The following is a 40,952-nucleotide window of genomic DNA, read 5'->3' as shown; positions in this document are numbered from 1 at the left end:
TGCCAAATACTACATAACTTTGCCCTGCATTGGTGATGCCGTTGGGGGAGGCACTTCTTGTCGCGGTAATCAGGTCATCAAAGCCATCGCCGTTGACGTCCCCGGCGCTGCTGACCGAGTAGCCTGAGAAGTGATTCGCCGCGATGCCGTTAATCGCAAAGCCGTTGCTGCCGTTGAGCGTGGACAGGCTGAGGCCCGCACCAAAGCCACTGTTGCTGCCAAACACCACATAACTTTGCCCTGCATTGGTGATGCCGTTGGGGTCGGCACTTGTTGCCCCGATAATCAGGTCATCAATGCCATCGCCGTTGACGTCCCCGGCGCTGCTGACCGACGAGCCTGAGAAGTGATTCGCCGCGATGCCGTTAAGCGCAAAGCCGTTGCTGCCGTTGAGCGTTGACAGGTTGAGACCCGCACCAAAGCCACTGTTGCTGCCAAACACCACATAACTTTGCCCTGCACTAAAGATGCCGTTGGGGTCGGCATATTTTGCCGCGATAATCAGGTCCTCAAAGCCATCGCCGTTGACGTCCCCGGCGCTGCTGACCGACGAGCCTGAGTTGTCATCCGCCGCGATGCCGTTAATCGCAAAGCCGTTGCTGCCGTTGAGGTCTGAGAGGTTGAAGGTTGGTCCAAACATAGTGTTAGTTCTTCCTTGTTAGGTTAGTTGAAAGTTTTCACATCCCAACTTCTGTTGAGAAGTCGGTTTTCTTGCTTTAGCCGATCGAGATCACGCGGCGAATTTCGTCAGTTTTCAACCCAATTGCCATCGGTCGCCGCACTCCTGGCAAGACTTGCACGTCGTATAATTCCTCTACAACTCCTTCAATGCGTAACGAGTGGACGATATCCCCACTTCTGAGGTCAATCACCAGCAGTCCACATCGGGCTTCGGCCTGTTTTGCCTGTAACTGCTCATCCAACGCCAAACCGGAAAACGTCTTGTTGTGCCTGGGTTTGGATATCCCCACCACGGCAAAATCACCACAGAAACTCAAACCCCGCAGATATCCCGGACAAAAGGCTACCGCTTCAAATACTCCCCGTTCCAGGTCTAGATAACCAAATTCCCCACGACCTGAATTGAGCAACCACAGTTTATCCTTGTACCAACGGGGTGAGTGAGGCATCGATAAGCCTGTGGCGATCGCCTGATTAATGCTAATATCCATCACGCAGCCGCCATCTTTGCGTTTATCCCGCCAGCCATCCGCCACATCCGACTGACTCACTGCGGTGAGGTAACGGGGTTGACCGTCTCGCATCGCCAAACCATTGAGATGGCATCGGTCTTCTGCGGCTAATTTGGAAATAAACGGCGGTTTCCACAAGGGGACAAAGCTTTTCGTTTCGCTAATTGTGGCAAGGCAGCTAAATAGGGTATTGACGAAGACTACCCCCCCTAACCCCCCCTTATTAAGGGAGGGAAATTGTGGTTCAACTTGTTGGTCCCCCCGAAGCTTGGGGGGCTGGGGGGGTTCAACCAGCACTAGATCGTGAATATCTAAATCTCCGGTGATATACCCCACTTGCGGTACATAAACGGCATCGTAGCCATCCGCTATTTGTCCGGGTTCTAGGGCATTTTCAAGCCGCCACATTTGATACAGCGAACTCATATACAGGCTGCTGTTGTGGGCATACAATCCCATACACCGTTCAAATGTCCGTTCAAATACCGACAGTTCCCCGTTTTGTCGTAATCCAATGAAAAAGACCTTCCCCGCCTGATAGGTGGTGAAAACTAAACTGAGATTTTGTGAAGCTAACCAGGAAGTGAACTGCCGAGAGGCGTTGATTTCAAAAGTGGGTGTGGCGGCTGTACCTACTGCCTGTGGGAAATTACTAGAGGAAGCTGCGGTAGATTGTGGAGTGCGATCGCTATTTGGCATATATGACATAGTTCAATATCTATGTGTACGTGGTTCATGGAGTCACGTGATGAGCAGCCTAAATTAGCGATCCTATCTTCAGGAATGCTTTGGACTGACTCATTGAGTCCCCCCGTGACCTCGATTGCCTCTTGAATTCGGTCTTAAGCTCGATCGGTGCTTTCTTTCACAAGCCGAGGTGAGCTTGGGGCAGCCAGGGCGATACCCTCAAAACAAGTCGCCTATCAATTGATTAATTCCATCTTGTGATCTGCCAAAAATATTATTTATTGCCTCAGTATAAAAAATATACCTGATCGCACTCCAAGCTGTAAATGTATAAAACTTCATCTGTTTTTCACGAGTTCACCTGAACAAATTCACTGACTTCATAAAAGACTTGCTGCCCAATATCAGCTTTTTGCGATCGATAAAACCGTGTGGCGATGCTTTCCCACGAACCATAACGTTCACCGCAGGTATCGCCACGGGGCAACAGTTCTGAGTATCCTGAGAATGCTGTTCACCACTTGTCGGTGGTCGCGATCGGGTTTACCTGTTCGGGGTTTCAGTGGTGGAAGTAGCGGTTTTAACGAATCGCACTGTTCGTTGCTGAAGTCTCCAAGGGTTAATGAGCGTTAACAGCTTGCTCGCCTATTTTCTAGGATACAACGAGGCAAGAAAACACGCCCTAGCCTATGCAGGCTGGTTCATTCGTCCCGCCGCAGGTTTCAATCTGTGACTGAATTATCCATTTTCTGCCTGACTTCTTATCAACTTTTGCACGCTGGCTAAAGCTCGATTTAATTCGTAACTCTTTATTTCTGAATTCTGCAAAAAAGCCTGCTGTTCTTCTTCAATCATTAACACATCCTGCCGCACCAAACCATCTAATAACTTTTGAGCAGCACCGAAACAACGATTTTTGATAAACCTGCGAAACCAAATCGGCAATTTGTGCAGCCGCCAAAACCCATTTAATGAGGTAAAATGAATTAAATAAGCGCGAGTTTCTGTCTCGCTCACCGGACAAACCAAGCAGTAAATCTTAAAATCGCTCCCCAAAGTTGAAACCCAGTGCGGGTAAACATAACTCACCTCCAGGGGTTCCGGGTGCAGTCGGCGCAGAGATTTAAAAAATAACTGAGAAATGGACCAAATTTTATCTATTTTGTAATAACTTTGTGCCTGATAGCGAGCAGTTACTTGATGCTCGTTTTCTTCTAAAGTATCTAACACTGGATTTGCCCAAGCTTGCCAATCATCGTGCAAGTGTCCGTGGTACATATCCATCAAGTTTTCAATTAAAAATGAATAGTGTGCCTGACAGTCGATGGCTGAAACTGTGGCAATATAATTGAGATGTTCCCACTCGGGCAAATCCAGTAAATCTATTTTTTCGGCTTGCATTTCTTCGCCGGGAAACAGCCAGATAAAACCGTTTTTTTCCTGCACTGGATAGGAGCGAATTTTGCAGTTAGGTAGCTTTTGATTTTCTGCTAAATAATCGACTTCGGCACATTCTCCCCTTGCATTTAACCGCCATCCGTGGTAAGCACACTCGATTAAATTGCCTTTAATTTTGCCATGGCTGAGTTTAACTTGTCGGTGCGGACATCTATCTTCTAAAGCGTTGATTTTGCCAGAACTGTCGCGGAAAAGTACGATCGCCCGATTCCAAATTTTCGCAGCTAGCGGCCCAGTTTGCACCTCGCTGCTGCGGGCGATTGCATACCAGCGATCGAGATTAATGCCCAACTGGCGGATGTGAGTTTTTTGTTCCCTTGCAGATTCTGATTTTATCGCGTTGTTTTGCATTATAAATGTTCCCAAATTACGCCCATAAAACAACCAAATTTTACAAAATAACAGCCCGGAAAGCAACGACCGTAAATTTTTCTAAATTTCCGTTCTGATAAATACCTATCGCTAGCTAAATGCTTCAACCACCCAGGCGACAATCGAAATTTTAATAATCTTAAAGCATTGCGAAATCCGTAGGTGGAACAGTCGGGTCTAAAATCTCTTGCAGCACCTAATATGTAGCCTATTGTAGCAGGTGTTTCGACCTCCGAAATATTATCTAAAAAGACAATTTTTCCGTGCGGATTTAACATTTTTTTAATTGCATCGAGGGCGGCGGGGAGGTTGGGCAGGTGGTGAAAAGTAGCAGCACTAACTATTAAATCAAATTGGCGATCGAGCGCTAATTGACTGGCATCCATTTGGATGTATTCGATATTGGGGGCTGAGCGTTTTTGACTGGCTATATCTAGCATTTTTGCTGACAAATCGACGGCGACTACATTATCGTAATACTTGGCTAATTCAAAAGCAAGAATTCCCGAACCGCAGCCAATATCTAATGCTGCACCTTTGCTGGCCGATAGGTTGTTAGTAAAGAAATCGTTCTGGTTTTGCAAGGTGGCAGCGAAATCGTATTCTGTTGCAAAAGCATCAAACGTTACAGATTTATTGCGAATTTTGAAGTTACTATTCAGCATCTATTATTGCTTTATACTGATTCAATAATATTTTAACCGTATATCCGCCCCGCTTAACGCAGATATTTTTTTAATTCGCAAGCTCTGCCTTTTCTTCTCAAGGAAACCACACCCACAAACCGTAACTCATCTTAAAAAAATAATGCAAGTGTAGGAAACCTCTAAACCCTTATTGAATCAGTGATTTCCATTTCTTCAAATCTAAAATCTAAAATCTAAAATCTAAAATCTAAAATGGTATGACAGGGGGCGGGTTTCACCGAGAATAGCAGCCGATAATTGACGATTTATAAAACCCGCCCCCACTGCCAAGCTTAGATTTTTAACACGCCTTCGGGATTCACCGTCAAGAGCGATCGCCTCTGCAAACCCTCTTGATATAAAATAGCATTAGCTGCCAACAAACCGCTACTCACTGCCCTTTCCATTAAACCGCAAGGAAACGGCATTTTCACCCAATCTCCCGCAAACAAAAGATTAGGTACAGCGCAGCAAGTCTCCGGGCGTTCCGCATAACTACCGGGCGGATATCCAGAGAAATTCTTTTGATTTACCAATTCCCGGTGCAGCATATTTGCCTCTTTTAATTCCGGTACAATTTCGTACAATTCTTGCTCAAAAGTCGCCAGCAAAACTTCCTGATTCGGAAATTCCTTCTCCTTGTAACAATAAGCGTGTAATTCCACTACACTACCACCAGTTTTCTGATTCCACTCGATGAATTGATCCTGAATTCGGTGGTAAAGCGTAATGCTGTCAGTCAGTTTGTAGCCGGAAAGCGAACTGAAATTGCTGTGTTCCCACGGAAATTCGCGATCGAACCAAAAACGGCCCACCGCAAACGGATCTGCTATTTTTAAGCTCTCTATCCGGCTCTGCACCTGCGGATTTACCTCACCGCTGGCCAAACTAAACAAATGCTGCATCCCCGGAACATCGGCCGCAAAAACATAGTAATCAGCCTTCAATGTTTCCGCCAAATTTTGCGGCTGCGATTGCTTAACCGCTGCTACTAACTGTATTTCATCTGCTTTTTCATATACTACCTTAAATCGAGGTAAATCCCGCTGAGCAGGCCCGCTGACAACTCGCCCTTCGGCATCAAAAACTGCCCCGTGACAAGGACAGTGAAATTGACCGTCGTTTTGTTTCTGAACTGTGCAGCCTTGGTGAGTGCAGCTCAGAGAAATTGCCTCTTTTCCCGAGGGTGCGGCCGCAAATACGCTGTCCCCAGCGCCGAAATATTCGGTAGAGTTGCTGTCAGTTAATAGCGCGTTTCGCTTCACCCAAAAAGGTATTTTACTTTGCACGTCTCCAGACTGGTAACTCAGAGAATCAATCTTGCCGTTTTCCCAGCGAATCTCACTGACTGCGACATCTGTCAATACTTTGCCACCTTTGCTTTCAATGGATCTGGCAATAGGCTGGACCAAACTCGTACCCATATCTTGCCGCGTGCCGTTGAAGGCCAAACCCTCTGGATTTCCGAAAAAGTAAAAGTGGAAAAATTGCATTAATTCTCCCGCGCTCAATTCGTCGGGAGCGTTGAGGCTGGATTTGGCAAAAGGCAGAAAATACAAGTCATAAAGTCCGCGCGGGAATTCACCTTTTACCCAGTCGGCAACGGATATATTGTCGAGGCGAGCGAAAGTTTTTTGAGTTTGAAAGCCGCCTATTTCTCGAAAGACTTCCCAGTGAGCAGGTTTTGTCAGATTGATTCCCCACTTGAGCCGATTAGGAGAAGATATCCCCAAATCAACTATATTCCAGGGAAAAGCTGAATGGTTGGGACGGAAAACTTCGGGTTTGTATTTGCCGTCTCGAAACACAACGGCGTAGGATTCTAAAGATACAAAATTATCGGTAATTTCTAGTTCTTCAACAACACTTTTGAGGTTGTAGTATTGCGGAAAAAAACCGTGGAAACCGTGTTCCATCATAAAAGTTTCGTTCCCGACTTGTATCGGCCAACTCGCAATTTTGCCACCGAGTTGGGGCGATTTGTCGAGCAATGTTACGGCGAAACCCCGCTGGGAGAGCTCGTAAGCACAGGCGAGCCCGGCCAAGCCTGCGCCTACAACTGCAACGGTTTTGCGCTGATTCAGCATTCGTGGCAAGTCAAGAGAATCTTGCACAAAAACGGTGGGCTCTGGCTTGGAAAATCGAGAATAGCCCAGCAGCCCGCCGGCGGCACCGACTCCGAGGAATTTGAGGGCGGTTCTTCGAGAAAATGGTTGGGATAGCGGTGAATTGGTTGATTGACTCATCAGCGGTACGCGGTAACGGGCTTTAAACACAAATACGCCATAAGGCATATATCATAGACCGAAATCAGGATATGTGAAGAAATACTAAGACACATCCCCCAATTGGATCGCGATCGCACTTGGCACGGTGCGATCGCACACAATGTATAGTGGAAGCAAGAAGGCTTCAGTTATCTAGGAGAGAAGCAAGAATCAACAAGGAAAAAGCGATCGACCGCATAGCGTAAAATTCTCTAAATAATTAAGTGTTTTTATTTATGTTGCTCAACTCTTGGCAACCGCCGCCAATGATTATAAAAAAATAGGAGATTTTCAGGCAAAATCTTAGGCTAAAGGCAGTCTCGACAAATTGTACGAAATAACCGCGTAGATATCCGAGGCAAAACAATTAACCTGTTGAGGTTTAAGTAAGTTGGAGCGAAAAACCTAACTATTTTAAAAACAAGTAAATACAGAGAATATATTTGCTAATATTACTCAATATATGGTCGCTCGATTCATGATATTCCTCATTCAACAACAAGACCCAACCCGATTCAAATTGAGCAGTGCGGATGTGCCGCAAAAAGTCAAAGACGCCCGTAGAGGTAATGCCGGTTAAACTCACATCTTGCACTCTTCTTAAGAACAGGCCGGAAAGCCTGTTCATAAAATGATTATTGAGAATGGTGCAACATCTCAGTTAAATGCACCTGGCTGCTAGGTAAAAAACAGGACTTACTACGTGAAGAAACCGGGTTTTTGCGTAGTAAGTCCTGTTTATGCAAAACTTCTGAATAATTTACAAACTTTTACATAAATCGCGCATTTCTTGGTGCGGGGAGTCGGTTGGTGCTGGTATACACACCCTACGGTAGATATTGGGGGTTGGTCTTGAATGCTAGACTTGTGCCGCGATCGCCAGCACAGTCAAAATTCACCCACATCCAAACTTTTGCCAACTGCTGCCGCCAACGGCGCCCTTAACCGCCCCAAAATCATGCACTACCAATCCCAGCAGCAACGCCAAAAACACACGACTCAGAAAAAAATTACAAAAGCTATTTTTTACTGTTTGATAGCAATATTTTTCTGCTGGAGTACCGCGAACCTCGCTACAATTGCCCAAAACACAGGCCAGGGCGGGCTTAACGGGCAAGAAATGAGAAATTTGCTCGATCGGGGAAACCTCACCGAAGCCGTAACCAGAATCGAACAAAACTGGGAAGAAGACTATCAAAAATACTTTGAACAAGACTTTGCAGCCCGTGCGAAAACCGCCGAAGCAATATCAAAAACTCTCTCCCGTCTAGCAGTTCAAACAAAGAAAAAACCAGCTTTAATTTACGCCATACCCCGCACCGACCAACTAGAATTAATCTTAATATTGCCCGATCGCCCGCCCATTCACCGCAGCGTCCCCGAAGCCAAACAAGAGAAACTGCTCTCAGTAGTCAAAGAATTAGGTAGCCAAATCACCAACCCCGTAAAAATCAACACCACCACCTATCTAGAACCAGCCCAACAACTCTACAAATGGATAATTGCACCCCTAGAAACCGATTTGCAAACAGCAAAAATTGAAACCTTGCTGTTCTGCGTCGGCGCAGGTTTGCGAACCGTACCCCTAGCAGCAATGCACGACGGAAAGCAATTTCTGATCCAAAAATACAGCCTCTCGCGCATCCCCGCCTTCAAACTCACAGACAGCAATTACACCGACCTCAGAAACGTGCAAGTTCTAGCAATGGGAGCATCAGATTTCGCCGAAACGGCGAACAAAGAACCGCTGCCAGCAGTTCCATTAGAACTAAGCGCGATCGCCCGACAGTGGCCCGGTCAATCCTTTCTCAACGAAGATTTCACCATAGTAAACTTGCAATCCCAGCGACTGCAACAAAGATACGGAATCATCCACCTTGCCACCCACGCCGAATTCCGCCCCGGAACCCCAAATAACTCCTACATTCAATTTTGGGACACCCAACTCGGTCTCGATCAAATGAGAGATTTAAAATGGAACAATCCACCCCTCGAACTATTAGTATTAAGCGCCTGTAGAACCGCCTTGGGAGACAAAGAAGCAGAACTCGGATTTGCAGGTTTAGCGCTGCAATCAGGAGCAAAATCAGCCCTCGCCAGCTTGTGGTACGTCAGCGATGCGGGGACTCTCGCCCTGATGACAGAGTTTTACCAGCAGTTAAGAATCCGCAGGCTAAACGACCCTCCAATCATTAAAGCTGAAGCTCTCAGGCAAGCACAAATTGCCGCGATCGAAGGCAAAGTGACGATCGAAGGCGGTCAACTGCGAAGTGCCCGAGGCGACATTCCCTTGCCCCCGTCCATCCCCAAACTCGACAGCAAAGATTTATCCCATCCTTACTACTGGGCAGCTTTCAGCATTATCGGCAGTCCTTGGTGAATTCTGATTGAAAATGGCTAAGTTAAAATAACGTTATCCCTCCTCTAATGCAACCATTTTCCGATCGCATATGACCGAAGCCGCCACGATCAACACTCAACTCATTGATACCCTCACCCAAATTATCCTCGCTCTCACCGAGGAAGAGCGCCACATCCTCATCCATAAACTTCTAACTCCAAATCAAACTTCAGACACTACAAAGGCCGATCGAGAAACTCTTAAGCAGGAAATAGCGATCGGTGTAGAACAGCTTCAGACAGGACAATATACAGAGTACGATGACAATTCTCTGCCGAATCTTCTCCTCAGTATCAAACAACGCGGACAACAACGCCTACAACACGAGTAAGTACCCGTGAATCGCTATCGCCTTTCCCAGCAAGCGGTAAAAGATTTAGAAGATATATGGATTTATCTGGCACAGCAGGACGAACTTGGCGCCGATCTCCAAATGGTGCGATTGCTAGATCGCTTTCCCATGCTTGCCCAATTTCCGAATATGGGGCGAGGGCGAAATGAACTCCTCACAGGATTGAGAAGTTTTCCCGTCAAACCTTATATTATTTTCTATATAATTCTCCCAGAGAGAGTCGAGATTGTGAGAGTCCTGCATCAATCGCGGGATATAGAAGGACAATTTTAGCGATCGAGCCAAATGCCGACTTCTCGATGCCTATCTATCATTCTGAACGTAACTCTTGACCGATCGAGGTGATAAACTGTACAACATAAAGTAATTTAATATCTGTAGCTGTCGCTCAACAAACCACCACCAACCTGTGACGAATCAAGCGGGAGCCTTCAAGGGGAAAGAAAGATGAAAAAATTAGAATTTTTGCTACAGAAAGAAGGCGATCGCGCCTGGTTGCCCCTAGAAACCTCCGACGTGGAAATTCTAGAAGGTAAATACCGCGTGGTTGCTCGCATTCAGCATCCCAACACCGACATCGAAATTCGCGTTACCCATACCTCCTTCGACCAAGGAGCGCAGCGGAAAGTCCAAAGCCGATCGGCCCGCACCAACCCCGAAGGATTAGTCGTGATCATTCCCTACACCAGGCTCAAACCCGGACTGTGGGAACTATCCTGCTTGCCAGATCCCCAATCAACACCCCTAAAACCTTGGCAGTACGGCGTTCAGTTGGAAGTATTGCCCGCAGAATCGGAAACCTCCGAACCCCTACCGCCGATCGACCAAATCGAACCTGCTGCTTCCACCGCAGCCCCACAAATCGCAGTACCGGTCGATCGCCCCGCACCACAAATTGCAGCACAGGTCGATCGTCCCGCACCAACCGAAAGCCCAGCAGCCGATTCAGCACCGCAGCAGACCAAAATCTACCAATTCCCAATTCCCCAAACCGCCCAACCTAAACCGCACGTCAAACTCGAGCTCGTCCTCGATCAAGAAACCTTCGTCACCCAACTCGGTCGCCCCTTAATCATTTCCGGCAAAATCGACATTCCCCAACACCCGCAACAAAGCAGAAAAACAGCAACTCTCATCCCCGAATCCGAAGCGCTAGAACTCAAACAACTCATCGGTTCAGCACAACTGCAAATTTACCTGCGCGACCCCCAAACCTCAAAAATTCTCGCAGAAATCCAGCAGCCGATGCCAGAACAAGTTCCCCCCTGCATCTTTGCCTGCGTCACCTACATCCCAACCGAGTGCAAAAGCCGCCTAATCTTAGGAGAAGCAATTCTCAGCAGCGGCGGCGTCACCCTAGCCACCAAACTATTCACAATTACAGCTCGTTTAGAGCACCTTCTACAGGAAATTAAAGACAATTTCATCGAAGAAAAGCATCAAGCTGAACCCTCCCCAACAGCCTCAAAACCGTCTGGAAGCGCCAAAAATATATCCTTCCTCAAGCTAGTAGAAAAATCCTTAGACCCTCCCTCCCCCGCCGAAGTCCCAACCACTGAAGCCCTACCCCCTCTACTGGCTTCGCGTCACACCCCAAGTGCAGGCGGTTTAGAATTGCCCGCATTCGGTAACAAACTGCCCGACAGCAGCCGATCGCAATTGCTGTCGGAAATCTCCAATTCGCCTCGAACTGCCGAAGAGTCGATCGACCCACAAACCAAACCCTCAGACATCCCAAATCCCACTCAAACAGCCGAAATCGGAGCGATCGACCAAAAACCCGAAAACAGCCCCGAACCAGAAACAACAGCCCCAGAAACCCCGCCAGCGCCCACAAAACAGGCATTTCAAACCTTAAACGTCGAAAGTCGATTTTGGTCGCGACTGAGTTCCTTAGCCAGCAACGGTGAATCCCCCGACTGGCTCAAAGCCACCACCCTGTCACCAAATCCAACAGCCGCCGCAAATAGCAGCGACGAAATGGCAGTTGTGGAAGAAAGCAGCGCAACCCAGCAGCAACCCGAAACCAGCGAAACAATTTCCGATCCCAAATCTACTAGCCCCGAAGCCAGAGAATTTGTGGTTTTTGACGAGCCCCCGCAGCCGAAACAAGTTGCTCAAAAAACCGCAACTCTCGTAGCAGAAGTAACTCCTCCAACTCCCTACGTTTTGCCAGAAGACGAGTTAGTACCGATGCCGATTTTGGAATTGCCGCGCGCCGAAATCATCGCGGGCCAGGCTGTAAAAGTGCAAGTGCAACTCCCGGAATTAATGCCCCGGATTTATGTAAAAGTTTGGGTGTACGATCGACAAACCTACCTGATTCTCGACGGGCCGCGCTGGATTACCGAATTTAAAGCTAACGGGTTAGGAAATGTTCGAGCAAGTATCGAGTTAGAGATTCCCTACGGCTGCATGGAAGTCGAATTTGAGGCGATCGCCGTCGAAATGCAAACTCAGCGGGAAAGCCACAAAATAAGCGTTCACCGCCAAGTTTTACCCCCAGCAGGGCCAAGTTTACCCCTCGAAGGGTAAGCTCAAATCCCCGTGCATCCGCGTTGCTCCGCTAACATCTGCGGTTAAAAAATCCTACTTACTTCCCGCCAACTGCCGAAACTTCTTCTTAAACTTATTCTTATACACGTAGATCAATCGCTGTAAATCCTCAACTTGCAGCGACATCTCGGCAGCCAAACCCGTGCGGTTCCAAACATCTTCCTGGCACTTGCGGCGACAGAAATTCATCGGTTCCGAGTAAACTTTCCGACTAGATAAAGTCGGCTTCGGGCCGCACCAGTGAATCACCGTCCCCTGAGTACGATCGACTGCAGGCCCGCTTTCTTCCACCGGAAACTGCTTTCTCAGCAAATCCTGGTCAAAATCCGGCACCAACAACTGCATATCCACATTCTGCACCCGCAGTTTGCCTTCTTGAGCGGCGCGGAAGACCATCAGGTTAAAAAAGCCCATGTCTCCATACTTAAATATGTCTGGATGTTCATCATTAAAATCCAGAATCTTTCTATACTCCTCTAAGCTGAAAACACCTCGTTTCCCAAAGAATGTGCCTGGACAGACATAGCGAGAGCGATAGTCTTGCCAACGAAAATCTGGAAAATACTTTTCGACTCCCGGAATGTCAAAGAAAAATTCCGTGATATCCGCATCCGAGTAATCGTAACAAGGCTGGTCAATAATAAAGTCGAAGTCTTCAAAATTAGCCAATTTGAGGACATCTCCCCACACAATTGTATCTGCATCCATCAGGAGAAAATTTTGCCAAGGACTTTCCCAAAAGGGAATCATATGACTTTTTCCCCAACCAAAGCTTCTTTTTCTCAGAAGTGGCTCAGAGACGGTATCGTGATTAATGACGCGCACTCCGTAAACTTTTTCTAGGGGACTCACGGAAAACGTACCGTCAATCAACAGGCAGATGGGAACATCTCCCAGGAAATATCGGATGCTAGCACAGCAACCCTTTGCTAACAAATAATCTTGGTCGCAGCAAGCAATAATAACACCAAAATCTTCCATAAACCCTCACTATTTTACTAACTTGCCTAGCCACAGCGTTTCGTTTTTTTGTTCTGAAAGCAGCTCGATTTTCAAGTTTTGCATTTTAGCCAGCTTAGCACTAAACTTCTGCGATAGCCCGTAGACAAAAACATCACTAAAACCGCTAGGAATATTGGGTATAGTTGGTCTGTCAAACAACTGAGCTCGACGGCGCGCTTTCGGGTCAAGCAACACCAATTGCAGCCGCACTTTCGGTTCTAACAAATGACTCATTGACAGTATATTTCCCAGACTGACTTCCGAGATATCACTGACAAGCAGCGGCTTTGGGGCACGATCGATCCTGCGAGTAATTTCGGGATTTTCCCGGCCCCATTCCTTAGTCCACCAAGTCTCGGCTTGAGAACTAACGGCATTCGACAGCACCCCGCCCGTTAACAGTACAACTGTCAAAACTTTCCACATTTGTCGTTTCCAGCTTGGCACACCCAGCGCGGTAATTTTAGTTGCTAACAGGTAAGCCACAGCGATTTGCATCCCCAAATAAGTCGGAAATAGGTAGCGAGCTTTAGTCGATCGGATTCCTCCCAATATAACATCCGGCAGCACGAGTGCCAGTGCTGTCACCGCCATCACCGTCACCACAAACAGCCAAACCTGTTTCTTCGTCTCTGAACACAGAAAATAAACTGCATACCCTACGATTGTTAATAAAATTAAAGTCGCTGCCACTAAACCAATAAGCTCTACGGATATCGCATTAGAACTTAGCCCGACATCAAAAAAAAGGCGACCGATATTTCCGGCCCAATTCTTAACTACTGATAGTCTCTGAATTTTTAGATTAGCCCAACTTGTTGCCCCGGATGCTGCACTTTTATTTACCAGTAAAATTACCATCCAAGGCAGCAATGCTAGCAACGACACAGCCATTGCGATCAAGTAACTCACTAGCTTTTTGTTCGACCTAAAACCGTGAGTTCCTACGATATAAATTCCGTGGCCTAATGCAACTAACAGACCAAATAAATGAGTGTAAACTCCCATAATATTGGCTACTGCGTAAATGCTCCAACTCAGCTTGTTTTGCAGCCGCAGTGCTCGCAGCAGAGACGCACAAGAAAGCAAAATCAGCGCCGACCACAAACTGTAGGGACGTGCTTCTTGAGCGTAAAGCACGTGCAAGGGAGAAACTGCTAGCAATCCCACGGCTATCCACGCCACTTCCGGCGGTGCAAACAATTCTCGGCACAGCCAGTACAGACCCGGAAACGCTAACAAACTCATCCAAGCTGAGAAACTTCTTATCGCCGCAGGAGAATCACCGAATAGTTTTGCCCAACACTTGACTGCCAGAAAATACAGTGGTGGTAGTTGAGGTTCTTCTATTGCCAGACTTTTAACAGTATCGCCAAAATTTTTTGTCGCATTGAGGCGCTGATATTTCATTAAATCTTTTGGTGCTACTAACTGACCGCTGCTTATTTCACGAAGCACTTCTGTTTGCGTGTATCCAGAAATCCGCAGGGAAGTAAATGCTTCATCGTACCAATAAAACTTTTTGTCGATGTTGACGAAGCGAAAGAAAAATCCTAATAGCAATAATACCAATACTAACAGCCGCAGTTTTCTTTTCATCCCAGTCAGAGATGGTGTAAAAAATATATATGGTACGCCTCAATTTAACATACCATAGAAAGAACGAGTGCATTGCCCAATCTACAGGTTGTTCGATCGCCCTCCCATAACTTACGGCATTTACTTGTGTTCCTCGCAAATTAAAACCGTCTGGGATGCACTCCTTACTCTCATAAACCCGGTTTTTTAACTTCGATTGAGCGCCTAAAAGGAAGTATTTGCATTCCTCAAACTCGGTTGATGCGTCCTGGACGCCCGGAGAATCAATGGATACTTTGACAGTATCCGCTCCATAATTCGGGGCGTACTACCCACTCAGGAAGAAGGATTTTGCGTCATTTGAGGTGCATCGTTGAGCGATTTATCCCGGATTATTGAGCGGATATCTTTGGCAGTGGCATAAATCACGGAGAAAATGTGCTTTGAGATCCCGAGGCTGTGCCAAAAAAATAACTGGTTGTCAAACGCAAGACAGCGAGGCCACAAAACTATAATTTCAGCTAACAGGGATTCAGTCGGCTGCTGCTGCCAGACCGCAAAAAAATTGTGTTAAAGTAGCGGGAAATTAAACCCGCCGACGGTTAGTCTCAAAAATGGCGATCGTCCTGGCAAGTCCCGGTGGCAGCGGGCATCAAAAAACCAACATTGGTCAAGCCTGAACTTTGGTTTGGATCGGGTAAATCTACCAGCCTTTAGCTCTCAGTTCCCCACTCATGGCGGGAAAATAGCCCCTGCCGGGTCGCGAGGTTTAAAGTTAGGTTAAAAACCTTGACATTATAGGATATAAAGCTGTATAAGGGATGCGACAAGCAGCCACAATCCTACCTATAACTGTCTATTAAGTCTGGCGTAACCGAGGACGCTGGGCAGTTGTCAGTTAGAGGCAAATTGTGGTCGAGCCCGTAGAACCAGTTGTCGATCGCCCGTAGAGCAACTCAAGCAAGTCGGGCGATCGAGAGATGAAATTAGCACGTGATGGTATAATCAACTGTAATGTAATGTGGGCTTGACCTGAATTGATGCCGGGGCGGTATAAGGGGTGGGCCCCCTACGTTCAAGCAGAAGTAGACACGCCTACTGTGAATCAACAGTTATGGATAGGTTCTATTTTGGCAATTATTGTCAACAGGCAAGCAACCACAAAAAATAGCAGTTGGGAATTGCTGCTCGTCGAGTTGAATAGAGTGTGAAGGTGTGAGGAAAATGAACAGAACTTTTTGGAATTTACTGCTAGTATCCCCGGCAATACTGGGGCTATCATCAGTCATGAGTGCCACTGCGATCGCCGCAGAAGCGACCGCAACCCCTGAAGCCAACCAACTAGCTACAGCTCAGTCATCTGAGTCAAAAATTGCAGAAATAGTTGGAGAAATAGTTGCAGAACCAGTTGCAGCAGCCCCTGCTGCCCCAGAAAACCTGGCTTTAAACAGCAGCGTCGAAGCGGCCCAAACCCCGGTCGTTAACGAAGCAGACGCTGAAAAAATCGCCTCAATCGAACCAGAAACCAGCGCAGCAGCACTGCAAACAACACTGCAAACACCAGGGAGCGACATCGGGTTAGCAGCCCCAATCGCTCCGGCCAGCGCAGCAGCGACTGAACCCCTAGCAGCGGCTGGCGCAGCCGAATCCTCGCCCCAAGCATCAGACTTGGCAGAGCAAATCAGCCAGACAGAAACCCCTGGGAAAATTGAAGTGCCAGCAGTCGCCAGCACCCCAGCTACTACCCCAGCTACTAAGGTAGAAATTGCTCAGACACCAGCCGCCGGAATGGGCGGCCCCATCGTCCCTGTTGCTCCCCAAGCGCTGCCGGCTCAACCGTCGGGAACCATGTCCCAGGTGACATCAGTCACTCAGCTCTCCGACGTGCGACCGACAGATTGGGCATTCCAAGCCCTGCAATCCCTAGTCGAACGCTACAGTTGTATCGTAGGTTATCCCGACGGCACCTACCGCGGCAACCGCGCCCTGACTCGCTACGAATTTGCAGCCGGCGTCAACGCTTGCTTAGACCAGATAACCCAGCTAATTGGGTCAACAGGTAACTTAGTTACCAAAGATGACTTAGCCATCCTGCAACGCCTGCAAGAAGAATTTGCAGCCGAACTCGCTACCCTGCGCGGACGAGTAGACGGCCTAGAAGCTCGCACTGCAGAACTCGAAGCAAACCAGTTCTCCACCACCACCAAACTGGCTGGAGAAGCCATTTTTGCTGTCAGCGACACCTTCGGAGATCCTATACAAGCTCGTGACGCCAACGGCAATCATATCCGCGATCGCGACGACCAAACGTCTACCAACTTCGGCTACCGGGTGCGGTTGAACTTCAACACCAGCTTCACCGGTCGAGACTTGCTCAGAACCCGCTTGCAAGCCCTCAACGTCGCCAACTACTCAGCAGCAACAGCTACGGGCACTAACATGGCTCGCCTAGCGTTTGATGGAGCTGAGAACAGCAATTTCACACTAGACGAGTTGTACTATCGGTTCCCGATGGGTAAAGCTACAGTCTTTGTCGGTCCTAAAGGGCTTGACCTAGATGAAATTGCAGACCAGGCTTCTACCTTTGGTAACTCTACGAGTAACGGTTCACTTTCCAGATTTGGAGTTCGCAACCCGGCCGTATTCCGCGGCCCGCAGGGAGCAGGCGCAAGTGTGAGTTTCAACTTGGGCAGCTTCCGAGCTACCGCGGGCTATCTCGCAGGCGACGGCGATGCTCCCAACCCCGCAGATGGCAGGGGCGTTTTCGACGGTTCTTTCAGCGCTCTGGGTCAGATCGGATTTTTTAGCAGACCGTTTGACTTGGGCTTGACTTACACCCGGAAATACAATCGGGCAGGCGATGTTAACCTCATGGGCGGCGTCGGCAGTTTGTTGGCTAATCGGCCCTTCGATCAATCACCTACCGCATCAGATAACTATGGCGTGCAAGTTAACTTCAAACCCAGCAGTCGCTTTCAGATTGGCGGTTGGTACGGTTATACGAAGGCTGAACAACTGCGGGGTGGCAACAATGACGCTACCATCCAGAATGGTGCTATCACTGTGGCCCTGGGAGATTTTGCCCGACAAGGCAACGTCCTCGGCTTCGTCTTTGGTGTACCGCCAAAAGTTACCGAGAGCGATGTCGCCAGAAATCGCAACACCTCTTATCACTTAGAGGGTTTCTATCGCTTCCAAGTCAATGACTTTATTTCGGTGACACCTGGCGTTTACGTGATTCTGAATCCGGAACACAACAACAACAACGAGGATATCTGGGTCGGACTCCTCCGTACTACCTTTAGTTTCTAAGGTTTCCAGACATCTAGTTACAGGTAAAAGCGGCAGGCGACTGCCGCTTTTATTTATTGGTCATGAGTGGCTAGATTTTAGATTTTAGATTGTCAACAGTTAACACTCATCAGTCAACAGTTAACACTCATCAGTTCACCAATTATGAATTTTGGCGGCAAATCCCGAATACGGATGTGTAGCCGTGCAGAAATGTGCTGCCGCCGACGGGACCAATTTCGCCGTTGCAGAAAAAGCCGCTCAAGGGGATGTTTTTGAGGTATCGGCCAAACAGTCGGGAGTCAAAGTTCGATTCGCCGTAAAGCCCTTCACCGCGCCCCAGACAAGAGAACATCAAGGCGCCGGCGCTGGATGTACCACTGTACTCGGCGGCCCGCTGATAGCGATTGAGCAGCATTTCTAGGTCTTCTGCGGAGGTGCGCGCGTCCCGCAGGTGAAATTGGATGCGCTGTCCGGGACGGACTCGATCGCCGATCGCTATTGCCCCCACTTTCGGATCTACTCCCAACAGATTGCGGATCAAAAAATCTCCCGGCTCTAATTTCAGCTTGAATTCATCGCTGACTAAGCCTACAAATAACGAGTGCTGGGCTAATTCTCGGTCTTCTTCGCTCAAAGTTTGAACTAACTCTCGCAAAGCCTCTAAGGGCGATCGTTCGATGCCGGCGCTGCCCGTATCGTCGGTTTGTTCTTCGAGTTTCAGCAAAATATTGCGATCTCCTTCCGTCACCCGATAAGGATGCCCGATCGGCCTGCAGCCTTGAGCGACGATCGTTTCCAAAACTATATTGCCACTCAAAGCTACCCCAACCGTCCCTTCTCGGTAAAGCTGATAGTCGCAAAACAGCGCCGCGCCCCTGCCCGCACCATCCCCCCCGGCTAGTCCCCCTACCTTCGCCGCGCCCGGATAGGCATAATCTAGCCCTTGGAGCAAATCGTTAATTTTTGCGGAAAAGGGGTCAGCCAAGATGATGAACTGCGGTTCTTCCTGGGCCGGCACGCCCAAGAGATCCACCCAAGTATCCGGGGGACTATCTAAGTCCGGCAGTTCTTCTGCACCGACGTGAAAAGTTCTGACATTCACTCCCGGCAAGCGCGCCAGACTCAGGCTGACTGCGGGAGATCCCTCTACTTCTTCGGTGAGGCCGCCCCGGTTCGTGCCGATGACTCCTCCCCCGCCACATCCCAGGATCGCGGTCACTGGCAGCATTTCTCGGAGTAAAGGCATCAGCCGAGAATACTCGCTGGCAAAGGCAGATGAGATAAATATCAGCGCTAAATCAGCCGGGCCTTCTAGGTCGCGATCGGCTTGTTCTATAACTTCTTTAAGGGCGGATTCCAAAGAGGGACGGGTTGATAAAGCGCTGACCCATTGCATTTGGTTTTGGGTGTACATAAGGCAAATTTCTCTATAAAACTATCTCTATACATTAGGCTAACCGGAACTGGCCACTGGGGGGAGGCTATTCTTGGGCGATCGATTCCCCCTCGATTGCCGTTCTTGTGTTAACATAAGTTAACATGAGTGTCCCGCTAATCTGTTTCGTGTTAAATGCCGTATTCAGCTAAATCTTAAAAGATAAAGCTCAATACAGTTTGACACACCAACATCGTGTAATGTTTTCATCAAAAGTAAGGTCAGCTCGACCTACATTGATGCCTGTGAACCCTTCCCCCGCCGACGGGGTAGAGTAAAGCAGGAAGTAGAGACGGCGGCTGCGATCGCAGTTATGGATGGTTTCTCTCTGGGCTGCTGCAACAGCAGCGCATCTCAAGCTATTATTAGCTGGGGTTGCCAGACCGAAACAGCAAATCCCACCCAAACTAACATCCAAAAAGAAAACCTTTCTTACTTAATAAGGTCAACGATCCAGGTCTAAAGACACGCTCGCTTCGAGCCTAAGACTTAAACCACAGTTGACCCGCCGTATACTTTAGAAGTCTACGTTTTTTGAGTTATGACACCAAGCGGCTGCTTAGCTACTCCCTTGCTCTGTCGTTAACGGTTAAACATCTTTATTTGGGTTAAGGACGTGCCGTTAGCCGAACAAGCTCACTAAACAAAGGCGCGTGCTAACATTACCTAGAAATAGGTCGGGGACCACCATATTCTCCTACACATTCATACCAACAAGCTTTATGACAACAACACCCGCAGGCAACATCCAAGAGAAAATTGAAGAAGAACTAGAAAGCGCTCGTACCGTCTGTGACCTAAAGGGCGCAACTTCCGGGGAATGCGCGGCGGCGTGGGACGCAGTTGAAGAACTGCAAGCAGAAGCTTCCCACCAAAAGCAAGTCAAACCTAAGAATTCCTTTGAAAAATTTTGCGACGACAATCCTGACGCTGCTGAGTGCCGCATCTACGAGGAATAAACGAGCCATTTAGCTCTATGCCTTCCCTCCCGCGCCGAAATCTAACTTTTGGCGCGGGAGAATTTTATTTTAGGGGTTGAGTCTTGAAATAATGGCGAGATTGGCCCTCTATCCCAATACGGTTCAAATCCGCCAGCTTCCCCCTCGCCCCCAAGGGGGACAATAATTTGCTCTTGCATCCCCCAAGGGAGGCGAGGATGGGAAGGAGATATCTGAGGAATAAACAGTTTTAACTCAAGGGTATTGCCGTCTATCGTGTCTCAAGTACCCTTCAAAGCGCGCCAAGTACCTTAGAAAAGGTAGCAGTAACTATAAACATTAAGACCGTGTTCTGGTTGCTGATTTTTTAGCATTTTTGTAGTAAAATTTGTGACAAATAAGTGAGTATATTTTCCCAAAGATGTTGAGTCTTTTATTGGCAGCCACCGGGCCTTGGTTTCAACCGCTAGTCTGGATGGATTACCGGTTGTCTGTGTTATTAACAATTTCGATCCCGCTGGTAGTGCTGATTTGGGCTGTTGTGGCAAAAGCTGAGGCGATCGTCCGTTTGTCGATTATTTATTGGCGGGTGGCGAGTTTGCTGGCCATTACACTTTACCTGATGATGGCTGCGCTGCCTGTGAGCTTTGTATCGTCGGTGATTGGGAGGGCATTAATTCCTGCTAGTCTGTGGTTTTGGGAGGATTTAAACGAAGAAATTGCCGATCGACCGCAGTCGCCCCTGAAACTGGCTTTTACAGCTTGGCGGTGGGCGATTACTGTTTACAGCGGTTTGGGCGCTCTAGCTCAACTTCCCTTCTTAAGCTGTGCTTTTAAATCTCAAATTCAAGTCATTGATGAACCTTTTTGCCGCGTTTGGTTAGACCCACCTTGGCTCTACAAACAAATGTTTCACCCTGCGGCAAACCCTCAATTTTTGGGATTGTTGGGTCTGATAGGTTTAGCAATTTATGTAATTTACTTGTCATATTTTGTGTTAATTAGACTAGGAAAACAGGGGAGATCAGCAACCGGAAATTAAGTTGATTTTAAGTAAGTATTTGCCTCCTAAATTACCGCTAAAGTCTTCAACAAAAAGCTCAAAAATCCTAACTCACAAAAGCCGGGCGCATCTATGAAAGAATCAAAATAACAGCATGGTGGCTGACGTAAACCGCCCACAAACGGGTACTTGCGAACGACTCCTGTCGTGGAGATATAAAAATTTTAGACTCAGGTACAAACTCCCAGATTCATCTGTGGATAAAATCTAAAATCTAAAATCTAAAATCTAAAATCGACTGACAGCAATGTTATTGGTAAAGACTGTGATGGATAGCAAACAAGCCTACTTACAGTGCTTAGAAAGGCTAATTTGGGCGCTCGATCGCCTGGAAGCAAAAGTCGAACCAAGTGAAGTCGCTCGGATTGCCGAACTGATTGTTCAGCCGATGATGGGGCCCTGGCGGTTTTTTCACACTCCCGAACATATTTTTGATGTGGGGGGAAAGGAAGACGCGATCGAGGTTTTGGCAGCTTTATTTCACGATACCGTCTACGTGCAAGTGGATCGCAGCATTAACTTTAACGTCAGCTACTACATCACTCCTGTTGCAAAAGAGGTTAACAAACAACTACAAATTCGGGATAAATCTGAACTGTCTGCCGATGCTACCTTCGAGATGGTGATGCTAGTATTCAATTTTGAACCGGGCGAAGTCCTCAATCCTTTCGCTGGACAAAACGAATTTCTCAGCGCTGTCGTAGCAGCAAAAGCTCTAGAACCATTTCTCACACGCGAGCAATTGCTCCAAATTGCAGGCTGCATTGAAGCAACAATTCCGTTTCGCGCCGCCGATGCAGGAGTAACGGTAAGCCAGCGCCTTTATGACCGCTTGCAAGCAATAAATAGCCTGTTTAACCTCAGTTTGACTGACGGGGAAATGCGGGAAACGGTGAAAAAAGCTGTGCGAATCTCTAACCGGGATGTGATGAGTTTTGCTCACCATAGTTCAGCCCATTTTTTGGCAAATACCTGGAATTTACTGCCGGAAACCAATCACAATCTCATCTGCTGGGGTTTTTACACGGTTCGCGACTACCGAGTTGCTTTGCTCAAGATGGAAGGTTTTCTGAATTATCTTAAGCCAGAAATAATTTTCCGACAGTTTGAGGGATATCCAGACGATCGCACCTATCAGCGCTGGGAAGCTACTGCTAAGTACAATATCGAAATTGCGAAGCTTTATTTGGGGTGCAAACTGTCTGCCCTAGCCCTACTAGAAGCTCTTTCTTCGGATTTGGAGATTGAGGTTTCTCTGGCGATGATGATGGGAGGAATTCCGGCTCAAGCTCCTAACTGCGTGCGCTTGGAAAGCTTTTTTCCCGAAATAGAGAAACCTTATAAACCTAAAATTAGTTTAGAAGCGGAAGTATTGAATTTATTAGAAAATGGGCGGGCTAAAAGCACTTCTAATACCGATTTGGAGAGTTCGCCCCTGACAACGTTTGTGGTAAAAATTGTTGGCTTTGACGAAATGCGGTATCAGTGCGATCGAGCTAAGGAATTTTTTCGAGAAAATCTCAACGCCGACGACTTTATTTCCGATTTTAACCCGATAGTTACAGAAATTGTCATTGATTCAATTCTCAAGTTGTTTGACAGCCGGAAATCTACTATCTACCGATTCTACGATATCACTTCTAAGTTAAAGTCCCAACCCCAGAGCTATTTTCCCGATCGGCCTTTTCGCTCACATGGTTAACTAGCTTTAAATACAGTATTTTTGCCTCCTCTATAGAAAAGACCATTACTCAGCTTATACAAGAGTGGAGCGATTACACCGTGACAGGATTGATTGCCTAGCCTAGCCAACCTAGGTCAATCTGCCTATCCATCCCGACACCAACAGCCCTACAGGTATGGTGTGGGGCTTCCGGCAAAGATGCTAAAAGTTGATAAAAAATGGAAATTAGCTGCTGTTTGCCTTTGACAATTATTTTATACAAAACGGATTTGATAGCTGCCTGTCACTCATCTGAGCTACCCCAGATAAGCGTCACTATAAAAAGCGACTGTTAAAGCACTTCCCCCCACAGCTACAACTGGGGAATAGCAAGTTCAAACGACTTGCAAACCACTAATCCCCAATCAAACCATGCAAACCACAAATTCAATTTACGCTCAATTGCCTCTTTGCTCTTCACTACCCACACTGAAACGAAATAATAGCACCACTGCCAATCAAAACGTGCGCTATCTCCAACAATCCTTAGTTAAAAACGGATATCCCGTCTCAACTGATGGATTCTTCGGCCCAAAAACCGAACAAGCAGTCATCAAATTTCAAAAGGATAATAAGATTGCTGTTGATGGTATTGTCGGCCCTCAAACTTGGAGTCTATTAGGCGCTTGTTATACAGGTGAACCCGGATGTTAAATCCAAGTTAACTAATCCTAGGCCCACGGGTAGCAAGAAACAAGGTTTTTTCACAGCAATACTTTTTTTCCGCCCTCATAAACGCTAAAAAACCTAGTGGTTGAGCGAAGCCGAAACCTCGTTTATGCCCGTCAAAAGTGCATCCAGGACTATTAATTAACATCTTTTCCGCACTTCTCTGCTTTTAAACAACTTGCAAACAACCAATGGAGAATTAAACCATGCAAACCACAAACGCAATTCGCACTGAATTACCTTCCTGCCGTTATTTTCCCCTACTCAAACGCAACGATGGCGTCACCCAAAATGAGGACGTTCGCTATCTTCAGCGACTCTTGAACGCCAGCGGATTTTCTGTAAATACTGATGGAGGATTTGGCCCAAAAACCCAACAAGCCGTTATCAATTTTCAAAACAAACAACAAATCGTTGCTGATGGCATTGTCGGCCCTAAAACATGGAATAAATTGGGTGTTTGTACAAATATATTTTAAAGTTTGTGCAACCATCTGTTAAAGAGAGTAGGGCGTGCAGTGTGCGCCCTATTTTTCCGTCGAAGTTTCCACCCCAGACCACCCCTCTGGGGCTCCGTACATTCGATACTTGCGAGAGCGTTTGAAATACAGCATTGCTACCCGATCGTCCGGATTGATTTGTAAAATATTCTGAAATACTTTTTGGGCGGCAACAAATTTTTGCTGGTAGTAAAAATTTAGAGCTTCTTGAAAAACCTCCGCCGTTTGCTGCTTGAGTACAATGCTTTCCTCTGTTTCTGTATCGTAAATTTCAAACACCGACACAGCATTTGTCTTTCCTTTCACCGTTACTCGATCGACAAATCTGTACTTATATTTTTCTGGATCGTCTAGGCGATCGATAATTGCACCGCTAACTAGAATGCCCGATCCGTAAACCTTAGTCAATCCTTCCAAACGAGACGCGAGATTGACGGCATCAGCAATCACCGTACTTTCCATCCGTTCTCGTTCGCCAATTGTACCCAACATCAAATTGCCCGCGTGCAAACCGACGCCGATCGCGATCGGAAACAAGCCATTTTTTTCTCGCTGCTGGTTGTAGATATTCACTTCTTTCTGCATATCAATTGCTGCTCGTACACCATCATCAGGAGATGTAGGAAACAGTGCCATCACTGCATCACCAATGTATTTGTCAATAAACCCGTTGTTTTTCCTGATGGCAGGGCTAACCTTTCCCAAATAAGTATTAATAAATGCAAAATTTTCAGGTGGTGTCATCTGTTCTGAAAGCGCCGTAAACGAGCGAATATCAGCAAACAGCACTGTCATATCTCTTTCCTGATTTTCGCCTAGTTTTACTTCAATAATACTCGGCTTTTCCAGCAAGTTTAGAAAATCGTGTGGCACAAACCTGCCGTAGGCTGCATTCAGTTTTGCTAGGCGAATTTGCGTATTAATTCTCGCCAACAATTCCTTTTTGATAAAAGGTTTAGTTACATAATCATTTGCTTCTAAGTTAAAAGCTTCTACCAAGTCGGTAGTTAGATTTTTGGCCGTCAGCATCAGAATCGGCATTTCTAACGGCGAGTATTTTTTGCGGACTTCTCGACACACTTCATAACCCGTCATCTGCGGCATCATTACATCGAGTAAAATTAAGTCCGGCTTAAATCCTGATTCAATCAGATTTACAGCTTCTAAGCCGTTGCTCGCTTGAGTTATTTCGTAGTTTTCTATAGAAAGACTGTTAATGATAACCTGAATATTAATGGGTTCATCATCGACTACCAAAACTTTTATTTTTTCAGTTTCTAGCAAGTCGCTATTGTCTGAGATCGGAGAATTTATTAGAGATGATTTGCGGCCCAATTCAGGAGTGATAAAAACGGGAGAATTCTCGCTTAAAAGCGGCTGCAGGCTGCTAACATCCGGTTGACTCTCAGATAGGGGCAAAGTAAATATGAATTGGGAACCGACGCCTACAGTTGAAGATACCCAAATTTTACCTCCGTGCAATTCCACTAATTGTTGGGCAACCGTTAACCCTAAACCAGTGCCGCCATATTCTCTAGCAGTGGAACCGTCAGCTTGTTCAAAGGATTCAAAAATTCGCTCTAATTTATCTTCGGGGATGCCAATACCGGTGTCGGATACAGTAATTGCTAATTGGGAATTAAGGGGTGATTGTGCCTTGCCAGTTACCAATTCTGCTGAAATTTCTACTCTGCCACTTTCGGTAAATTTAATCGCATTGCCGATTAAGTTGTAAAGTATTTGCTGCAACCGATTCTCGTCTGCTGCTATTGGCGGCAATTCAGGAGCAACTGAGTTAATCAACTGCAAGTTTTTTTTGCCTACTAATGGCTGAGACAAAGTGAGAATTACAGAGACGATTTCTCGAAGGCCGATGGACTTAATTTGCAGTTCGAGCTTTTTGTGTTTGAGCTGAGAAAAATCCAGAAGATCGTTAATTAAAGAAGACAATCTTTTCCCTGAAGATGTAATCAAAGCTAAGTTAAAATTTGTTGAGTCTGGCAGTTGTCCGGTAGCACCGTCTATTAAAGATTCTGCAATCCCAATAATGCCGTTGAGGGGAGTGCGGAGTTCGTGGGAAGTATTGGCTAAAAATTCGTCTTTCAGTTTGTCGAGTCGCTGCAATTCGATATTTTTAGTTTCTAAGGCAGTAAAAGATGCTTGCAGTTGTGCTGCCATGCTGTTAAAAGCAGCGGCAAGTACGCCCAACTCGTCGGAGCGATCAAGCTTTACAGTTTGGTCAAATTGTCCTTCAGATAAAGCTATTGCTGCATTTTTTAATTTTATAAGAGGTTTGATAATCCAGCGAGAAGTGAGAAGCCCTAACACAGTTGCCATGCCCAAAGCTGCCAAGCATAGCAAAACTGTAGTTCGGTTGCCGGCATGAATTTGTTCCATAAAGTCGGCTTCTGGAACGACGACTACAATCAGCAAATCTAAACCCTTGTCGTCTTGGAAGGGCAGGACTTTTAAAAATTTCTTCTGGTCGTTTATCTCAACATTTATTTGCTGGGCTTTTGTAATTTGGTGGAAGTTTTGAAAGTGAGTTTCTAAATATTTAGCTGTAGTTTGCGTTACTGCATCGCTGCTTTCTGTAACTTTAAACAGTTCTTTTTGACCGTTTTGGCTGCGGAAAGGTTTTTCGGGTGTGGAAGTTGCCAGCAGCGTGCCGTTTCTTTCGATAATAAATGTTTGACCAGATTTACCTATTTTGAGGCTGTTTAAAAATTGACCGATACTGTCGAGACGTAACGCAGCAATTAATACTCCTTCTAGCTGTTTCTGGCTGTTGTAAACTGGTTGCAGGGCGCTGAGAATCAAGGTGGGTTCTAGGAAGGATATATAGACTGAGCTCCAAGTTGGTTTGGCTTCTAGAGCTGCATAGGCGTAGGAAGGGTGCTGCCGGATGTCGAAGTTTTTAACGGCGGCGGCTACTGTAGTGCGATCGCCCGTATCATTAGTATTGTAAGAATAAAAATCAAAATTTGTCGATGGGCCCGATGCGTTAATCAATAAAGTGCCGTTAGACATCTTTTCGCCAGTGCGATATTCTCCATCTTGATTAGCGATCGACGTAAAATTGATATAAGGATATAATTGCACTTGTCGCCACAGATACTTTTCCCAAGCGGACAAGTCTTTCATGTTTACAAAACCCAGTTTCACCGCATCCAGCTTGCTTTGATTGATTTGGTGCGGAGTTTGCAGATAAGTTCTCAAATTTTGCTCAATGCGATTGCTCACCTCCCCCATCAATTGATCCGCCAGGTCATTCACTGCTCTTTGAGAGTTCCTAAATGATAAATATCCTACAATACCCACCGCTGCAAATACTTGCAAGACAAACGGAACTATGAGTACGGTTTGCAGCGTTGCTTTTCTTGAAAGTTTTCCCACTAAGTGCTTGAGAGAAGGAGTGGACATAACATTAGTTTAGGTTGAAAAACCCAGTTAATACTTGGAGCGAGTCCTTACCGCTGGTAAGCATTATAAACCATTTTGTACTTAAACACAACTTACACAAGGAAGAGCCGATCTCGTTTCTACAATATTTCATCTTATACCAAATTATTAAAAGTCAAAGCGAACCGTAGAGACACGGGATTCCCGTGTGCTCCTCTCCGCGCCAGACAAGGCATTTCTTTGTCCCTACCGATGTTCACATACAATATATCTGTATCACTACTTTTCATCCAAAGCTTCTATCCCCCACTATCCTTCAGGCACTCCAGACATTCCATTCTTTAGAGAGCGCTGAGAGTAAATTGCTGCTAACTTATCTTGAGGCTTTCTTTCGCAAATCTTATTGAATAATTTTTGCGTCTCAGGAAAATTTTTCTAGAAATAAAGCTCCAGACATTTTTGAAATTCAGCAGCATTTGCCTGTTTTAGTTGAATGCTTTGTTCTGTTTCTGCATCATACAGAATATTCTAGGTTGATGAATTAAACCGCGCTCTCACGGGGTTTCTTTACAGTTCTCCCATTTGGTACTGATTCTGTTGATCGAAACCCGGTTTCTCCATACTAAATCTACATAGAATATGCTGTAAAATATTGAACAAGTAAGTTTTGCCGACGGGAAATATTGCAGATGTTTTTTACAAAATTTATATGATTTGTGCTTACTTCCTGCGGTTAAAAAAGGTCGAATTAAAAATAAAAATTTAGCGGGCTGTCCCTGAAATCAGCCACAAAATTAAGCTATATTATAGCAGATTTCAGGAAAGTGAGATTTGCTATGGCTGACTCTATTGCTCGTCGCTTGGAACAATACACGGTAAAACGATCGCACGAAGTTTTAATCGTTAAGGCCGAAATTGACGGCGAATTCGATGAAATTGCTATTTTTAAAGGCTTTTCTAGCTCCCTGACGCGAGCGACCGCTTTCGATCCAGATGTTCCTGTTTTGCCGGAGGAAGCAAAAATTGTCAGTGTCGATCGCGTGGAGAGTCCCTACAATCCAAATAACCCCCGCTATCTTCAGCAGGGGTTATCTTGGGAAACAATGCAATCTCTATTGTCCGAGGCGGGAGTTTAGCGAAACATTAGGGACACAACGCGAGAAAAACAGTAGGGACACAACATTGTTGTGTCCCTACTACAAAAGCACTATGTCCTTAACCTTAGAGCTAGAGCGTGCCGCCAGCAGCTTGGAAACGAGCTCTCGCGCGTTTGATTGCTTGCTTAGCTTGAATTTGCTCTTGCAAAGTGCCGCTAGTAGCCTTTTCCAAACGAGCTTCTGCCTCGGTGTAAGCAGTACGAGCAGCTTCTTTATCAATGGTTTCGCCTTTTTCAGCGCCGTTGACAAGAATAGTAACTTTGTTTTCTTGGATTTCTGCAAAGCCACCCATCAGAGCAATAGACACCCATTCCTTGCCGGGACGGACGCGCATCACTCCGGTATCCAAAGCTGTCAACATTGGAGCGTGACCGCTTAAAATACCCAGTTGGCCTGTGGTGCTCGGCAGAATTACTTCTTCAGCATTAGAATCCCAAACAGTTTTGTCTGGGGCCACTACGCGCACAGTTAATGTCATAAATTGTCCTTAGTCATTAGTCATTAGTCAGCAGTCAGCAGTCAGCAGTCATTAGTAATTAGTCATTAGTCAGCCGTCGGCTATCATCAGTCACTTAGTTGTTAACTGTTAACTTTTAACTGTTAACAACTAATGACCAATGACTAATGACTAATGACTAATGACTAAAATTACTTGGCGTCAGCTTTCATTTTTTCAGCTTTGGCGATCGCCTCGTTGATATCGCCCACCAAATAGAAAGCTTGTTCCGGTAAATCATCAAGTTCACCAGCCAAAATCATCTGGAAGCCCTTAATGGTGTCTGCCAGCTTGACGTACTTGCCGGGGGAACCGGTGAACACTTCAGCCACAAAGAACGGTTGAGACAAGAACCGTTCAATTTTGCGAGCGCGAGAAACGGTCAAGCGGTCATCTTCAGACAGCTCATCCAAGCCCAAAATTGCAATAATGTCTTGCAATTCCTTGTAGCGTTGCAGAGTTGACTGCACCTGACGAGCAACACCATAGTGCTCTTCGCCGACAACGCTAACTTGCAACATCGTAGACGTAGAATCCAGCGGGTCAACAGCAGGATAAATCCCCTTCGCAGCCAAACCGCGAGACAACACAGTTGTAGCGTCCAAGTGAGCAAAAGTCGTAGCCGGTGCGGGGTCAGTCAAGTCATCCGCAGGTACGTACACAGCTTGAACCGAAGTAATCGAACCTTCGGTAGTCGAAGTAATCCGTTCTTGCAAGTCGCCCATGTCTGTACCGAGAGTCGGCTGATATCCCACAGCCGAAGGCATCCGACCCAACAAAGCCGATACCTCAGAACCCGCTTGCACAAACCGGAAGATATTGTCAATGAACAGCAGCACGTCTTGCTTGCTGACATCACGGAAGTATTCGGCCATCGCCAGAGCCGACAGGCCCACGCGCATCCGAGCACCAGGCGGCTCGTTCATTTGACCGTAAACCAGAGCAATTTTTGATTTGCTGCGGTCTTCTTCGTTAATAACCCCCGACTCGATCATTTCTTTGTAGAGGTCATTACCTTCGCGGGTGCGCTCGCCCACACCACCGAACACGGACACGCCGCCGTGAGCCTTGGCGATGTTGTTCACGAGTTCCATCATAATCACCGTTTTGCCGACGCCTGCGCCGCCGAACAAACCGATTTTGCCGCCGCGACGGTAGGGGGCCAGCAGGTCAATCACCTTGATCCCCGTTTCAAACACCGAAGGCTTGGTTTCCAGTTCGGTGAAAGCCGGCGGGTTGCGGTGGATGGGCATACTTTCGGAAGTATTGACCGGGCCGAGGTTGTCTACGGGTTGGCCGATGACGTTAAAAATCCGGCCGAGAGTTGGGATTCCGACGGGAACTTGGATCGATGCCCCGGTATCTACTACTTCCATGCCACGCACCAAGCCGTCGGTGGTACTCATGGAAACTGCACGCACTTGGCTGTCTCCTAGCAGTTGCTGAACTTCGCAGGTAACGGCAATGTCTTGACCTGCTTCGTTTTTGCCGGAAATCGTGAGAGCGTTATAGATTTGGGGCAGTTTGCCGCCTGGGAATTTTACGTCTACAACCGGCCCAATGATTTGGGTGATGTAGCCTACGTTCGTTTTTGTTGCGGTGGATACCATGAATAGTGCCTTTGTTAGGATGCTATTTTTCCCGTTATGGAAAAAGTCTTAACATTTAGAAATGCTATTCCTCAGATTACCACTGAACAGACGCACTATTTAGATTTGTATGGGGCTCGTTAAGAGTCATTTTTAGGGTTCCTGCCCTCGCTTTTTTTTTCTGCGAGTCGCAGCCAAAGCCCCGATACCCAGCATAGTCCCGAATACTGTGACTGGTTCGGGGACTGGTTCGGGGACTGGTCCGGGGACTGGTCCGGGGACTGGTTCGGGGACTGACTGAGCCGACACGGTGAAGTCTTTGAAGTCAAGCCCGGTTCCTGGTTTGGCATCGTGCAAATCGTCGAAGGAGATTTGTGTGCCATTAGCCAGTTGGGCCATTGTGAGGGATGAAAATTGCTCTGGGCCTTTACCGCCGTTGATGTTTGTAAATGAGTCGCTGGAGTTGGGGTTGAGCATAAAGTTACCAAACACAGCAAGCTGACATCCGGCCACCCCACATTCATCTCTTCGGAACTGGGTGTCGGGGGTCCACCATAGGGTGCTGTTCATGAAGGTGCTTGACGAGACGTATTGCTCGCGAGAGTTGCCACTACCCGTGTCGCTCCACAGCAGCAGGGCATAAGTTTGATTCTTCAAAAATCTGAAGGTTTGGGTGATGGAGCCGTTTTCGGAGGTGACTGCGTTGCCGAAGGTTCCTTCCCAGTTGTTGGCAGAGCCGTTATCTGAAGCTTTAGTCTCGTAAAACAGTCTAGCGATGTTGGTGTAGCCATTGTTTTCTGGCTCAGCTTGGGCAACCCACAAGTTTGACTGGTAAGGGCTGCGAGATCGGTCGAATGAAAAGTTTATATTGGTATCTTGATCGAACTGGATGCCGGCAGTGCCAAACGTGAAAGCTCGGACGGGCGTGCAGATGCTGAGCAACATTGTGGTTGCCAAGCTGGCGACTGTAAAAGATGTTTTTTTGACTAGCGTTAAGGTAGTCATAACCCTGATTCCTCCAGTATTGTTAGGTAGTAAGGCGGAAAATGCCCTAAATGCCATGTTGCCGTGACGCGAATAGACGATCGCGAGCCTGCTATATTTAGGGCGATCGTCAAACCTAAAGAAGAGGCTCCACACCAGTGAATATACATACAGATGTCACTTAAGGGTGTTTTGGAGTAAATGAGTGCTTCTTCTAAGAGTTTTCACTGACACCAGACTGGCATAGTTTAATCTGTCAGAGCAAGATTTTCATCCTGCGTAGACTTCCAACCTACTACATTTACTTGGTTTCGGTAACGCTCTCAAGTTGAGTGTAAGACTTGCAAATATTGGCTTTCATCAAAAATACATAAAATTTTTGCTCGCGGTTTATAAAGTTTTAGTAAAGTTAATCCATAAAATATAAAGTTTTTGAGAGAAACTCGGCTGTTCGGTTAGTTGCTCCTCAAAGCGCGCTGCAAGCTGCTCGCCGGATGCAAAAATAAGCGGCAGCGGCCGCGAGTAGGAATTTGAGCGAGTTTTTTGCCAATCTAAGCAAGCTGTATAATAGGCGAGTGCTACTTACGTAGTCTTGACTAAAATTCAGACTTTTTTAAACCCATAAACCTCGCGTTCTGTGCCATATTTTCACCAACAGTCCCGGACGCTTTAACCCGGTTTTTTAAGGTAATTGGGTCAGGGAAGCAGTGAAAGTCAAAAAAAGAAACCAAGTTTAATTTCCCGCGCCTGATTCCTAGTAAAAAAACTGTTTTTACGTAAAGCATAGTAATTAAAAACATACATTTCATTTTTTTATTCCTAATTATTCGATCGCCAAAAATAGGCTGCTCCTATTGACATGAGAAATTTTGAGGAGTAAACATAGTAGAAATAAATACGATCGCACTTTAAACACAATCTTCAGGGTAAGAGAATCTCAATCAAGCTTTACACAAGGAGTTGAGAAAAGTCATCATATAATCAGGGCCAACACATTTCAATTAATGTGACAAAAGCGTGAATTTGTAAATTACTAAACAACTAAAAAAACCTTCTTGAAATTCTTAATTTTCACCCGAATTGAGCAGATGAAATCAGAACCTTAAGATTTGCTGTTAGCTCATGAAAAATTTTATCCCCTTTTTTGCCTAAAAATAATTGATGAGATGAAGACTAGGCAGTAACTATATGTAGCACTTTTTGCTGGTCATTGCGGTCATAAGATTGTTTCATTGTTTTGCCATCAATGGCAATCACTTCTAGTTAGACTTCCCGGACTATCGCATTTACCTAACTCAAAAAACATTTTTGAAACTGCGGCGGTTCAATTCTGGCAAATAAGGAGACTAAACTTGTCATGAGATGATACCATTCGGTAATTATATAAAGCTTTTCAACCATTCATATTTGGCATTACCATAAGCTTATATTCCTGCCCATCAGTCGACACCGCTGATGACAGCTAAAATCGCAATAGATCTAATATCTTTGAGCAAATGTTATTGACTTCTTTCTATTCTTGGGTTCTTCAACTTGGCAAAATCTTCTAAAAAACTGGCATTTAAAATATTCAGGTAAGCCAATGAATCTATTTGTTTTTGTCGGGAATTTACAGCTTTACTAAAACCTCTGGCCCTTGATAGCACCAATAAACTACAATAAACTACATTAAAATTTACTCGGATTTAATTGTAACATATGTTGGGTTAAAGTTAAGATGCGTTTACCCTGCGGAGGGGGGTAGGATAGTCTTCTTTGAGGAATTTAAAGATGACGGCTTAGTTGTGCTGTTGGCGGATGCCTCGATAAACGGTGGAGTTGATACTTTCGTAGATTTGAGTGAGAATCTCGTAGCCATTAATCTCGATCATTTTCAGGTTTCAATGATAGAAGAAAATGTTATTAAAGATAGTCAGCAATCATGAGGGGCGAGCGCACTGATCTATTATAGTAGCTGAGGATGCTTTGATACCCATACTAAATGTGAAATCTTCACATTAATATACTGGCGCACATCATCTATCACAGATTACCTCATGGCAATAGCAGGTAACTTTCATTACCTGCTAATTTACAACGAGAAAAACAAAAGTTTTCTCATCCTTATTGGTGGAGTATTTTTACGGTGAGATTTTTTTTGTAAGTCCCATATTTTAAGCAGCAAATCTGTTCATTGAACAATCATCTCTAACCCGCAGATGCTCTATCTAGGGTTGACTTGTCTCGGATTTGGTGCAGCAGTTCCGTAATTGACTCGACAGCCGATATTGAACAAACTCGAACTGCACTCAAGAGGGACAATCTGCTGATCGAGGAGGGCGCTGCAACTGACATACTCGTCATTATTAGTATCTCTTACCATACATTCGATCGGGTTAGCTCCCGATCGCGCCGACCAACTCTTCATACCTACCACTGCAATCATATGCTGCCAGTAGAAAGCAAATAGCAAAACTCCCAAAAGTACAGCAACGGCTAATCCTGCTTTCAACTTCCAACTATTTAGGACGTTTCCCAAACTATTTTTCACGTTTTCCACTCCAGAAATGGAGCTTTCGGTAGTTATTTCTGGAGTTGTCAAGTTTGTTTGTGTTTGTTCTGCTGGAATTTCAGACATAATGTATCTCCTATGATTGCTGGGATTTGGCTAAGCGGGCAGTTGCGATCGCTATTGCAAACTTTATCAAATTTTAGCAAAACTAGCCAGTACCGACAACCGATGCGGGCAGCACCGCCGGGGAAGTAGGTATATTGACCAAGTGCGAGCGCAATTTCTATGCCTTTTGAGGTATTGCCCAATTCGCGAGGGGCTATTTTCCACCTAGGGAAATAGAATGGTTGGCGATGTTCTCGGAAAACGGCTCAAGTGAATCAGCTTTTTTACGAACCGCAGAGGGCGCAGAGGGCGCAGAGAAAGAAAAAAGAGAGATATATTGACTTTCACCAATCATTTATGGTCTCGATAGCAGTTCTAATAACTCCGATTCCGAAAGTAGTTTTATCCCCAAAGATTGAGCCTTTTCTAACTTAGAACCTGCATCTTCTCCCACAACCACATAATCAGTTTTAGCACTCACAGAACTTGTGACTTTACCTCCTGCTTTTTGAATCAAATCTTTAGCTTCATCTCTTTTCAAAGTGGGCAAAGTTCCGGTAAGCACAAAGCTTTTGCCTGCAAGTTGTAAATTTGTGCTGGCTAAATTGGGATTTTTTACTTCTGACTGCAATTGCAATCCCGCAGTTTTCAACCGTGCAATTAAACTTTGATTAGCCGGCACTCGAAACCACTGATAAACAGCTTGAGCAATTTCCGGCCCGATGCCGTAAACGCCCTCAATCGAGGCCGCCGATACTCCTGCTAACTCTTCCACATTTGCAAACCTTTCTGTTAGCAATTGAGCATTCACGCTGCCGACGTGGCGGATGCCCAAGCCGTAAAGTACGCGCGAATAAGGTTGATTTTTCGATTGGGCGATCGCACTTACCAACTTTTCTGCTAACTTCTTGCCCATCCGTTCCAAACTCATCAATCTTTCCGCAGTCAAATCGTACAAATCCGCCGCAGAATGCACCAGATTGCTATCAACCATCTGCTGCACCAACTTTTCGCCAACACCGTTAATATCCAGAGCATCCCGGCTGCAAAAATGAATCAGCGAACCCCTCAAAATTGCCGGACAAGATGTATTGATGCAGCGAGTAACGGCCTCCCCCTTTTCCCGAACCACAGGCTGTTCGCATTCGGGACAGCAACTAGGCATTTGGAAAAGTTGAGCATTTTGGGGACGCAATTCCGGTAAAACTCGCACAACTTCTGGTATAATTTCCCCAGCTTTTCTGACAATCACAGTATCGCCAATATGGAGATTTAGGTCGGAAAGTCGATCGCTATTATGGAGAGAAGCCCGCGAAACCGTCGTTCCCGCCAACTGTACTGGTTTGAGTTCCGCTACAGGAGTCAGAGCCCCGGTTCTGCCTACTTGTACGGTGACAGATTCTACTATTGTAGGCACTTCGGCCGCGGGATACTTCAGGGCGATCGCCCAACGCGGAAACCTCTGAGTAAAACCCAATTGTTTTTGCAGCCCAACCGAATTAATCTTAACAACAACCCCATCCGTCATGTAAGGCAAATTCCGTCGCTCAGTATCCCAATATTCGTAATACTCGCGAACCTCATCCAAAGAATAGCAAATTTTGCGATTGGGATTCACCTTAAACCCCATTCTTCGCAACAATTCCAACGAATCCCACTGCGTATTACCCTCGTTACCCTGATCTAAATGCAGAGTATAAGCAAAGAAATCCAACCGTCGCTTATCCACAATTTTAGAATCCAACTGCCGCAGCGTACCCGCCGCAGCATTGCGAGGATTAGCAAACAATTGTTCCCCCGCTTTTTCCCGTTCCCGATTAATTTCCTCAAACACAGCTAAAGACAAAAAAGCCTCTCCCCGCACTTCCACAACAGGCGGCGGATTATCTAAATTGAGCTTTAAAGGAATCGAGCGAATAGTCTTGACATTTTGAGTAATTTCCTCTCCCGCAATGCCGTCTCCCCGCGTCGCACCGCGAACTAAAACCCCATTTTCATAGGTTAACGCTAAAGCAGAACCGTCAATTTTTAACTCGCAAACATAGGAAACCCCCCCCAGCCCCCCCTTGCTAAGGGGGGGAGTAATTTCCCTATTTTCCTGATTGCTAATGGAAGATGTTATTCCCTCTTGTCCCCCCCCTTGATAAGGGGGGGTTAGGGGGGGTGCATTTCCCTCTTGACCGGGGGTTAGAAGAGGTGCATTGCCATCAAGTCCCCCCCCTTGATAAGGGGGGGTTAGGGGGGGTGCATTTCCCTCTTGACCGGGGGTTAGGGGAGGTGCTACCCTTTGCCAGCGTTCCTGCCATTTAGCAAATTCCTCAAAATTAAAAGCATTTTCCAAACTGTAGAGAGGAATATTGTGTTTGACGCTAAAAAATTGAGTAGCAGGCTGTTCTCCCACCCGCTGAGTCGGACTTTCGGCAGTAATTAATTCCGGATAATCTGATTCTAATTCTTGCAACTGGCGATAAAGTCGATCGTACACCTCATCAGGAATAATCGGCGCATCGAGAACATAATAAGCATAGCTAGCTTCCTGTAGCTGCTGCCTCAACTGTTGAATTTGCTGCTGAATTTCTGCTGCCATATCAATTTAAGGTTTTCGATTTTCTATGTTAAATTTTTGATGATAACTCTTGATTTTAGCTCAAAAAAAAGGAGCAAGCAACCTATCTGCCGCTAGAGCAATTTTAGATTTGAGATAATTAATCTAAATTTGAGCTAAAAACCAATCTCCAGCAACTAAAAAATCAAAACTTATCCTGATTATCACGCTGCCAAAAAACGGATACTTAATTTCCGACTGGCAACGCCTGTCGGCCTAAAATTTCGACTCTTGTTTAACATCCCAGATTCATCTATGGATTAAATTTCAAATCCTTCGACTGATTGAAAGCAGAACGTTGCGCCAAACATATCACACAGAATTATCAATTTTAAAATCCACTGACTCGCCTTTATAGATGCCCCATTCTGGGCGTAAATAATCACAAATTTAAGTCTGGAAACTCGGTAAATTTCTTGTTTTCCCCGGACAGGGAATGCTGAATATTCGCACCATCTTTTTCGCCGTTAAAGTTGCTATTGGCGCGGGATTTGGTGAATTCTTGAGCGTTCGGTTTGGTGAAAGCGAGCGGTTCAGCGTGTTCTACCTGAAATACGTTGGCGTAAAGGTTGGCAATAATTTGTTTGCCTCCCTGGGTCAATTCCAAGTAGTTCAAAGCTGCTGGAATGTATGGAAAAACTCCATTCCAATAAAACTTGGCGTAATTTTGCCGCAAATCTCCCGGAGACTTGTAGCCCAAGATTTTATTAGTGCCGACTTCCTCAAATTCGTAGAACAGAGCACTTATTTTTCGTAGGTAATTTGGGTCGCTCAACTGACCGATCAAATCGGCTGCCCTAGCGAGTCCAGAATAATTATTTCGGTCTTGATGAGTTTCGCTAGCAGGAACTGGGAAGCGCGTCAATTCAATATTGCGCTTGATTTGTTCGGCATCAATTAATGTGTGGCCGCCGAAGCGTTCGTCAATTACGAGTTTGCCTCGATCGACATGATAAGGAGTTAAACTGGCTGAAGTTGCGCCGATCGGCACAGAAACCATGCCCCCGTCAATACCCGTAGCATATAGTCCCACAGCTTCTTGGTCTTGGCGGCAAACACCTTTGACGTAGCCGATATCGTGACACAGCAGCGAGATTAGGTAGTGCAGCCAATCTTCCGGCGACACTCCGCCTTCGCGAATATGCTTGCCCCGGAGAATCTCTTGTCCCACCAAAGCCACGAGCATTGTGTGTTCCACATTGTGGTAGAGAGCATCGCAGTTAGCGATATTTTCCAGAGCCATAGTCCCTGCCCAGGCGATAATTTCAGGGTAGTCAGGCTTGTACTTGCCGTAGGTGCGACGGTAGCCGGCCTGCAGCTCTTGCACAAAAGCGTCAATCAGGATAGCAGTTGCATTGAACATCATAAATTCTCCCACTCAGGCTGTAGTTACAAACTTGATCGAAAATATCTTGCATAGCTGAAAAAATAATCAATGGGCATTCCAATAGGTTTGACCCCTCGGTGTTGAATTTTAAATTTCAGCTAGTCTTGTCAGGTCAGAAAATTGCTTTTTTGGCTATGCTTCCCAAGATAACCTAATTTCCGAAGCATCCGAAGCAACAGATCGATTTTGTGGCATTAAATTTTGACGAAACAATTTACATCGTTTCACCGACTAATTATTAGAAGTCCTAGGTGTGAAAGTTATGAACTGTCTGTTTTCGAGCCTCTCCACTGCTGCCCTTCGCACTCGGCGGTCGATCGCCCAAAAATACCTAGGATTGTTTGCATTCACTGCTGTTTGCACTGCCGCACCGGCAATGGGTGCCGAGCGAATTTACGTAACTTACGGGCCGCTAGAAGAATCAGTTCCCATCGAATCTCTGGCACTTTTCGCCAAAGAAGGCAAAATAGACTCAAACTTGGACGGCTTCGCTCAGTACGTCAAAGAATCTCAGCTAGCTGAGATTCGCACCGCCCTGCAAGCAAAAGCTGAAATCAGCCAGGTGACGATCGCCCAATTCCTTTACACGCCTCAAGGAGAAGTGCTGCTGAGACGCTTGGGCCGAGTAATTCAAACCAAAGCTCGGCAGCCTGGATTTTATGCCATCCGAGCCGCCCTGATTTTAGCAGCCTCAGATCCAGAAGGCCTGACAATTCTCAACGTGCTGCGGAAATTCCCCACCTATGGCATCAGGATTGACATCGCCCGCGCCTTGGGTATCGCCAACGAGCTGACATCGCTGATCAACCGTTCCAATCAGACGATCGCCGGAGTAGCTCAATTGTCCGAAGCACAAGCAGCCTCAGAACCCGCCATACCGCCAGCCGAAATGCTGCAGCCCCAGCTACCGGGCCCCTATACTTGGAAAAAATCATCGGTAACTGTGACGAGTCCAAATCGCCCTCGCACGTTTGATATGGACATTTACCTGCCACAGGGCAGTCCGCAACCGGCCCCAGTAGTAGTAATTTCCCACGGTTTAGGTTCCGATCGCCTTTCCTTCGAGTATTTAGCCAAACATCTAGCCTCCTACGGCTTTGCGGTCGCCGTCCCCGAACACCCCGGCAGCAACGCCCAACAAATCCAAAACTTAGTAACAGGCAGAGCGAATGAAGTAGCAGAACCAGCAGAATTTATCAACCGCCCCCTCGACATCAAAGACTTGCTCGATTATTTAACCCAACTTTCTACCACCAATCCTGCCTATCAAGGGCAGCTCGACTTGCAGCGGGTCGGTGTCATCGGCCAGTCTTTCGGGGGCTATACGGCTTTAGCATTAGCCGGGGCGGGGATTAATTTTGCACAGCTAGACAAAGATTGCGGAGTCGAAAACGATAGTTGGAACCTCTCCCTACTGTTGCAGTGCCGCGCCCGCGGCCTAGAGCGCAACCAGTACAATTTCGACGACCCGCGCATCAAAGCTGTGATCGCCGTTAACCCGATCGTTAGCAGCATTCTTGGAGAAACAAACCTCAGCAAAATCCAAATCCCAGTCATGCTAATCGCAGGCAGCGCCGATACCGTCGCCCCCGCTTTGCTCGAACAAATTCAACCGTTCACATGGCTGACATCGCCCAACAAATATCTGGTGCTGATGAACAACGGGACTCACTTCTCAACGATCGAGGATTCCCCTCAAAGCCTCTTTCTGCCACCACCAGAGGTCATTGGGCCGGAACCTGTTTTAGCCCGCCGCTACCTCAGCGGACTCAGCCTAGCTTTCATGGAAAGCTATTTGAACAACAAATCCAATTTCCGCCCGTATTTGGAGCCATCCTACGCTTTAAGCATCTCCAGAGACACCCTCGGACTGAGAATTTTGCGATCGCTCACGCCACAGCAACTCCAGCAGTTCAGGATTTCTCCACCTGCTCGCATCCCTGCCTCTCCACCTGTCCTCGCTCCTGTTCCTCTACCTTCTCCGCCTCCGAGCGCTCCCGTTCGTTAGGGTTGAGGTGCGCCGCGTGTGCACGCTATCTTCATCTTTTCGCGCGGGGGCAATGGCGTCGGGCCCCGCCAGCTACGGCCCTGTTTCTGGTTTCATCAGCTTTCCTAATCACAGTCATCAGTTTAACTGTCGTCAAACCCCTTTACAAACCTTAACAACACCGTTAATAATATAAACATCATCCGAACATTGACAACCAAATACAGCAATCATAAAACAATGACAACAACCTTACAGCAGCGCGAAAGCGCCAACGTCTGGGAACGCTTTTGTGAGTGGGTAACATCAACCGACAACCGGATTTACATCGGTTGGTTCGGAGTCTTGATGATTCCTACCTTGCTCAGCGCCACCATCTGCTACATCATCGCCTTCATCGCTGCTCCTCCAGTGGACATCGACGGCATCCGCGAACCAGTAGCAGGTTCCTTGATGTACGGTAACAACATCATCACAGGTGCAGTTGTTCCTTCATCTAACGCAATTGGTCTTCACTTCTACCCAATCTGGGAAGCAGCTTCCTTAGACGAGTGGTTGTACAACGGCGGCCCTTA

The 40,952-nt window shown here is 46.5% G+C and carries 31 protein-coding genes and 2 pseudogenes; 14 read left to right on the top strand and 19 right to left on the bottom strand.

All coding sequences use genetic code 11. The features are described from left to right. The 7 genes and pseudogenes from QUA03_RS03390 to QUA03_RS03365 form a co-directional block, all read right to left on the bottom strand. Positions 1-640: integrin alpha (locus QUA03_RS03390; RefSeq protein ID WP_445304832.1), on the bottom strand; the 640-nt coding region annotated here is incomplete at its 3' end. Between the two features lie 76 nt (positions 641-716). Beyond that, a complete protein-coding gene (locus QUA03_RS03385; RefSeq protein ID WP_333209660.1) occupies positions 717-1,901 on the bottom strand; it encodes a TIGR03032 family protein in 1,185 nt (394 codons plus the stop codon). 440 nt (positions 1,902-2,341) lie between these two features. Next, a pseudogene (locus tag QUA03_RS28975) lies at positions 2,342-2,473 on the bottom strand (transposase); the annotation flags it as partial. A 145-nt stretch (positions 2,474-2,618) separates the two neighbouring features. Then, positions 2,619-3,689 carry an aromatic ring-hydroxylating dioxygenase subunit alpha gene (locus QUA03_RS03380; RefSeq protein ID WP_333209658.1) on the bottom strand — a complete coding sequence of 357 codons (1,071 nt, stop codon included), beginning with the start codon at positions 3,687-3,689 and terminating at the stop codon, positions 2,619-2,621. Beyond that, a complete protein-coding gene (locus QUA03_RS03375) occupies positions 3,689-4,375 on the bottom strand; it encodes a methyltransferase domain-containing protein (protein ID WP_333209657.1) in 687 nt (228 codons plus the stop codon). Before QUA03_RS03375 ends, QUA03_RS03380 begins: the two co-directional genes overlap by 1 nt. Before the next feature lie 314 nt (positions 4,376-4,689). Next, complete coding sequence (locus tag QUA03_RS03370) at positions 4,690-6,642, bottom strand: FAD-dependent oxidoreductase (protein ID WP_333209758.1); 1,953 nt, start codon at positions 6,640-6,642, stop codon at positions 4,690-4,692. Between the two features lie 430 nt (positions 6,643-7,072). Continuing rightward, positions 7,073-7,291, bottom strand: a complete 219-nt coding sequence (locus QUA03_RS03365; RefSeq protein ID WP_333209655.1) for a hypothetical protein — start codon at positions 7,289-7,291, stop codon at positions 7,073-7,075. Between the two features lie 228 nt (positions 7,292-7,519). Here QUA03_RS03365 and QUA03_RS03360 point away from each other — a divergent pair, with 228 nt between their 5' ends. The 4 genes from QUA03_RS03360 to QUA03_RS03345 all read left to right on the top strand — a co-directional run bounded on the left by QUA03_RS03360 (position 7,520) and on the right by QUA03_RS03345 (position 11,951). Continuing rightward, positions 7,520-9,043 carry a CHAT domain-containing protein gene (locus tag QUA03_RS03360; protein WP_333209653.1) on the top strand — a complete coding sequence of 508 codons (1,524 nt, stop codon included), beginning with the start codon at positions 7,520-7,522 and terminating at the stop codon, positions 9,041-9,043. Between the two features lie 70 nt (positions 9,044-9,113). Further along, positions 9,114-9,395 (top strand): hypothetical protein, encoded by a 282-nt coding sequence (locus QUA03_RS03355; protein WP_333209651.1) that lies wholly within the window; start codon positions 9,114-9,116, stop codon positions 9,393-9,395. A gap of 6 nt (positions 9,396-9,401) precedes the next feature. Then, positions 9,402-9,689 carry a type II toxin-antitoxin system RelE/ParE family toxin gene (locus QUA03_RS03350; RefSeq protein ID WP_333209649.1) on the top strand — a complete coding sequence of 96 codons (288 nt, stop codon included), beginning with the start codon at positions 9,402-9,404 and terminating at the stop codon, positions 9,687-9,689. Positions 9,690-9,863: 174 nt separating this feature from the next. Further along, positions 9,864-11,951, top strand: coding sequence for a hypothetical protein (locus QUA03_RS03345; protein ID WP_333209647.1), 2,088 nt, complete (start codon positions 9,864-9,866; stop codon positions 11,949-11,951). A gap of 54 nt (positions 11,952-12,005) precedes the next feature. Here the strand turns inward: QUA03_RS03345 and QUA03_RS03340 are convergent, their stop codons facing one another. Next, positions 12,006-12,953 (bottom strand): hypothetical protein, encoded by a 948-nt coding sequence (locus QUA03_RS03340; protein ID WP_333209645.1) that lies wholly within the window; start codon positions 12,951-12,953, stop codon positions 12,006-12,008. 9 nt (positions 12,954-12,962) lie between these two features. Further along, positions 12,963-14,573, bottom strand: a complete 1,611-nt coding sequence (locus QUA03_RS03335) for a glycosyltransferase family 39 protein (protein WP_333209643.1) — start codon at positions 14,571-14,573, stop codon at positions 12,963-12,965. Positions 14,574-15,592: 1,019 nt separating this feature from the next. Here QUA03_RS03335 and QUA03_RS03330 point away from each other — a divergent pair. Together QUA03_RS03330 and QUA03_RS03325 are read left to right on the top strand one after the other, a co-directional pair. After that, on the top strand, positions 15,593-15,763 hold the full coding sequence (locus tag QUA03_RS03330) for a hypothetical protein (RefSeq protein WP_333209641.1): 171 nt from the start codon (positions 15,593-15,595) through the stop codon (positions 15,761-15,763). Positions 15,764-15,776: 13 nt separating this feature from the next. Beyond that, a complete protein-coding gene (locus tag QUA03_RS03325) occupies positions 15,777-17,864 on the top strand; it encodes an iron uptake porin (protein ID WP_333209640.1) in 2,088 nt (695 codons plus the stop codon). Positions 17,865-18,006: 142 nt separating this feature from the next. Here QUA03_RS03325 and QUA03_RS03320 read toward each other — a convergent pair whose 3' ends face one another. Together QUA03_RS03320 and QUA03_RS03315 are read right to left on the bottom strand one after the other, a co-directional pair. Next, the gene (locus QUA03_RS03320) at positions 18,007-19,260 is read right to left on the bottom strand and encodes an FIST N-terminal domain-containing protein (RefSeq protein ID WP_333209638.1); all 1,254 of its coding nucleotides are present in this window, start codon (positions 19,258-19,260) and stop codon (positions 18,007-18,009) included. 190 nt (positions 19,261-19,450) lie between these two features. Then, a complete protein-coding gene (locus tag QUA03_RS03315) occupies positions 19,451-19,699 on the bottom strand; it encodes a hypothetical protein (RefSeq protein ID WP_333209637.1) in 249 nt (82 codons plus the stop codon). Positions 19,700-20,003: 304 nt separating this feature from the next. Between QUA03_RS03315 and QUA03_RS03310 the strand changes: the two genes are divergently transcribed. The 5 genes from QUA03_RS03310 to QUA03_RS03290 all read left to right on the top strand — a co-directional run bounded on the left by QUA03_RS03310 (position 20,004) and on the right by QUA03_RS03290 (position 24,153). Further along, positions 20,004-20,240 carry a Calvin cycle protein CP12 gene (locus QUA03_RS03310; RefSeq protein WP_190662788.1) on the top strand — a complete coding sequence of 79 codons (237 nt, stop codon included), beginning with the start codon at positions 20,004-20,006 and terminating at the stop codon, positions 20,238-20,240. Between the two features lie 400 nt (positions 20,241-20,640). After that, positions 20,641-21,261, top strand: coding sequence for a DUF3177 family protein (locus QUA03_RS03305; RefSeq protein ID WP_333045632.1), 621 nt, complete (start codon positions 20,641-20,643; stop codon positions 21,259-21,261). Positions 21,262-21,529: 268 nt separating this feature from the next. Then, complete coding sequence (locus QUA03_RS03300; protein WP_333209636.1) at positions 21,530-22,984, top strand: hypothetical protein; 1,455 nt, start codon at positions 21,530-21,532, stop codon at positions 22,982-22,984. A 393-nt stretch (positions 22,985-23,377) separates the two neighbouring features. After that, entirely contained in the window at positions 23,378-23,659 is a 282-nt protein-coding gene (locus QUA03_RS03295) for a peptidoglycan-binding domain-containing protein (RefSeq protein WP_333209635.1), read from the top strand. Between the two features lie 221 nt (positions 23,660-23,880). Further along, the gene (locus tag QUA03_RS03290) at positions 23,881-24,153 is read left to right on the top strand and encodes a peptidoglycan-binding domain-containing protein (protein WP_333082922.1); all 273 of its coding nucleotides are present in this window, start codon (positions 23,881-23,883) and stop codon (positions 24,151-24,153) included. Between the two features lie 48 nt (positions 24,154-24,201). On the opposite strand, the gene QUA03_RS03285 is transcribed toward QUA03_RS03290, so the two are convergent. Continuing rightward, the gene (locus QUA03_RS03285) at positions 24,202-27,597 is read right to left on the bottom strand and encodes an ATP-binding protein (protein ID WP_333209633.1); all 3,396 of its coding nucleotides are present in this window, start codon (positions 27,595-27,597) and stop codon (positions 24,202-24,204) included. An 815-nt stretch (positions 27,598-28,412) separates the two neighbouring features. Between QUA03_RS03285 and QUA03_RS03280 the strand changes: the two genes are divergently transcribed. Continuing rightward, a complete protein-coding gene (locus tag QUA03_RS03280) occupies positions 28,413-28,712 on the top strand; it encodes a DUF7734 family protein (protein ID WP_333209631.1) in 300 nt (99 codons plus the stop codon). A gap of 91 nt (positions 28,713-28,803) precedes the next feature. Here QUA03_RS03280 and atpC read toward each other — a convergent pair whose 3' ends face one another. The 7 genes from atpC to QUA03_RS03245 all read right to left on the bottom strand — a co-directional run bounded on the left by atpC (position 28,804) and on the right by QUA03_RS03245 (position 38,366). After that, positions 28,804-29,211, bottom strand: coding sequence for an ATP synthase F1 subunit epsilon (atpC, locus tag QUA03_RS03275; RefSeq protein WP_006635885.1), 408 nt, complete (start codon positions 29,209-29,211; stop codon positions 28,804-28,806). 170 nt (positions 29,212-29,381) lie between these two features. Then, positions 29,382-30,839 (bottom strand): F0F1 ATP synthase subunit beta, encoded by a 1,458-nt coding sequence (gene atpD / locus QUA03_RS03270; protein ID WP_333209629.1) that lies wholly within the window; start codon positions 30,837-30,839, stop codon positions 29,382-29,384. Between the two features lie 132 nt (positions 30,840-30,971). After that, positions 30,972-31,823 carry a PEP-CTERM sorting domain-containing protein gene (locus tag QUA03_RS03265; protein ID WP_333209627.1) on the bottom strand — a complete coding sequence of 284 codons (852 nt, stop codon included), beginning with the start codon at positions 31,821-31,823 and terminating at the stop codon, positions 30,972-30,974. Further along, a complete protein-coding gene (locus tag QUA03_RS03260; RefSeq protein WP_333209626.1) occupies positions 31,820-31,972 on the bottom strand; it encodes a hypothetical protein in 153 nt (50 codons plus the stop codon). The genes QUA03_RS03265 and QUA03_RS03260 overlap by 4 nt, the downstream gene beginning before the upstream one ends. A gap of 2,033 nt (positions 31,973-34,005) precedes the next feature. Next, positions 34,006-34,419, bottom strand: a complete 414-nt coding sequence (locus QUA03_RS03255; protein WP_333082927.1) for a hypothetical protein — start codon at positions 34,417-34,419, stop codon at positions 34,006-34,008. A 334-nt stretch (positions 34,420-34,753) separates the two neighbouring features. Beyond that, entirely contained in the window at positions 34,754-36,985 is a 2,232-nt protein-coding gene (gene ligA / locus QUA03_RS03250) for an NAD-dependent DNA ligase LigA (RefSeq protein ID WP_333209624.1), read from the bottom strand. A 400-nt stretch (positions 36,986-37,385) separates the two neighbouring features. Continuing rightward, positions 37,386-38,366 carry an Npun_R2479 family HD domain-containing metalloprotein gene (locus QUA03_RS03245; protein ID WP_333209756.1) on the bottom strand — a complete coding sequence of 327 codons (981 nt, stop codon included), beginning with the start codon at positions 38,364-38,366 and terminating at the stop codon, positions 37,386-37,388. Positions 38,367-38,652: 286 nt separating this feature from the next. Between QUA03_RS03245 and QUA03_RS03240 the strand changes: the two genes are divergently transcribed. Next, positions 38,653-40,398 carry an alpha/beta hydrolase gene (locus QUA03_RS03240; RefSeq protein ID WP_333209622.1) on the top strand — a complete coding sequence of 582 codons (1,746 nt, stop codon included), beginning with the start codon at positions 38,653-38,655 and terminating at the stop codon, positions 40,396-40,398. A 219-nt stretch (positions 40,399-40,617) separates the two neighbouring features. Then, a pseudogene (locus QUA03_RS03235) lies at positions 40,618-40,952 on the top strand (photosystem II q(b) protein); the annotation flags it as partial.

Source organism: Microcoleus sp. S36b_A4 (genome assembly GCF_036700645.1).
In the GTDB taxonomy this organism is placed as follows: Bacteria; Cyanobacteriota; Cyanobacteriia; order Cyanobacteriales; family Microcoleaceae; genus Microcoleus.
Note: the sequence above shows the minus strand (reverse complement) of the source record. Positions and strands in the feature narration are given on the sequence as shown.

Bases quoted from the DNA above. Each gene is read 5' to 3' on its own strand.
- QUA03_RS03385 (WP_333209660.1), bottom strand. From the start codon at position 1,901: ATGTCATATATGCCAAATAGCGATCGCACTCCACAATCTACCGCAGCT.
- QUA03_RS03380 (WP_333209658.1), bottom strand. From the start codon at position 3,689: ATGCAAAACAACGCGATAAAATCAGAATCTGCAAGGGAACAAAAAACT.
- QUA03_RS03375 (WP_333209657.1), bottom strand. From the start codon at position 4,375: ATGCTGAATAGTAACTTCAAAATTCGCAATAAATCTGTAACGTTTGAT.
- QUA03_RS03370 (WP_333209758.1), bottom strand. From the start codon at position 6,642: ATGAGTCAATCAACCAATTCACCGCTATCCCAACCATTTTCTCGAAGA.
- QUA03_RS03365 (WP_333209655.1), bottom strand. From the start codon at position 7,291: ATGAACAGGCTTTCCGGCCTGTTCTTAAGAAGAGTGCAAGATGTGAGT.
- QUA03_RS03360 (WP_333209653.1), top strand. From the start codon at position 7,520: ATGCTAGACTTGTGCCGCGATCGCCAGCACAGTCAAAATTCACCCACA.
- QUA03_RS03355 (WP_333209651.1), top strand. From the start codon at position 9,114: ATGACCGAAGCCGCCACGATCAACACTCAACTCATTGATACCCTCACC.
- QUA03_RS03345 (WP_333209647.1), top strand. From the start codon at position 9,864: ATGAAAAAATTAGAATTTTTGCTACAGAAAGAAGGCGATCGCGCCTGG.
- QUA03_RS03340 (WP_333209645.1), bottom strand. From the start codon at position 12,953: ATGGAAGATTTTGGTGTTATTATTGCTTGCTGCGACCAAGATTATTTG.
- QUA03_RS03335 (WP_333209643.1), bottom strand. From the start codon at position 14,573: ATGAAAAGAAAACTGCGGCTGTTAGTATTGGTATTATTGCTATTAGGA.
- QUA03_RS03330 (WP_333209641.1), top strand. From the start codon at position 15,593: ATGCCGGGGCGGTATAAGGGGTGGGCCCCCTACGTTCAAGCAGAAGTA.
- QUA03_RS03325 (WP_333209640.1), top strand. From the start codon at position 15,777: ATGAACAGAACTTTTTGGAATTTACTGCTAGTATCCCCGGCAATACTG.
- QUA03_RS03320 (WP_333209638.1), bottom strand. From the start codon at position 19,260: ATGTACACCCAAAACCAAATGCAATGGGTCAGCGCTTTATCAACCCGT.
- QUA03_RS03310 (WP_190662788.1), top strand. From the start codon at position 20,004: ATGACAACAACACCCGCAGGCAACATCCAAGAGAAAATTGAAGAAGAA.
- QUA03_RS03305 (WP_333045632.1), top strand. From the start codon at position 20,641: ATGTTGAGTCTTTTATTGGCAGCCACCGGGCCTTGGTTTCAACCGCTA.
- QUA03_RS03300 (WP_333209636.1), top strand. From the start codon at position 21,530: ATGTTATTGGTAAAGACTGTGATGGATAGCAAACAAGCCTACTTACAG.
- QUA03_RS03295 (WP_333209635.1), top strand. From the start codon at position 23,378: ATGCAAACCACAAATTCAATTTACGCTCAATTGCCTCTTTGCTCTTCA.
- QUA03_RS03290 (WP_333082922.1), top strand. From the start codon at position 23,881: ATGCAAACCACAAACGCAATTCGCACTGAATTACCTTCCTGCCGTTAT.
- QUA03_RS03285 (WP_333209633.1), bottom strand. From the start codon at position 27,597: ATGTCCACTCCTTCTCTCAAGCACTTAGTGGGAAAACTTTCAAGAAAA.
- QUA03_RS03280 (WP_333209631.1), top strand. From the start codon at position 28,413: ATGGCTGACTCTATTGCTCGTCGCTTGGAACAATACACGGTAAAACGA.
- atpC (WP_006635885.1), bottom strand. From the start codon at position 29,211: ATGACATTAACTGTGCGCGTAGTGGCCCCAGACAAAACTGTTTGGGAT.
- atpD (WP_333209629.1), bottom strand. From the start codon at position 30,839: ATGGTATCCACCGCAACAAAAACGAACGTAGGCTACATCACCCAAATC.
- QUA03_RS03265 (WP_333209627.1), bottom strand. From the start codon at position 31,823: ATGACTACCTTAACGCTAGTCAAAAAAACATCTTTTACAGTCGCCAGC.
- QUA03_RS03260 (WP_333209626.1), bottom strand. From the start codon at position 31,972: ATGTATATTCACTGGTGTGGAGCCTCTTCTTTAGGTTTGACGATCGCC.
- QUA03_RS03255 (WP_333082927.1), bottom strand. From the start codon at position 34,419: ATGTCTGAAATTCCAGCAGAACAAACACAAACAAACTTGACAACTCCA.
- ligA (WP_333209624.1), bottom strand. From the start codon at position 36,985: ATGGCAGCAGAAATTCAGCAGCAAATTCAACAGTTGAGGCAGCAGCTA.
- QUA03_RS03245 (WP_333209756.1), bottom strand. From the start codon at position 38,366: ATGTTCAATGCAACTGCTATCCTGATTGACGCTTTTGTGCAAGAGCTG.
- QUA03_RS03240 (WP_333209622.1), top strand. From the start codon at position 38,653: ATGAACTGTCTGTTTTCGAGCCTCTCCACTGCTGCCCTTCGCACTCGG.